The organism is Bacillus cereus group sp. MYBK79-1 (assembly GCF_051915365.1).
GTDB lineage: Bacteria > Bacillota > Bacilli > Bacillales > Bacillaceae_G > Bacillus_A.
In genome coordinates, this window is record NZ_JBQAEO010000022.1 from 1 (window position 1) to 57,671 (window position 57,671).

Consider the following 57,671-nt stretch of genomic DNA (forward strand, 5'->3'; position numbering starts at 1 on the left):
TGGTGTGGGAACAGTGAAGCTAGCTTCACTGTTCCCACACCAAATAATTATAAACTGGATAAACCAATGTACTGAACCCCAACAATTTACACAGACTTCTTGACGGAACCAATATATCAATGATTTTTTCAATATATCGACGTTTCGACAAGAGATATCGACTTACCGACAAATTCCTACAAAAAAACAGGAGCTCTCTAGCTCCTGTCCTCTAATACTTTCAATACAGTTTGTTTCAATATTTCTACCCCATCCATAATACAACTATGATCGAACTTCATATACGGATGGTGTAATCCAGGTTGTAGGTTAGCCCCTAGTCCAAGCATGACAGCTTTTAAATGTGGTCTCTTCACTGTGTAGTAATGGAAATCATCGCTTCCTGTCGTATACAGCGGTCCAGTGCACCCCTCTTCCCCGTATACTTCAAGAATGCCTTTTCGCATAAAGCGCTCAGCTTCTTCTGAAACTTCAGCTCCTGGTGCGAGATCAATCCATTTATATGAAGTTTTTGATCCCATCGATGCGGCAGATTCTATTACATGTTCTATTTTTTTCTTCAATTCTTCTAATAATGTATTACTCTCTGCCCTAACATCTAAACTAAAATGGCCGTTCCCCGGAATAATATTTAAATTATCCCCACCAGCTTGGCACCTCGTCATCTTTACTGAATAGGAACTTTGCGGTGGTAGCCATATGTTTTTCAAACCGATATTGATCATAGAAATGACATCAATTGCATTTATCCCTTGATGCGGGCGTGCCCCATGTGCATCATCTCCATGAATCGTTCCTTCTAAAAATCCTGCTGCTCCGTGACGAATAGATGGGGCAGCTTGTTTCAAAGGTAGTTCTTCAATCGGTCTTAGATGAACGCCAAATAAGAAGTCAGCATCATCCACGGCACCCTTCTCTACCATCTTTAAAGAGCCATTTCCCTTTTCCTCTGCCGGCTGAAAAATAAACCTAACCGTTCCACTATCCCATCTCGTATTTTTCAATTGTAAAATAAGCCCCATTACAATTGTCATATGAGCATCGTGACCACATGAATGATTCGCTTTAAATTCTCCGTCCACTTCTTGCCATAGTGCATCCATATCGGCACGAATCGCAACAACTGGATTTCCGCTTCCAAATTCAGCAATCACGCCTGGGCAATCATCAAATATTTTATATGAAATTCCTTCTTCTTTTAAAAAGTTAGTAATATACGCTGTCGTTTCATACTCTTTCCAGCTCACTTCAGGGTTTTCATGTAAATGCTGAAAAATTTCAGTTAACCGCTCTTGTAGTTCTAATGTTTTCAAAGCTACATTCTCCTTCCCAAATTCCAAAACCATTCAGGTTAATTATACTTATGAAAAACAGATGTTTTTATGAACATATTGAATTTTAAGAAAAAAGTCAATTGTTTATTTTTTTAATACGATCGACAGCTTATTTCCACTCACTTTATAACGATAGAACATTTCTTATTTTCTGTTTTTTATTGACGCTCATATCAATTTTTAGTTATTATAATTTAATAACGTCTATTTTGCGACAATTCTAAAAAATACAAACATACATAATGAGGAGGCAGTTTATGAAAAAAGAAATACCTTTTGGAATAGCAATAATCCCTATTATTATTACAGTTGCAGTTATGATGGTTACAATTGTTGTATTAAAACAAAGCCCTCACGTCCCACTTATTATCGGTACAACCGTTGCTTCTATCGTCGCTTGGCGTTACGGTTACAAATGGCACGATATTGAAGAAGCAATGTATAAAGGAATTCGTCTCGCATTACCCGCTATCGTTATCATTATTCTAGTAGGTTTAACGATCGGTGCTTGGATTGGCGGCGGAATCGTCGCAACAATGATTTATTATGGTTTAAATCTTTTAACTCCATCACTATTTTTAGTTTCAATTACAATTATTTGTTCTATTGTTGCATTAGCTATCGGTAGCTCTTGGTCTACAATGGGAACAATTGGTGTTGCAGGAATGGGAATTGGCCTAAGTATGGGAATCCCAGCTCCAATGGTTGCCGGTGCTATCATTTCTGGTTCTTATTTCGGCGATAAAATGTCACCGCTTTCAGACACGACAAACTTAGCCGCAGGATTAACAAATACAGATTTATTCACACATATTCGTCATATGTTATTTACTACAATTCCAGGTTTAATTATTACTCTTATCGTTTATGCGTTCTTAGGAAGAAGCTTCGGCGCTAACAATATTGATGCAAAAAGTATCGATCAAACGTTACAAGTATTGCAACAAAACTTTGTTATCTCACCTTTCCTATTAATTATACCTGTAGTCGTTATGGTATTGGTCGCTAAAAAGGTTCCTGCGATCCCAGCTATTCTCGTAGGTATTATTTTAGGATTTTTATCACAAGTCTTTATTCAAGGTGGTTCTGTCTCCGCCTCTGTCGGTGCACTCCAAAATGGATTTGTCATAGATACTGGCAACAAGCTAGTAGATGAACTTTTTAACCGCGGTGGCTTAGATTCGATGATGAATACAGTTTCTATGACAATTGTCGCTATGACTTTCGGAGGAGTACTAGAACATACTGGTATTCTTCGCTCAATTGTAAATCAAATTTTAAAATTAGCGACATCAGCAAAAGGACTTATCGCTTCTACTATCGCATCTTGCTTTGCAACAAACCTTACTTGCTCTGAACAATATATTTCGATTGTTGTTCCTTCAAGAATGTACGCAAATGCATACACAGAAAAAGGACTACATTCTAAAAATTTATCCAGAGCATTAGAAGATGGCGGAACATTAACTTCTGTTTTCGTACCTTGGAATACATGTGGTGTATTTATACTTGCAACACTTGGAGTTGGCGCATTCGAATATGCTCCTTATGCTATTTTGAATTTCATCGTACCTATTATTTCAATCATTTATGGCATAACTGGTCTCACAATTACGAAACTATCTGACATTGAAAAAGCAGAACTACTAAAAAAACAAAAGGCTCAACTAGAAGCTTAAAGATAACGGTAAATTCAGTTCATATATTGCGCGAGGGCGTCCTTGTTGATAGGGCATTTCCTCGCCGCAAATATGAGCATACCCATAATCAACTAGTTTCTTTAATAACCTTTCTGTTGATCGGCGAGTCACTTGTAAGTATTCAGAAAGATCTGCTGCTGTAAACTTCAATGACGGATGTGATTGACTAAATTGAATAATTTTTGACAAGTTGGCTGGACTAAGCTTCGTTTCCTTCGCTATTTTCATGAGTTCTGGGTTGTCATTCTTCAAACTTTGTACTCTCTGTTCTTTCGGGAACGGGCCAAATAGTTCTTTATCACTTGTTAGTATATAAAAGCAGTGGTCTATTGGATTATTCTTCGCGAAACTTTGAGCGATTTTAGCATTTTGCTCCGCTTCCTTCACAGTTTTTCCGTAACCAAATCCAATAGCTATCGTTCCTTCTATACTTGCAAATAAATTATTTATCATATTTGTTTTTATAATCGATTCAATATCACCACGAGTCGTATACAAAATGAACGTCATTTCATCAACTTTTTTAAATGAACCACGTAGTTCTTTTGAAATGACATCTAATTGCTCAAGCAAACCTTGTCGTAATTCTAAAGAAGTAATCATACAAGCACCGACAGTAGCTGAGTGGCTTTTTGCTAACTCAGCTTTTATTTTTGCATCTTTTAACCCATGTATAATGGATTGCTTCGGATCTATCATACGCTCTGAAGGAATACCTATTTTTTGAAGTTCATCATAGACAGCATGAATACTAGTTAAAGCTAAATGAGCTTCTCCTGCTTGATATTTAGCTATATGAAAATCCGTAACTCTATTTATTTCTTCTTTACTCCACAGCATATTTTCATAATCTAACACTTGTGGATTTTCTTTTATACCAATATCATGGAACACATTTGTAATGAATGAGCGGTCTACTAAATCAATTGAAATTTTATGTGGGTGAATTCCTCGGTGATACATGACAGAAAGAATGGAAGATGCGACAGTTGTCTCGTCTTGCTGTAAGTACGTACTTGGAATTCGTAATTGTTCTCTTATTTCTTTTGCCATATAATAAGGTAAAGCACCTGAGAAAAAGATGGAATCACAAGGCTTTAAACGCTTTAATAGTTCAGAAGATTCTGCCGGATGAAGGTAAATATATGGATCAATCTCTATTTCTTCTAGTTTATGAGCAATAGGTAAAAGATTCTCCATGAACTCCTTTGAACCGACAACTGCAATTTTTATCATCATTTCTCTAACTCCTTATCATTAATTAACGACTATTTAACGTCAACTATATCAAATGTACAAAACTATTGTAAACAGGAAGGGGTCTCTATCCAATGAAAATTACAGCTATTCACCTTTACGCAATTCGTTTACCACTTCGCGATCCGTTTGTTATTAGTTATGGTTCTTATTCTGATATGCCTTCTATTATCGTCAAAATGGAAACAGATGAAGGCATGATCGGTTACGGTGAAGGCGTTGCTGATGATCACGTTACAGGCGAATCATGGGAAAGTACTTTCCATACTTTAAAACATACACTTGCTCCTGCTCTTATTGGGAAAAATCCAATGAATATCGAGAAAATACACGATATGATGGACAATACAATTTACGGTGTGCCTACTGCGAAGGCCGCGATTGATATTGCTTGTTTTGATATAATGGGCAAAAAACTAAATCAACCTGTATATCAATTAATTGGCGGACGCTATCATAAAGACTTCCCTGTCACTCACGTCTTAAGTATCGCAGCCCCAGAAGACATGGCTGAAGAAGCTGCTTCCATGATTCAAAAAGGTTACCAATCTTTCAAAATGAAAGTCGGTACAAATGTAATAGAAGATGTAAAACGAATTGAAGCGGTACGTGAACGTGTAGGAAATGATATCGCTATTCGCGTTGATGTAAACCAAGGTTGGAAAAATAGCGCAAACACATTAACCGCACTTCGTTCATTAGGTCATGTAAACATCGACTGGATTGAACAGCCTGTTGTCGCAGACGATATTGACGCAATGGCTCACATTCGTTCTAAAACAGACCTTCCGCTTATGATTGATGAAGGATTAAAAGGTTCTCGTGAAATGCGCCAAATCATTAAATTAGACGCGGCTGATAAAGTGAACATAAAACTAATGAAATGCGGCGGCATATATCCCGCTGTAAAACTCGCTCATCAAGCAGAAATGGCAGGCATTGAATGCCAAGTTGGATCCATGGTCGAATCATCTGTTGCCTCTTCCGCAGGATTCCATGTTGCTTTTTCGAAAAAAATCATTACGAGCGTTGAACTTACAGGTCCATTAAAGTTCACGAAAGACATCGGAAACTTACATTACGACGTACCATTTATTCGCTTAAACGAAAAGCCAGGACTCGGCATTGAAATAAATGAAGATACATTACAAGAACTAACCGTCTTTCAAGACGTTGTACGCTAAAGGAGGACTAACGCATGACAGTTCTATACAAAGGACCATTAAAACAAAATAACGAGACATTTCACGTTACATTACTATCACTAGAGAACATCGAGCAAATCTTATCACTACAAAACGTTGTAGTTGAAGCGCTAGAAGATAAAAGTCGCTTACAACCACTCTCTTTAGAAGAATTTCAATACATTCTAGAAGGAAACGGCATGATGATTGGTGCTTTTATCGAAAACGAACTCATCGCATTTCGTGCCCTACTCGTCCCTCCTATCGACGAAGAACATTTAGGGCTTGATATTGGCATACTAGAAAGCGAACTACATCGCGTCATCTATCAAGAAATCTCAAATGTTCACCCGAACAGCCGAGGAAATGGGATGCAAAAAATATTAGCTACAGTTATTATGGATGAATTACAAAAAGAAGATAGCAAATACGACTATGTTTGCTGCACCGTTGCCCCTTTTAACATTCCAAGTTTGAAGGATAAATTTGCGCAAGGAATGGAGATTGCTGCATTGAAAGAGAAATATGGTGGGAGTATGCGATATATTTTTGTGAAGGAATTACGGGAGGACAAGGAAAGAGATTGGACGGATGTTAAGATCGTTCCGATGAATGATGCTGTTGGACAGCAAGCTTTACTTTCGGACGGTTATCGTGGGTATGAAATGGAGAAAGTAGACGAAGATTTTGTTGTGAAATTTGGACGATAATTGCTACGCCAAAAAAGGAGATGTCTGCTGTGACATCTCCTTTTACTTTTCTTCATTGGATATATCGATTGCAATCCCAATTATATCAGCGATTTTCGAGATATATCGGCGCAATTCCAATTATATCAGCGATTTTCGAGATATATCGGCGCAACTCCAATTATATCAGCTATTTTTGAGATATATCGGCGCAACTCCAATTATATCAGCGATTTTCGAGATATATCGGCGCACCACTAAACCGTCATCTTCCAACTAGATAACGCTAACCAATTCTCCATTTCCTTATAATCAGGCATTATCTTCCCGACAAGACGCCAAAAAGAGCGATCATGATTTAAATGAACCATATGACACATTTCATGGACAACTACATAATCAATTACTCGCTGTGGTGCCATCGCTAGTTTCCAATTGAATGTTAGCTGTAAATTTGAATCGCAAGTTCCCCACGTACGACTACTATCTGTAATACGAATAGAACGAGGTTTTGTTTTGAAGTTACTTTGATGCACTTTAATACTCTTCTCTACTAATGACTTACACTGCTTATAGTAAAATCGTTTTAACGCTTGTTGTATTTTCTCATCCTTAAGCTCTTTCACATAAATATGTAGCTTATTCCCTTCAAACACTGCATTGTCTTGCGTAATACTTGCATCTTGGGAGATCTGTATCGGATACGTATTTCCTAAATACAGAAAGCCCTCTCCTTGATCATAATCCTTTTCCTGTGGTCCAAGCACTCGCTCTTGCATTTCCTTACGTGTTTTCTGAATCCAATCCCATTTCTCCTCTAGCAACTGGACTAAGTATTCAACAGGTGTTCCCTTTGGAGCCTGCACTTCCACATTTCCGTACGAATCTACAAAAAGACGCACCGACTTTTTCTTTTTATAAGTTATATGAAAATTAATCGTTTCACCTAAATATGTATGTACCATTTCATCACCTAGTGTATTATTTTACAAATAAAAAAGAATAGGACACGAACGCCCTACTCTACCTATTATATCATTTACCACTTTAACGGACCCATTACCCTCTATACTTTACACCTAATCCCTTAATGAAATTCCTTGCGTATCTATCGCCGCACTCTTTATAATTTTTATGGCCTTTTTTTCTTAACAGAGCGCCTAGTTCTCCCTTAGTCACCGTAACGCCTACGCTATCTAATATATCAAGTACATCCTCACTCGTTAATGATAGTGCGATTTTCATTTTCTTTAGAAGAAGGTTGTTAGCACTCTCTTTGCTTTGTACAGGTGCCGGTTGTCCTGGTTTCGGATCTTGCTTCCCTCTTTTTAAAGTAATAAATCCATTGAAAAATGCTTCTAACATCATCATATCGCATGTTAATACGTACTCATCTTCAGCTACCTCATCATTTTCAGCTTCATGCTGAGGCGCTCTCTTTATTTTTGTAAGCATATCAACTACGTCTTCTTTCGTTACTTCCATTCCGCCAAGTTTAAAGATTTCTACCATATCTATATCTCTTATATCTAAAGCGTATCTTACTCTTTTTAATATATCGTTGTTGCTCATTGCCATTGTTTTGCCTCCTGAAATGTTGATTATCGTAATGCTTTTAGCATGTGTAAATGAATGTCGTTAAGTTACTACTTTAACATTTTAAGGGCATGTTTTGTAGTCTTAGGTGGATTAATGATTGTGGAGGAATTTTAAAACAGCAACATATGTTGTTTGGGCACTTTAAACCAAGTGAATTATAATAATACTAGAGTTACTATGAAAGGAAACCAATATTGAATTATCTGATTGGTTATAAAGATGATGAACGAAACCTCTGGAATAATTTACTATTAATTATCGCATTTGAAAAATGGACGAACCTGATATAGGTTTGTCCATTTCTTTTTATGCAACTTAAACATAAATATTTATGGAACGGTTCACTGTAACTAGTATGAGGTTATTATTCATTATTTTCATAACTAAATTTAACAAAAAAAGTCGTGCCTTCCGATCCTGTTTGAATTTCTATTTTTGCATTATGACGGGCAGCAATGGCATAACATATACCTAATCCCAATCCTGTTCCATTATCTTTAGTCGTGAAAAATGGCGTACCCAGTTTCTCTAATACTTCTGGCCTGATACCTTTTCCTTGATCTTGTACTGCAAGCACCACACAATTTTGACCTTCCTTGTAGGTGCTAATGGTTAGAAATTTTTCTGTGCTCATCGCTTCTAAGCCATTACGATATAGGTTTATTAATAATTGCCGTATCTCATTACGATTTAAAAGTAATTCCGGAATGTCATTTGTATCGATTTGAATATATTTATTTTGATTATACGTATCAATCTTTATTAAAGGGGTAATATCGTGGATAATTGAATTTAAATCTAACATCTGCAAATCCGATTTCTTTGTATTACCCATTGAGAGAAATTCAGTAATAATAGAATTGGCACGATCCAGTTCTTCAATCATTAAATTAAAGTACTTATTATGTTTCTCATAGGTGGGCTCTTCTTTTAATAACTGCAAAAATCCTCGTACTGTTGTCATTGGATTTCTAATCTCATGGCTAATACCTGCTGCCATTTGCCCTATTAAATCTATGTTGGCTAACCTTTTCAATTCCTGCTCATATTGCTTTTTTTCCGTTATGTTTTTAAAAATACAACAAATACCATCATCATACGGGTATGCAATAACTTCGTGCCAATATTCATCAGCGGTAGAAAAAAATTCGAAATAAACTGTAGTTCGCTCTGACATTGCACGATGAAGTTCCTTATACATAACTTCGTCGGCGCTATTCAGGAAAACCTCCCATATATTCTTGCCTAATACATCTTTTGCTGTTTTTCTTTGCGGAATATATTGATGCTTATTTACGTACGTAAATTCCCATCTATTATTTAAAGTAAAGAATCCATCCGTAATACTTTCAATCACACTCGTAACTTTTTCATTAGCAGCAGCTAGTTCTCTCGTTCGCTCTTCCACCATACTTTCAAGTTGATCCATATATAACAAGTTTGAAAACGTAGGAGCTGTGGCATCAACGATAGATTTTGCCAGTTGTATTTGGGAATTATCGTAATTATGAGCTTCTCCCTCTTTGCCAACAACAATTACCCCTAATACTTCTCCCATTGAAACCAATGGAATCATCAGTAGACCCTTACTATCTATATTTTTTGTTTGAATAACCTCTTGGATCTTGGCTTCATAGCTTTTCTCCATCCAATCCGTTTCGATCCAATCACAATCCTTGCTTAACTTCGTTGTTTTAATCATTGGTTTGTCTAGCGGGTCTAAAAGGTGGGCAGCCATGTTTTTACTATCTAAAATCTGTCCTAAGTAAAAAAAACATTTATCAAAACTCTCCTGTACCGAGGAACACATTGATAAATCACGGGTAGCATTTAGTAACAGCTGCTTCTCGGCAATAAGGTTTTCCTTTTGTGTTAAATTATTTGCGTTTTGAATTGCGACCGCAGCCATATTTACATAAGCTTCAACACTTTGAATTTCTGAATCTGTTAAGTTCATTGGAACTCCATAATCAAATAAAAAAACCAGACCAAATAACTCTTGACCAAATGAAATGGGCAGGGCTAATAAGGACTTAATTTTGAACGCAGCAACTGGCCTCGGATCTGGCCGGTGATCCTTTGAGGTATCAGGAATATAAATAGTTTTTTTTGTTTCAATAACTTCTTTTGCCAGTAAGTCTATTTCAGGATCAATTACCTGCGTATCGAGCGTTACGCCATTTATAGTCTCTGGTTTTCCTGCAAACCCTCTAAATGTTCCATCTTCCTGAGGCAAATAAATTCCAACAGCGTTGCACTTAACAATCTCCTCTGATATCGCCATAGTTACACGCTGCAATACTTCACGTAGTTCTAATTTTGTATTTATTATTTTCGTTATATTCGCGAGCCTAGAATATCTCGCCTGATCACTTAACATTCACATGGCCTCCAATTATAGGCATAATAAAATAAACATGATACTATCAGTGAAAATCAGACCAACCTGCCATTTTCAATTTTCTCCTGTATTCTTTTCTTACCCTTGTTTTACATAGAATACCGCTCTTACTTATCGTACGGCTCACCTTAATTAAAATGAAACAGTGTAACTCTTAAAAGTTACACTGTTTCACTATCCCCATCCTTATTCACACTCGCCTCAAACTTATCAAGCAATGTACGCACTTCATCTGTTGATTTCGTGCTCATCAATTGATTTCTTAGTTCAGCAGCTCCGGGGAAGCCTTTTACATAAATTTTGAAGAAGCGATGTAGTCCTGTGATAGAGCGTGGTAATACTTCTGCATATTGATCTTGAAGATCAAGTTGTAGTCTTAAAAGATCTAAATGTTCTTTACTGCTATGCTCTCTCGGTTCTTTTTCGAAAGCAAATGGATTTTTAAAGATGCCTCGTCCGATCATTACGCCATCAATGCCGTATTTTTCAGCAAGCTCCAGCCCTGTTTTACGGTCAGGGATATCTCCATTTATTGTTATAAGCGTATTTGGTGCAATACGATCACGTAATTTTTTAATTTCCGGAATTAGCTCCCAGTGCGCATCCACTTGGCTCATTTCTTCTCTTGTACGTAAGTGAATAGAAAGGTTTGCAATGTCTTGTTTGAAAATGTGTGTTAACCAATCTTCCCACTCACTTAATTCTTTAAAGCCAAGTCTTGTTTTTACGCTGACAGGTAGTCCGCCTGCCTTTGCCGCTTGGATAAGTTCTGCCGCAACATCTGGGCGTAGAATAAGACCACTACCTTTTCCTCTTGATGCTACGTTCGGTACTGGGCAACCCATATTAATATCGATGCCTTTAAATCCTAACTCTGCCATACCAATACTCATTTGACGGAAATATTCAGGATTATCTCCCCAAATATGCGCCACCATCGGCTGTTCATCTTCAGTAAAAATTAAACGGCCACGTACACTTTTCATACCTTCTGGATGACAATAGCTATCCGAGTTTGTGAACTCTGTGAAGAATACGTCTGGGCGACCAGCCTCACTTACTACGTGACGGAAAACAACGTCTGTCACATCTTCCATTGGTGCAAGTACGAAAAATGGTCGTGGTAAATCACGCCAAAAATTATCTATCATTTCAAATTCAAATCCTCTCACTATGAATACAATTTCAAACTCTCAATAAACCAAAAAGCAGATGGTATAGATTTTCCTATATCAACTGCTTTCCTATTATACCAACTTAAGCCAAGCTACACACTCCACATGAGTCGTATGCGGGAACATATCAACAGGCTGTACTTCTTGCGTTTTATATCCGCCTTCTTCTAGTACTTTTAAGTCTCGTGCTAATGTTGCTGGGTTACATGATACGTATACGACGCGTTTTGGTTTCATGTCGATGATTGTGTTTAGTAGTGCCTCATCACAACCTTTACGTGGTGGATCTACGACCATTGTGTCAGCGATTACGCCTTCTTTGTACCATTTTGGAATGACTACTTCTGCTTCTCCTACGCCAAATTCAGCGTTTGTCATGTTGTTTAGTGCTGCGTTTCGGTTTGCGTCTTCGATTGCTTCTGGGACGATTTCAACGCCGTACACTTTTTTCGCTTTTTGTGCTAGGAATAAGGAGATTGATCCAATTCCGCAATAGGCATCAATTACTGTTTCGTTGCCATCTAATTTTGCATATTCTAACGTTTTATCGTATAGCACTTTCGTTTGTTCTGGGTTTACTTGATAGAATGAACGTGCTGAAATTGCAAATTTAATGTCACCGATAAAGTCATAAATATATTCTGATCCGTACAGTACTGTCGTTGTGTCTCCGAAGATTACGTTTGTACGTTTCGTATTTACGTTTTGAACAATCGATTTTACTTCTGGGAATTTTGCAGCAATTTCTTCAATGATTGCTTTTTTGTTTGGTAATTCTGCTGTACGAGTAATGAAGACAAGCATAATTTCCCCTGTTACTTGTCCATAGCGTGCCATTACGTGGCGAAGTGTTCCTTTGTTACGCTCTTCGTTGTACGCTGGAATACCGTATTTTTCACAAATACGTTTTACTTCCTGGATTAATGTATCGTTTTCTTCTGCCTGAATTAAACATGATTCCATATTAATGATGTCATGTGTTCCTTGGCGATAGAAACCAGCCACAAGTCCGCCTTCACGTTCTCCAATTGGTACTTGTGCTTTGTTACGGTATACCCACGGATTTTTCATGCCAAGTACAGGGTGAACAGGAACATCGCTTAATCCGCCGATGCGCTGCATAACATCACGTACTTGTTTTTCTTTCGCTTGTAATTGTCCTTCATATGTTAAGTGCTGAAGCTGACAACCGCCGCACTGATTGTACACTGGGCATTCTGCATCTTTACGATATGGGCTCTCTGTATGAAGCTTCATTACACGACCGAATGCGAAGTTTTTCTTCACTTTAATAATTTTAATTTGTGCTTCTTCACCTGGTAATCCGTTTTTAACGAAAATAGGATAGCCTTTTACTTTCGCAACACCGGCACCATCATGTGTTAAATCTTCAAATACTACATCTATAAACTCGTTTTTCTCAACTGGTGGCGTCATTTTTGTACTCATTTTCCGACCTCTCTTTTTCATAACACTGCGTTACATTTTATCATACTTATATGGTCTATTTCTATCGGAAGAAAAAAAGCTATTGACGATAGTTCTCTGTTAATGTTACGCTACTACTAATTTAATACGGACGATGTTACCTCATATATACTCGATAATATGGATCGAGAGTTTCTACCCGGCAACCTTAAATTGCTGGACTATGGGGAAAACTAATGAATATTAGCCTATGTGCAAAAAAGGACTCATATTGATTAGCTTTCTCTCATAGATGAAAGTGAATCCATATGGGTCTTTTTTATTTTCATTTTTCTAAAAGGTCAGACATCTTACGTATGACATAAAACCTCTTTGTTTTATTTTTAGTAATATAACGAGCGTTTTATGTACAAACTTTATACGAACTTCTGAAAGGGGCAACTACATGCAATATGTAATGAGCATTATCGGTATTCTTGTCGTTTTGGGTTTATGCTTTGCTTTGTCAAACAATAGAAGTAAAATCAACTTCCGTGCAATTGCTATTATGATTGGTTTTCAAATTTTAATCGGTTGGTTTATGTTTGGCACAAAGATTGGTCAACAAATCATTATTTTCATTGGTAAAGTTTTCAACAAACTAATTAAACTTGGTACGACAGGTGTCGATTTTCTCTTTAATGGAATTCAAAGAGATTTTGTCTTTTTCTTAAACGTACTATTAATTATCGTATTTTTCTCAGCACTACTTTCTATCTTTAGTTATTTAGGTGTTTTACCATTCATCGTTCGCGTTGTCGGCGGTGCCATTTCAAAAATTACTGGTTTACCACGCGTCGAGTCATTCCACGCAGTAAACTCTGTATTCTTCGGTTCAAGTGAAGCGTTAATCGTTATTAAAAACGATTTACAACATTTTAACAAAAATCGTATGTTTATCATTTGTTGTTCTGCAATGAGTTCCGTTTCTGCTTCTGTTACAGCATCATACGTAATGATGTTAGATGCGAAATATGTACTAGCAGCTCTTCCGCTAAACTTATTCTCAAGCTTGATCGTTTGTTCGCTATTAACACCAGTTGATACGAAGAAAGAAGATGAAGTGATTCAAAAATTTGATAGAACTTTATTCGGAGACAGCTTTATCGGCGCAATGATTAACGGTGCGCTTGATGGTTTAAAAGTAGCTGGTATCGTTGCCGCATTAATGATCGCCTTCATCGGTGTGATGGAAGTTGTAAACTACGTAATTAGCGCAGCTTCAGGTGCAATGGGATATGCTGTTACTTTACAACAAATCTTCGGTTATATACTTGCTCCATTCGTATTCTTAATGGGTATTCCAACTCAAGATATTATCCCAGCTGGTGGAATTATGGGTACGAAGATTGTATTAAACGAGTTTGTAGCAATCCTTGATTTAAAAGATGTTGCAACAACATTATCTCCGCGTACAGTTGGCATCGTTACAGTATTCTTAATTAGCTTCGCAAGTATTAGCCAAATTGGTGCGATCGTTGGGACAATCCGCGCCCTTTCTGAAAAACAAGGAAGCATCGTATCGAAATTTGGTTGGAAAATGCTATTTGCATCAACACTTGCTTCTATTTTATCTGCAACAATCGCTGGATTGTTTATTTAATAAAAAACCACCTTACTTGTTTAAGTAAGGTAGTTTTTTTGATTCTTTATGAAACCGAACGAAATTCAACTACTTCCTCTTTACTAATAAGCTTTCCTTCGTGTATACCTTTTACTGAAATATCAATAATGGATTTATTCTCTCCTTCAAGTTTACCCAAAGAAAATAAGTAAATTAAATTTTGTTCTTTTAGCATCCATTGCTTGCCATGCCAGGGGCCCGTTATCTTTTGTTTCAAAGGTGTTTTCTCTTCTCCAACATACTGACATTCTCCAAACGAAGTTTTTACTATATTTTTCTCCGTATCAATTACTATATTTCGAAATAGCTCTAGATTTTTACTTGAAACGATTTCTATCTCATGGTTACTTTTTTGTTTAAATAGTAGTTTTCCGTCACTTGTATTAGATAAACTACTATTCTCAACGGCGTTCCTAAAAAAGTTATATTCTTCTTCCGTAACCCCAAAATTAGGATGATACGGTTTCACCTGCTTATCTATATGCCCCGATATATAGTTTACATACCATTCTTGATCATTTTCCACATGATTTCTCACTTTTTTAGTAATAGCCTCTACTTTTTTACGGGTATCACGATCCATCTCAATCGTCATAATATCCACCGTAACTTCCGCATTCATAAGGTGCGGTGGAATATACTCCTCTACACTATTCGCCTTACTCATTTCACTTTGACAACCAACTATGAATAGCGATACGAGAAGAATATATACTATTTTTTTATATTTCATTTCTGTTCTCCACTCCGTACATCATTCTTGCTTACATTTATATCGGTTCTTATTATAGTCCAAAATCCTGATATTTCAATAAAAACTACTTTATATATGCAGCATTTCATATTAATAGACCTTTCTCTTACTTTAAAATTAACTTAAATCATTTACCAAAATATACAAATCGCAAATAAACAATGTTATAATTTTTAAAAAATACATTGGAGGATATTATGAAAGCCCACGCCCTTTTCGACTTCTTACATTTACTAGTTTTAAGCATGAAAAGCTATTATGTATGGGGAATACCTATCTATGTATTTATTATTCCTCTCATTTTTGTAGTAGGTTATATTATTAGCAATTCCAATAAGAAACGAAAGAATACATCGATTCAAAGTCATTAATCTAGCGCCCTAATAGCTCCTCCTAAAAATCATATTCCCCTCATTTTCTTCAAATGATATGATAAACAAGGGTAAATCCCACCGCTCTTACAGCTGTGGGGATTTTAAATATAAGTATGCAACATAATACACAATAGAAGGTGATTTTATGAAAAAATACGCAGCCATCGCTTTATGCACGTCTGCTATTCTAGCAGGTTGTACTACTAGCAATGTAAGTCAAGAGCCTAAAAAAGAGAAAAAGGTTCAAGAAACTAAAAAACAAGAAGTGACCGTACAAGAACAAGGGAAAATTGCTTATAACCCAATTACATATGAATCTACTAACACTACTATTCACATGGCAGCTATAAAAGATCCTTTAACTGAGGTACAATATAAAATTTGGCGCACTGCTGACGGAAAGGAAACTGCTAAATCTTTGTCTTCTAAAGAAAAAGAAAAGCAATTTTCACTTCCTTTTGACATAAAAGAATTTGAAGGAAAACGCGGTGAGTTCCAAATTGAAGCAATAGGAATAAAAGAAGATGGGAAAACCATTCCGCTCACAAAATCTACTATTACTTTCGAGCAAAAGGTTCCCGTTCTTATGTATCATGCAATCGATGATTATCACGGACAAGGCATTAAAGATTTATTCGTCTCACCTGCTAACTTTGAAGCCCAAATGAAATATTTAAAGGACAACGGCTATACATTACTAACTTTTGAACGCTGGGGCGATATTAATAAAGTAAATAAACCTATCTTCGTTACATTTGATGACGGTATGAAAAATAATATGAATGCATTTCATGTTTTACAAAAACTAAAAGACGATACGTTTAAACCTACAGCAACAGAATATATGATTGTTGATAACGTTGATGTAGAAGGATCACTTTCTACATCTGACATAAAAGAAATGGTTGATTCCGGCATTTTCTCTATGCAATCTCATACTGCAACACATGCTGACTTACCGAAGATTACAAACTATGAAGAAGAATTAAAGGAATCGAAAGAAAAGCTAGAAAAAATAACAGGTAAGCCTGTTATCGCAGTTGCTTATCCATTCGGCCATGTAGATGATAAAGTCGTTGCAGAAACGAAGAAATATTATCAATTTGCGACGACAACAAAACCCGGAAAGTTCATCACAAAAGGTGAACCCGATGAGTTGTTAAAAATGAAGCGTGTTCGCATACACAATTCGACGACTGTAGAACAATTTGCTTCTTCGATTAAATAACGATGAGAGCTCAATATATTTTGAGCTCTCTTTTTACGCTATATTTATATATATTTTTTGAATTTTCTTGTATTATATATAGTAAGAAATCTTTCAAATTAAAGGAGATTATACATATGTCATTTGAACAAACGTTAGAGAAATATGCTGCTCTTGCAGTCAATGTTGGTGTTAATATTCAACCAGGACAAACTTTATCAATTAGTGCACCTCTTGAAGCTGTACAATTTGTACGCCTCGTTACAGAAAAAGCATATAAATCTGGTGCAAAACACGTATATCTGGATTGGAATGATGAGACGTTAACACGCTTAAAGTTCGATCTAGCTCCTGAAGAAGCATTCGCTGAGTTCCCTTCTTGGAAGGCAAACGCTCGTGAAGAATTAGCAAAAGAAGGCGCTGCATTTATGTCTATTTATGCAGAAAACCCTGATTTATTAAAAGGTGTAGAAGCAACGCGTATCGCAACAGCTCATAAAGTAGCTGGTGAAGCAATGAAAGTATACCGTGATTACGTACAAGCTGATAAAGTAAGCTGGTGTGTCATTTCTGTTCCTACGAAAGAATGGGCTGCGAAAGTATTCCCTGACGTTGCACCAGAAGAACAAGAAGCAAAACTATGGGATGCTATTTTCAAAGCTACTCGTGCTGACTTAGAAAACCCTGTGGAAGCATGGAAAGAACACGATGAAACGTTACATACAAAAGTTGATTACTTAAACGAAAAACATTATAAAGCTCTTCACTATACAGGCCCTGGAACAGATTTAACGATCGAACTTCCAGAAAAGCATGTATGGGCTGGTGCTGGTAGCTTAAATGAAAAGAACGTACCATTTATGGCGAACATTCCAACTGAAGAAGTATTTACAATGCCGCTTAAAACAGGTGTAAACGGTCAAGTATCTAGCACAAAACCGTTAGCATTTGCAGGTAACATTATCGATAACTTCACGTTAACATTTGAAAACGGACGTATCGTAGACTATAAAGCTGAAACTGGTGGAGAGGCTTTAAAACATTTAGTAGAAACAGATGAAGGTTCTCACTTCTTAGGAGAAGTGGCGTTAGTACCTCATGACTCACCAATTTCAAACACAAATATTTTATTCTACAATACGCTATTTGATGAAAACGCATCTTGCCACCTTGCAATCGGAAGTGCTTATGCTTTCAACTTAGTTGGTGGAAAAACAATGTCTAAAGAAGAACTTGCTGAAAACGGAGCAAACAATAGTATTACACATAACGACTTCATGATCGGATCAGCCGAGCTTGATATCGATGGTATTACAGATGATGGAAGACATGAACCAATCTTCCGTAAAGGTAACTGGGCATTTTAATACAAATAAAAGGCTATCTTCCACACCGGAAGATAGCCTTTTATGATGCCGATGAAACCTTAAGTCCAATTACTCCTAAAACGATAAAGAGAATACAAAACGCTTGAAATAAGCTAATGTGCTCTTTAAAAAAATATACGCTAATGATTGTAATAAGTAATGTTCCTACTCCAGACCAAATAGCATAAGCGATACTTAAATGAATCTTTTTGACAACGATAGCAAATACGCTGAAACAAATTCCATAAAATACGAAAATAAGTACACTTGGAACGAGCTTTGTTAAACCATTCGATAATTTCATCGCAATTGTTCCAGCTACTTCAAAAATAATTGTTACGAGTAATAATAGCCAATATATCATACTAGAATCTCCTTCTCTGTTACCTTATAGAGATTCTAGTATACTACTTATAGTCCTAATGAAATATATTTAATTTCTAAATATTCCTCGATACCGAAATGGCCTCCTTCACGGCCGATACCACTCTCTTTAAAGCCACCGAACGGTGCTTGTGCAACCGATGGAAGCCCATCATTTAAACCGATAATTCCGTACTCTAACGCTTCGCTAATTTGGAATGCTTGACTAATATCTTTTGTGAAGATATAAGCAGCCAATCCATATGGTGTATGATTTGCACGTTCGATTACTTCTTCAACTGTTGTGAATTTCGCAACTGGCGCAACTGGTCCGAATGTTTCTTCATTCATACAAAGCATCGTATCGTTCGCCAATCCAATTACAGTTGGTTGCATAAAGTGTCCATCTAGCTCTGCAACCTTTTGGCCACCATATAAAACTGTTCCACCTTGTTTAATAGCATCTTCGATATGTTCCTGTACTTTCGAAACTGCATTCTCGTCAATAAGTGGTCCTACAGTCGTTCCGTCACCGAAACCGTCTCCTACTTTCAACTGCCCTACTGCCTTTTGGAACTTCTCTACAAACGCTTCATACACTTCTTCCTGAACAAATACTCGGTTTGTACATATACACGTTTGTCCTGCGTTACGGAATTTCGAACCGATTACCGCCTCTACCGCTTTATCTAAGTCCGCATCATTCATAACAATAAACGGCGCGTGACCACCTAACTCAAGTGAAACCTTTTTCATCGTTTGTGCAGCACTGGCCATTAATTCCTTACCAATTTCCGTTGATCCTGTGAAGGAAACCTTTCGAACACGTCCATCTTCCATCCACGTATCAGCAATCGCTTTTGCACTACCTGTTACAATATTTATTACACCTTTTGGAATGTCCGCTTCATGAGCTAATTCAGCTAATTTTAGCGCAGTTAACGGCGTTTGACTTGCAGGTTTTACAACTGCCGTACATCCTGCTGCAAGCGCCGGTGCTACCTTTCTCGTAATCATAGCAGCCGGGAAGTTCCAAGGTGTAATAGCTGCCATAACTCCAACTGGTTGCTTCATAACTAAAATACGTTTATTCGGATGAGAAGCAGGAATCATTTCACCATATACGCGTTTTCCTTCTTCTGCATACCATTCAACAAAGCTATTTGCATAATTCACTTCACCAAGTGCTTCTGCAAATGGCTTTCCTTGTTCTCTCGTCATAATCGCTGCAATCTCTTCTTTATTTTCATCAATAAGCGTGAACCATTTCTTTAACTTCACTGCACGGTCTGCTGCTGTTAACTTAGACCATGATTTAAAAGCTTCATGGGCAGCATCAACAGCTTGCTTTGCCTCTGTTATCCCGCCTTTAGGTACCGTCGCAAATATTTCCTTCGTTGCTGGATTATTTACTTCGATTTGTTCTTGCAATGTAATCCACTCACCATTTATATACATCGCCTTTTTCTCTACATTTACAAACGTCGCTTTCTTATCCAATGTTTTCTTCCTCCTCTATAAGTTTCTTTATTTTCCTCGTGGCAGCAGATTGACTTATTTTTAAAAACTCCGCTACTTTATAGCTCGACCCATATGTTTTATATGCTTTCAAAATAATATTCCGTTCTACTTCTTCTAACATTTTATAAAGACTTTGGCCGGACTGTTCAACCGTTGATTCTTGCATCGCTATCGGCAAATCTTCTATCGTAACGATATCGTCAGCAGTTATAACAATTCGCTCAATCACATTTTCAATTTCTCTATTATTTCCTTCCCAAGGGTAACTAACAAACATTTGTAATGTGCTAGGCGCTAATTTTACATTCCGGCCATATTTCTCGTTAAAGTGCTGTAAATAATGATAAATGAGCGGTAAAATGTCTTCAGTTCTTTCCCTGAGTGGTGGAATTACAATTGGAATGACATTCAGACGATAATATAAATCTTTCCTGAATGTCCCTTTTTTCACCATCATACTTAAATCTCGATTTGTTGCCGCTACAATTCTAACGTCCACCTTTTTTAATTCTCTTCCGCCTATAGGTCGAAACGTTTTTTCCTGCAACACTTGCAAAAGCTTCGCTTGGATTTCAAGCGGCATTTCGCCAATTTCATCTAAGAAAAGAGTTCCTTTATGCGCTGATTCTAATAGTCCCTTTTTCCCTTCACGATTCGCACCTGTAAAAGACCCACCTGAGTATCCAAAAAGCTCTGATTCAATTAAATTCGTTGGCAATGCCGCACAGTTAATTTCATAGAAACTTTCGTTTTTCCGGTTACTCACTTCATGTAAATGGCGTACTAATCGACTCTTCCCTACTCCTGTCTCACCTAATACGAGAACTGTACTATCTACCACGGACACTTTCTTGATTGTTTCGACTATTTTTTGCATAGCGATACTTTTAAAAATAAGTCCTTCATGTTCATATGTTTCTCTTAATTCTTTTTTATATGTTTTTAACTGATTATCCATTTCCTCTACCTTTTGACGTAATTGGTAGAGTTCTGTAAGATCACGAGAATAACTAATTACTCTTCTTAAATTTCCCTCATTATCAAAAACAGGCCTTGTACGAACGTGTAAATACTCTCCTGATTTTGTCGTTTGGACGAGTTCAATTGGTCTCTTTTTTTCAATTACTTCTAACGTTGCCGATGGATAAAAGATACCCTCCTTCTGCAACTCTTTTACATGCTTACCTACTAACTCTTTAGCAGCTAATTGATAGTGCCTTTCACATGTACTATTTACACGCACAACGATTCCCTTTTCATCAGTCACAAAAATTTCGTCAAACGCATATTCAAATACATCTTGTAAATCCATTAACACTCGTTCCTTTTCTGCAACCATCCTAACCACCCCTAACTTCCAATCCATCGATTCACTTCACTACCTTTATTATAAAGTGAATTTTCTGTATTTTATATAGAGTCAGCTAGAATGTTTGCGATTTATTATTTAGCTTTTAAACACGAGCAGTATTTGCTTTCTCATAACAGACTTGCAATGATTCTTCAATGATTGTTAATCCTTCTTCAAGTTGCTCATCTGTAATCACCAATGGCATTAACACACGAATAACATTTCCATATGTTCCTGCTGATAGTAGAAGTAATCCGCGTTTATTTGCTTCTGCACATAAATTAGACGCTAATGTTTTATCTGGCGCTTTCGTCTTACGGTCTTGAACGAGCTCGAATGCACACATTGCCCCTAAACCGCGCACATCACCGATGCAATTATATTTATTTTTCATCTCTTCAAATCGGTTCATTACGACTTTTCCTAATTCTATCGCTCTATCATTTAAATTCTCTTTTTCTATTACATCAAGTACCGCTAATGCTGCCGCACATCCTAGTGGGCTTCCTGCATACGTTCCCCCAAGCTCTCCTGGTGCAGACTCATTCATAATTTCCTTACGCCCAATAACACCACTAATCGGTACACCAGCGCCTAATGATTTAGATACTGTAATTAAATCTGGAACGACATCATAATGATCAATGGCAAAATACTTTCCTGTACGGCTAAATCCTGTTTGAATTTCATCCGCTACAAATAAGATGCCGTGTTCTGAACAAATATTGCGTACTGCTTGCACAAACTTCTTACTTGGAACGATAAATCCGCCTTCCCCTTGAACAGGTTCCATTACAACGGCTGCAATTGTTTCTGGCGCTACTTCTGATATGAAGAAATTCTTAAACTCTTCAATCATAAAGTCATCATACTGCTCTTCAGTTAATCCTTCTGGGCGACGGTATTCATACGGGAATGGCGCTTTATATACCTCTGGAGCAAATGGACCAAATCCAAATTTATATGGTTTTACTTTACTTGTCATCGTCATTGTCATTAACGTACGCCCGTGGAAACCTTTAGAAAATGCGATAATACCAGGTCTTTTTGTATATTTACGAGCGATTTTCACCGCGTTCTCAACTGCTTCTGCACCACTATTTAAAAATAGTACTTGCTTATCAAAACTTCCTGGCGCTAATGCCGCAAGTTTTTCCGCCAATTCAACATATGGCTCATACATCATGACATTAAATCCAGTATGAATGTATTGATCTACTTGTTTATGAAGCGCTTCTTTAACAGCTGGATGACAATGTCCTACGTTAATTGTTCCAATTGCTCCCGCGAAATCAATGTACTGATTACCATCAACATCTGTTACAAGAGCACCATTTGCAGATTGTACAAACGTTGGGATGCCGTTACTTACTCCTTTTGGTACTATATTTTGGCGACGTTCTAATAAAGACGCTGCTTTCGGTCCAGGAATTTGTTCATTTACTTTAGCAAATTTTTTTGTGTTCATTACGTACCCCATCCTTTTCTTTACATTGTTTTCTCTTTTCATTGCAAAATGTATGCCAACATTCTTTTCCAGCATTCATCCTACATACCTTCTATGTCGACATAAAAAATAAGTCTATAAAGACTCATCGAGAGTCCTTATAGACTTATTTTTCTTACACATTAGACTTTCCTTGTTCCCAAATTAACTCACCCGAATGAGAAATAAACTCCCCAACAGATTGTACTACTAAATCAGCAAGTGGTTCTAATGTTTGACGATCTCCCGTACCAGATAGTACTCCAATTGCATAGCAATCGCCGCCATTTCTCGCTAAATATAAATCAGTTGGTGTATCTCCAACGACCGCTACTTCACATGTTTCTAAATGAAATCTCTCACAAAAAGATTCTACAATTCTTCTATCTGGTTTTTGTGCCGGAAACGTATCTGAAGCTACAACATAATCAAAAAAGGACTCTAATTGATATTGTTTCAAAAACAATTCTGTCGGTGCAAAATCATCAGCTGTAACAACACCTAAAATAAACCCTCTATCCTTTAAACCTTGTAAAATTCTCGGTAAATCCGCCGTCATTTTCATATAGGAACGATGCTCATACATAAGAGAAAATAACTTTTCACTTACCCACTCATGCATCTCCTCTTCCTTAGATGATGTAATATACTTACAAAGCCCTTTTGCAACATCGAGGCTTGTTCCAGCAGCTATTGCACTACGAGGGTGAACAAACGCCCCATCCACACCGATTTCTTTTAATAAAGCCTGCTGCATTGACTGTGGGAGTTGATATAGTTTTATACATTCAGCGACAAATTCTTCAGCTACTTTTATCCAAATTGAATGAAAATCCATTAATGTCCCATCTTTATCAAATAATATTGCTTTTACCTTCTCCATAGCACACTACCTCTCGTTTCTTATCTCCTCCAGTGTATCAATAAAGTATGGATATAAAATAAACGAATTGTAAAAATACCATAAAAATCAAACTAACTTCCAATTTACAATTCCTCTATATAATAAAAAAGGATGCCTTTACAGGGCATCCTCTTGATGTTCAGGAACAAATAGTTCAAGACAATGATATATATTTTCGAATTCCATCGGTGCATCTCCACCGTATTCACCATCTAAATTAATCATTAGTTTATCTGGTGAATGTACTTTAATTCGATTTGCTTGTGTGTATAGCACTTTTGGATTGTTAATATGTTCACCACGCTGCGCTTGTGTTGCTGCTTTAATTAAGTCAGCGATAGAACCTTTTTTCAGCACTAATAAATCAAATAAGCCATCGTTAATTGATGCATATGGTGCTACCTTTTCAAAGCCGCCTACTGAACGAGTATTCGTAATTAAAAACATCGTAATTTCTTCTTGTAGTAACTTTCCATCATACTCGATTTCAACATATGTTGGATGTAATGATGGTAACATTTCGATTCCTTTTAAATAGTAAGCAAGTTGGCCTAATACCGTTTTTAACTTGCTTGGCACTTCATATGTTAATTCTGTAATACGGCCGCCACCAGCGATATTAATGAAATATGTATCATTCGCTCTACCAAGATCTAACGGAACTGTTTTCCCTTCACAAATAATATCCGCAGCCTCTTCAATAGCACGAGGTACACCGATCGCACGCGCAAAATCATTTGTCGTTCCAACTGGAATAATTCCAAACTTTGGACGATGTTCATGTCCTACTAAACCGTTCACCACTTCATTTAATGTACCATCACCACCAGCTGCGATAACAACATCAAACTTACGATCCGCAGCTTGCCTAGCTGCCACAGTCGCATCCCCAGGACCAGTTGTCGCATGACAAGACGCTTCATATCCAGCTTGTTCTAATTTTTGTAATACTTCCGGTAAGCTCTTCTTAAATAGCTCGCGCCCAGAAGTAGGATTATAAATAATTCTTGCTCGTTTCATCATTTATTAGCACAGGAAATTTCTTTATATATCAAAAAGAACATACCGAACTTCTATTCAGTATTCCTATGCCTACCTCCTCTCATCTTCCTATCCTTCTTTTATCCCGCTCAAACAGGCAGTAAGAACCCGATTCGTGTAGTCCATCAAAAGTAAATATTCATTTCAATGGTTTTGTTTTATTTGACAAAAAATTTATGTCTATCTATTTCCTCACAACAATTTACATATAACGAATAATAATTATCTATTATTTCATGAGATGAAAAAAACCTCTATGTCTAGATTTATCATTATTCCCACCTTTTTGCAACTATCATACCATAGTTGCTATACAAACATTTTTCCACTTTTGACAGTTAATCAAACGTTTGTTTAAACGATTTTGTCTCATTTAAACAAACGTTTGATTAACCTAGAAAAACACCCATGTACGGGTGTTTTTCTGCTTAATCTTTAAAAGTTACTACTATTTTATCGCTTATTAATCTCTTCAAGTAAGATTTTGTTAACAAGCGGCGGATTTGCTTGTCCTTTTGTAGCTTTCATAATTTGACCAACTAAGAAGCCAATTGCACGGTCTTTACCGTTTTTAAAGTCTTCGATAGATTGCTCATTATTATCAAGAATTTCTGTTACAACCTTACGAAGTGTACCTTCGTCAGAAATTTGAACAAGACCTTTTGCTTTAACGATTTCCTCTGGGTCTCCACCTTTTTCAATTAATTCGTTAAATACTTTCTTCGCAATTTTAGAAGAAATTGTACCTTTTTCAATTAATTGAACCATTTTAGATAAACCAGCAGGCGTTAATGCAACGTCTTTTAATTCTTTTTGTTGTTTGTTTAAGTATGCAAGCACTTCACCCATTAACCAGTTTGATGTTAATTTCGCATCAGCACCGTCTGCAACAGTTGCTTCAAAGAAATCAGACATTTCTTTCGTTAATGTTAATACGTGTGCATCATAAGCTGGTAAGCCGATTTCTGCAACGTAGCGAGCTTTACGTGCATCTGGAAGTTCGGGAATCGAAGCACGAATTTCTTCTTTCCACTCATCATCGATGTAAAGTTCAACTAAGTCTGGCTCTGGGAAGTAACGGTAATCGTCAGATCCCTCTTTCACACGCATTAAGATTGTTTTCTTCGTTGCTTCATCATAACGACGTGTTTCTTGTTGGATGATACCACCAGATAACAATTCTTTCTCTTGGCGCACTTGCTCGTGCTCAAGACCTTTTTGTACGTAAGTGAATGAGTTTAAATTTTTCAGCTCCGCTTTTGTACCGAACTTCTCTTGTCCAACAGGACGCAGGGAAATGTTCGCATCACAACGCAAGGAACCTTCTTCCATCTTACAATCAGATACGCCAGTGTATTGAATGATTGATTTTAACTTCTCTAAGTATGCATATGCTTCTTCTGGCGTACGCATATCTGGCTCAGATACGATCTCGATTAAAGGCATACCTTGACGGTTGTAGTCTACTAATGAACCATCAGCTGTATGCGTTGATTTACCAGCATCTTCTTCTAAATGAAGACGTGTAATACCGATACGTTTCTTTTTACCGTCTACTTCAATTTCAATCCAACCATTTTCACCAATTGGCTTATCGAATTGAGAAATTTGGTAAGCTTTCGGATTATCTGGGTAGAAATAGTTTTTACGGTCGAACTTCGTTTCCGTTGCGATTTCACAGTTTAATGCCATTGCAGCTTTCATTGCAAAGTTAACTGCTTCTTTATTTAAAGTAGGAAGTACCCCTGGGTATCCTAGGTCAATTACACTTGTTTGTGTATTTGGCTCCGCTCCGAATTCTGTTGGACTCGCAGAGAAAATTTTCGAATTTGTTTTTAACTCAACGTGAACCTCTAAACCAATAATTGTTTCTAAATTCATCTATGCTCGCCTCCTTACAGACTTGCTTTTTTTGTATGATAGTCTGTTGCTTGCTCAAACGCATGTGCAACGCGGTAAATTGTCGCTTCATCGAAGTGTTTACCAATGATTTGTAAACCAAGTGGCATGTTGTTAGCACCGAATCCACATGGAACAGAAATCGCTGGAACACCCGCTAAGTTTACTGGGATTGTTAAAATGTCGTTTGCATACATTGTCATTGGATCATCAACTTTTTCGCCCACTTTAAATGCCGGAGTTGGCGTTGTTGGTCCAATAATAACATCGTAGTTAGCAAATACATTTTCAAAGTCGTTTTTAATTAATGTACGTACTTGTTGTGCTTTCTTGTAGTATGCATCATAGTAACCAGAGCTAAGTGCAAATGTACCAAGCATAATACGGCGTTTTACTTCATCACCGAAACCTTCGCTACGTGTGTTTTTGTAAAGGTCTAATAAATTATTTACATTATCAGAACGAACACCGTAACGTACGCCATCAAAGCGTGACAGGTTAGCAGATGCTTCAGAAGAAGATAATAAGTAATACGTTGCTAGAGCGTATTTAGAGTGTGGAAGAGATACTTCCTCCCAAGTTGCGCCCATACCTTCTAATACTTTTAAAGCAGCTAGTACTGACTCACGAGCTTCTTCGCCAACACCTTCTCCTAAGTATTCTTTCGGTACAGCAATACGTAAACCTTTAACGTCGCCTGTTAAACCAGCTAAGTAGTTTCCTACTTCAACGTTTGCAGAAGTTGCATCCATACGGTCAATACCTGAAATAGCTTGTAATAAGTATGCATTATCTTCTACTGTACGTGTAATCGGTCCGATTTGGTCAAGTGAAGATGCGAATGCAACTAATCCGTAACGAGATACACGTCCGTATGTTGGTTTTAAACCTACAACACCGCAATATGCAGCTGGCTGACGGATAGAACCACCCGTATCAGAACCTAGAGAGAATAATACTTCTCCTGCTGCTACAGCTGCTGCAGAACCACCACTAGATCCGCCTGGAACGTAATCTAAGTTCCATGGATTTTTCGTAGCGTAGAAACCTGAGTTTTCATTTGAAGAACCCATTGCGAACTCGTCCATATTTAACTTACCGATTGTAACTGTGTCAGCAGCTTTTAGCTTTTGCACAACTGTTGCATCATAAATTGGATCAAAGTTTGCTAACATTTTGCTCGCACAAGTTGTACGAAGACCATTAGTTACAATGTTATCTTTTACACCAATTGGCATACCGAATAATAAACCATTATCTTCAGCACCAATTTTTGCGTCTAATTCTTTCGCTTTCGCGCGTGCGTTTTCTTCATCTAATGTAAGAAAAGCTTTTACGTTATCTTCAACATCCGCAATACGTTTGTAAGATTCTTCTACTAAATCCGTAACGGAAATTTCTTTGTTGTTTAATTTCTTATGTAACTCTGATACTGAATGATCAAATAATGACATCGAAATTCCCCTCCTCTATTCTAATACTGCTGGAACACGGATTTGATTATCTTTGTGATCCGGTGCATTTTTTAATACTTCTTCAACTGGTAAACCTTTTTCTGGTACATCTTCACGCATAACATTTTTCATAGTTAATACATGAGTTGTTGGTTTTACATCAGTTGTATCTAATTCATTTAACTGTTCTGCAAATGTAACAATTGCATCTAGTTGTTTTTGAAATTTTTCTGCTTCTTGATCAGTAATTGCAAGACGTGCTAAATGTGCTACGTGCTTTACATTCTCAACGGAAATTCTTGACACGGCTAGGCCACCTCCATAATATATCGTTCAATCTACAATACTATTGATGATACCAAATTTTCAGTACTTCAAGCAAGTCAACACACGGCACTTACGGCATTTTTACATAAAAAAAGAAAGGCAAATGCCTTTCTTTACAATTTAATCTTTATCTAGTGGTTCATTTTTTGGAAATCTCTCGTTATCCTCTTCATTATCACGAATTGTTTTTTGTAATACAAAACAAGACATCGTTAAAAATAATGTTCCTAATAAATAGTATCCTTTTACACTAAGCGTTGCATCTAACGTATAAATTCCAATTAGCATACCTGAAAGTGCGCAAACAAATGAAGTCCATGCTAAAAACGTGAACGCTTGCGTATTACGTCTTCTCATCGTTCTCCCCCTCATTAGCTGTACATCCATTATAGATAAGTATATTTACCATGATGGATTTTTATGTAAATTCTAGTTTTATATTTATAAATCTATCACAAAAGAATAGTATTTTAAAGTTTGTTTTCTGTCTAGTCTGAAAAAACAATTAAAATAATTGACATTTATTTCAATTCCACTTAAAAGAAAAGTTTTAAAAGTTGTTCGCCCTGTAGCTCAACCACTTCTTGGTGTCCCCCTTCCAACCGATGATATTATGGACGAATTAACAAGTACACTTGAACAGCTCGGAGAAATGAGAGATATTTTATCAAACCGAGACGTAACAAGTATCCGCATCGTTGTAAATCCCGAAAAAATGGTCATTAAAGAGGCTCAGCGTAGCTTTACTTATTTAAACTTATACGATTATAACGTAGATGCCATTATGATTAACCGCGTCATCCCTAACACTGTCACCGATCCTTATTTTCAAGCATGGAAAGATACGCAAAAGAAATATAAAACATTAATTCAAGATAGTTTTCAGCCCCTTCCTATTTATGAAGCTCCAATGTTTGAACAAGAGGTTGTCGGTTTATCTATGTTAGAACGTGTAGGAGACGCTTTATTTAAATCTGACTCTGCTCCTACAGAAGTGAAATTTAACGGCCGTACTCAATATGTAAAAAAAGATGGCGATGAGTATATTTTCGTTCTGTCCATTCCCTTCTCAAGCAAAAGCGAACTTTCATTAAATCAAAAAGGTGATGAACTTATTATTCGAGCTGGGTCTGTTAAGCGGAACATCACATTACCAAAAACGTTAACACACCTTTCTATTCAAGGAGCAAAATTTGAAGATGATGTACTAAACATTCGTTTTGGAGGTGTCGTGCATGCATGAGGAATTAATAAGGAAGGTAATTCGTACAAAAATAAAAGTCGGCATGAATATATTAGAAGAGTTACCTGCACCCATCCAGCAATCAGCTAAGCAAATACTAAATATTTTACAAGAGGAGCTAGCTACTTATCCAAAAGAACAAGGGCATCACGAGGATACTTTAAAAAATATCATAATTGAATAACTATCTCTGTATAGAGGGCCTTTGTAGGCTTTCTATCTCCATATTGGAGTGATCTAAGTTGTTGAAAAAACATTCCACTATTATGCTTTGGGTTATTCCCTTGTTATTTTTCATTCATAACCTAGAAGAATCTTTCCAAATGCCACAATATCTCGCTAATCAATTTTCAATTCATTTTATAACAAGCCAACAATTTTTCATTGCCATTTCCGCATTAACAATCTTTGTCTTACTTATCGTCTTTCTATATCAACTAAACTTCTTGTCTTCTATATACTGGGTTATTTTTATACAAGGGGCTATATTCTTCAACTCTGTTCAACATATTATTTTGTTTTTCATTTACCGTTCCTATAACCCTGGCGTAATATCGGCAGCTTTCATTTTCATCTTTTCGATTTTCTTTTTTTCATCCCAAAAACACTTAATTTATCAAAAGAAATTCGTAATTACACTCATTTTCAGCTTATTTTCTTATCCTATTATAATTTGGATTACCTTACTATTCGCTAACTACTTTCATTCATAAAAAAAGACCAGGAAAACTCCTGGTCCATCACTCTACTTAACAAACATTGGATTCTACGTTATACAGAATTGGAAGGTACAGAATTAGGGTTTTGTTTGTTAAGTAGATTATATGTTGAACGAACTAACAGCGGAGGGGTTCCTTCTGCTAGCTCGTTAAACTCAATCATTATTTTACGATTTTTTCAAGCTCCTCCAGTGAAAGATCTACTGAAATGGAACCATCATTTGTTTCTTTCTTAATTGCATCTGTTACTTCTTTTGAATGATATAGTTCAATTACTTTTTTCAGTGTTGGATCATCTTTATCTTTCGTACGAGCTGCGAAAATATTAATATATGGCTTCGCATTTTCATTCTTTGGATCTTCTAAGAAAATTGGATCCTTCGCTGGGTCTAATCCAGCTTGACCAGCAACACCGTTATTAATAACTGAGGCTGCAACATCTTTTAATACACGAGGTGTTTGCTGTGCGATAACCGGTGTAATTTTTAACTTCTTCGGATTTTCAGCAATACCGCTTGGATCTCCGAATAAGCCAAAGTCTTTCTTAAGCTTTACTAATCCAGCTGCATCAAGAAGTTTTAATGCACGCGCTTGGTTCGTTGGATCATTTGGAATTGCAATTTCTGAACCATCTGGGATTTCACTTGCTTTCTTATGTTTTTCAGAGTATAAGCCCATTGGTGCAATTTGCGTTGTACCAACAGCTGTAATATCTAACTTATGCTCTTTTTTAAATTGCTCTAAGAATGCAATGTGCTGGAATGAGTTTAATTCAATATCCCCATCAGCTAACGCTTTATTTGGCGTCGTGTAATCAGAGAACTCAATCAATTTAACTTTAATCCCTTCTTTTTCAGCTTTTCCCTTTACAATTTCCCAAGCGTTTCCATCCGTTCCAGTTACACCAATACGAACTGTTTTCTCTTTTGCCCCTGCATCTGAGCAGCCGCTTAACGCTGAAACTCCTACAATCGCTGATAATGCAAATGCTAAAATTTTCTTCATTTTCTTTTCCCCTCTTCCTTTTTATGATCTGCGTAAAAAGACTTTCGCAAAGTAGTTTCCTAAATTTTGAGCTACCTGTACGAGAATAATAAGTAAAACGACCGTTACGAACATAACTGATGTATCAAAACGTTGATAACCATATGTCATCGCTAAGTCACCAAGACCGCCACCACCGACAAGCCCAGCAACTGCAGAAAATTCAATTAGACCAACTGTCATAAATGTAACTCCTAAAATCAATGGCGCTAACGCTTCTGGCACAAGGATTTCAAAAACAATTCTAAATGGTGAAGCACCCATCGCTTGAGCTGCTTCAATGACTCCCTTTGGAACTGAAACAAGATTTGTTTCAACCATTCTAGCAATACCGATTGAGGCAACTAACGTCATTGGGAAAATTGCTGCTGCTGTTCCAATCGTCGTTCCAATAACGCTTCTTGTTAGTGGGCTTAACGCTACTAAGAAGATGATGAATGGAATCGGACGAATTGTATTAATAATGATATTAAGAATAGAAAATACCCATTTATTTTCTAAAAAGTTCCCTTTCCTCGTTACATACAATAGTAAACCTAGAGGTATACCAAGAATTGTAGCAAATATAAGGGTTACAATTACCATTAAGAGGGTATCCCCCGTCGCATCTACTATGCGGGGCCAAAATATACTCCAATCAACTCGCATGAGCTTCTACCTCCTTCAGCTGCACTTGTAGTCGTAGGTGTTGTAATGCTTTTTGAATTTCTTTCTGCTCACCTTGCAGTTCTACAAGTAGATTTCCAAATAGCACATTTTGAAGTTCAATAATATTTCCATACAGTACGTTTACATCGACGTTATAGTTTTTCGCGATATATGATAGCACTGGCTGTCCTGTCTCTTCACCAGTAAATGTTAAGCGATAAATCTGTCCACCATTTTGAATTTTCCCTAGAACACTTTCTGGTAAATGATCATTAATAATAGAACGTACAAAGTTTTGAGTTGTCTTTGTTTTTGGTTGTGTGAAAACGTCAAACAGTTTTCCTTCTTCAATAACCTTTCCTTTCTCCATTACAGCTACACGGTGACAAATTTCTTTCACAACATGCATTTCATGTGTAATAAGAAGAATTGTTACATTGTATTCTCGATTTACTTTCTTTAATAAGTTTAATATCTCTGTCGTTGTTTCTGGATCTAAAGCTGATGTTGCCTCATCACATATAAGAATATCTGGCGATGTTGCAAGTGCTCTTGCAATACCAACACGCTGCTTTTGTCCGCCTGATAGCTGCTCTGGATAATAGTTTGCTTTATCTTCTAACCCTACAAACTTCAGCAGTTCATTTACTCTTTCTTTTATCTCATTCTTTGGTACTTTCGCTAACTTTAATGGATAAGCAATATTCCCAAACACTGTTCTTGAATTAAATAAATTAAAACTTTGAAAAATCATTCCGATTCTTTGTCTTAGCTTCCGTAATTCTTTCGTCGATAGTAATGTAATATCTTTATCATCTATTGAAATCGTTCCCGCCGTCGGTCTCTCTAACATATTTACTAGGCGTAACAATGTACTCTTTCCAGCACCACTAAAACCGATAATGCCAAAAATTTCGCCCTTCTCAACGGATAATGTTACATCTTCCACCGCATGAACAGATTGCCCACCTGATTCATATACTTTACTTACGTTGTTAAAAGAAATCATTTTCTTCCCTCCTATATGCTGTAAAAACTTGAAGTAGAGCTTTCGAGGTAAAATAAAAAGTGCTCTCCTTCTTATCAACCATAAAGATAAGAAGGAGAGCACTTATATGTACTCGTTCACATCTTCTCATCTTCCAAGCCTTTATAGGCTTGCTGGAGTTAGCACGGTATTAAAAAACCCGTTGCTGAGGTATCGTAGGGCCAGTCCCTCCACCTCTCTGGATAAGAATGTATCGATTTAATTGTCGTTTAATTAATTCTCATTATAGAACTCAGAATAATAGGAGTCAATACATTTTTTAGAAAAATATTAATTATTTTTCTATTAAAATTTTCAAATAAAAAATCACATACAATAATAATTTTTAAAGTTATGTTAAATTCTCCTCCTTCATATTTTTTAAAAGGAGAATCCTCTCTATAAAGTGAAACTATAATCAGTGGGGGTTTTGTTCATCCCCCACTGATTATTAGCCTTCACCAATCGGACATTTACGGACAGTTGATCTCCCACCTAACTTCTTTGCTCCAGCCGAATTTTGAGGTGGGAGTTTTACTGCCCGTTAATGTCGGATAAATTGAATACCATTATTTGAATATGAAATCGGAGGAAGATAAATATATGAAAACAGCTCTTTTACTCGTTGATATTCAAAATGATTATTTTCCGCATGGAAAGATGGAATTGCGTAATCCGGTAGAGGCAAGTGACTATGCTAGCCAGCTACTACAACTCTTTAGAACGAAAAACGAACCTATTTTTCATATCCAACATGTAGCAATAAAAGATGACGCTACTTTTTTCCTACCCAATACTGAAGGTGTACATATTCATGAAAGCGTACGTCCACTTAGAGAAGAAACCGTTATACTCAAACATTATCCAAATAGTTTTCGGGAAACTGACCTTCTAGAACAATTACAACGTTTAGCTATTGAGCACGTCGTCATATGCGGGATGATGACTCATATGTGTATCGATGCTACCGTAAGGGCTGCTTTCGATTTCGGCTTTCAATGTACTGTTATACATGATGCTTGTGCTACAAAAGATCTTTCTTTTAAGAATGCTACTATACCAGCCGTTTATATTCATAACACAATTTTGGCTAGTTTAAATGGCGTATATGCAAATGTAATGAGTACAGCGGAGTTTGTAGCTACAAAAAAACACTCCCTTCAGTGAGCAAAACCGAAAGGAGTGTTTCTTGTCAAACCATAGATTTTCTTTCAAATTGTATTATACAGGAAATCCTTAAAATGAATACTAAAAAATGTGACTAATAAGTCAACTTTTCTCGTTGCTTTGTTTCTATTTACATGTTTATCCCGATTTTAATAGGGTTTAGCTAGTTCTAATTACCAAATAGTAATATATGGTAATTAGAACTAGTTTCTCCTATCAAAAACGTAACATATTATTTATCTGTTTGTTTTTGCTTCTTTTTCAAATACTCCGCACGCAAATTTTCAATTTGCTGCTTTTTATCAAATTTGACAGGCGTCTGTTTTTCATGAAACTTTGCCACAGCTACCTGACTTTTGTAATCCAATTGATATTTTCCCACTTTGTTCACCTACTTTTCTTGTCTTTAAAGAGAATCTATTCAACAAATATAATATACCTTATTTACTGAAGTAAACCTTATTAGTTTTTCTACGTATATCTATCTTAATCCACATATAGAAAGTTTTTCAAAAAAAAGAGATCTTCGCAGACTGCGAAGATCTCTTCTACTATTTCTTATAAAGTTTCAGAAGTAGTTTTTGCTTGCATGTGAAGCGCTAAGTAGTCAGGGCCACCAGCTTTAGAGTCTGTACCAGACATGTTAAAGCCACCGAATGGTTGGTAACCTACGATTGCACCAGTACATCCACGGTTGAAGTATAAGTTACCCACATGGAATTCTTCACGTGCTTTTTCAATATGGTCACGGTTGTTAGTAACAACAGCACCTGTTAAACCGTATTCTGTATTGTTTGCAATTGCAAGTGCATGATCAAAGTCTTTTGCTTTACAGAATGCTACTACTGGTCCGAAGATTTCTTCTTTCATTAAGCGAGCATCTTCTGCAACGTCAGCAACGATTGTTGGTTGGATGAACCAGCCTTTAGAATCGTCTCCTTCGCCACCTGCTAAGATTCTACCTTCTTCTTTACCAATTGCAACATAGCTCATTACTTTATCGAATGCAGCTTGGTCATTAACAGGACCCATATTTGTACCTAATACAGCTGGGTTAGCAACTGTTAATTCTTTCGTTAATTCAACAGCACGATTTAACACGTGATCGTATACATCTTCATGGATTACTGCACGAGAACATGCAGAACATTTTTGTCCTGAGAATCCGAATGCTGATGCAACGATAGATTTAGCTGCTAATTCAAGATCTGCTTCTTTATCAACAACGATTGTATCTTTACCACCCATTTCAGCAATAACGCGTTTTAACCAAATTTGGCCTGGGTTTACTTTGGCTGCACGCTCATAAATACGGATACCTACATCACGAGATCCAGTGAAGCTCACGAAACGTGTACGAGGATGATCTACTAAATAGTCACCAACTTCAGAACCATTACCTGGAACGAAGTTTACTACGCCAGCTGGTAAGCCAGCTTCTTCTAATACTTCCATGAATTTCGCTGCTACTACAGGAGTTGTACTAGCTGGTTTTAGTAATACTGTGTTACCAGAAACTAAAGCAGCTGTTGTCATACCTGCCATAATTGCGAATGGGAAGTTCCAAGGAGAAATGATAACACCTACTCCTAATGGAATGTAAGAGAAACGATTATATTCAATTGGACGGCTTTCTACTGGAATTCCGTCTTTTAATTTTAACATTTGACGACCATAATATTCCATAAAGTCGATTGCTTCTGCTGTATCAGCATCTGCCTCATTCCATGGTTTACCTGCTTCTTTTACAAGAATAGCAGAGAATTCATGTTTTCTGCGACGAACGATTGCTGCAGCGCGGAATAAAATGTCTGCACGCATTTCTGGCTTTGATTTTCTCCAAGTTTGGAATGTTTCATCCGCTACTTGCATTGCTTTTTCAGCTAACTCACGGCTTGCTTTTGAAACGCGACCAACAAGTTCCTCTTTATTTGCAGGGTTTACAGAAACAATTTTGTCTTCTGTAGTGATTTTTTCTCCCCCAATAATTAATGGATAGTCTTGTCCAAGATAAGATTCTACTTTCTTTAAACCTTCTTCAAACGCTAATTTGTTAGCCTCCACTGAAAAATCTGTAAATGGCTCATGTTTGTATGCTACTACCATCTTTTTAGCCTCCCCTTAGAAAAACGTTTACATTTTACAACATTATTCTACACGATAATTTAGATTTATTCAAATATTCCTAGACTTATATTTTAAAAATTAATTAATTTTTAAAATATAATAAAAAAATAGAGTTATACATACGTATAACTCTACAAAATATGAGTATATTCCAAAATGTTTTTTCCGATTAATAAAATAGTTACTAACAAAAATAAAGTTCTTACATATCCAACGCCTTTTTGAACTGCAAACTTCGATCCAAAATAAGCGCCAAAAATCATCGACAATCCCATAATAATACCGTATTCAAAATGAATTACGTCTAAAAATAAAAAAGTAATTAAAGATACGATATTACTAACAAAGTTCAAAAGTTTTCCAGATGCTGCCGCTTGAATAAAATCCAAACCAATTAATAAAAATGCAAAAATTAAAAAGGATCCTGTCCCTGGTCCAAAAAATCCATCGTAAAACCCTATCATTAAAATAACAAAGAAAAATATTAATGTTTTTCTTTTCGTCATCTTCTTATAGGTAGATACACTTCCCCAATCCTTTTTCGCAATAATATAAATGGCAATAAGCACCAACATCACAAGTACTAACGGACGTAAAATATCCGGCGGAATAAACTTTACTACTAAAGCACCTGCCACTGCTCCTATAACAGTTAACGGGATTAACTTTCCTACAATTTTAAAATCGACCTTTCCTGATCGAATAAAATAAATTGCACTCGTAAAAGTCCCCATCGTTGCGGCTAATTTATTCGTTGCAATTGCCGAAGCTGGTGGTAAACCAACAAACATAAGTGCCGGAAGCGAAATTAATCCTCCACCGCCAACAACTGAATCAATAAAAGCTGCTAAAAAGCCGAATGCAATTAATAAAATAATGACTTGAAAACTTAATTCGTCCATGCGCTTTACCCCTTACCCCCATTATTTATAACATTTTAAATTATAACAAAATTCCTCAAGAAAAAAAGCCGTTCCACAAAGGAACGGCCCTTCTATTTAATCTAAAATTTTCACAAACGGTTCATCTTGCTTCGCTTCACGTATAATAATCGCTTCTGGACGTTCTACAGATTTAATCGTTACTTGTACTTTCATATAATTCGGGAAGTATTCCATAACAAGCCCGGCTACATATTGTGTAAAACCAATTATTTCCGCTTTCCCATTAAACTGGACAGGAATATCAAGCTTTACTTCTCTTAATTCATCGTCTCTATACATACCAGTACCGATAACAGCTGTATAGTCGCCTTGGAAATAATCGCTTAGTTTTGCTTTAAAGTTCGATACTCTCGCAAGGTCTTCACGTTTATTATCTGTTTTCGCTTGTTCAGATGGGAACAAATAATATTTCTCATTAATTTGTTTCCAATCCTCAACCGTTTCACTGCCTTTTTCAACATTCGCATAAGAAACAAAGTTACCTGGCACGAGTGAAGCCTTTGGAGCCTGACGATAAATTGCAAATGTTATCGGAACATTTTTTGTGTCAGGTTTTTTTTCATGCATAAATTTCAAGACTTCTTGCGCCATTTTTTTCCCTTCAGCTAACATTTTTTCTTGCTCGATTTTAGCCTCACGCGGATAACCATTCTCTTGCTCGTAATAATGAACCGAATTCATTGCTAAACCAACTACAATGCCTTGGAGTTCATCTGTTTCGCCTTTTTTCACATAATAATCATGCTCTAAAATATTTGAAATATATATTGGATTTTTTTTGTTTTTTGCCTCTAATGATTCAGATCCTCCACCTAACGCTGGGTTTAACCCAATGTTTGGAAATTTAACGGCATCTTTTTTTAATTTGTCCTCTAGTTCCTTTTGTTCAGCATCTGTACGCTTTCTTTTAACAAGCATCTGCAAATTTTGAGCATCTAGAGCACTTCCACCTTTAAAGAAATGATCTTTCGTACTAAAGGATTCTTTTGCAATACGCATTAATCCTGTTTCAAATTCATCTATATCAAGGCGATTACTTACGCCTTGTACAACTAAACCGCGTGCTGCGCCTGCTTCAAATGGAATAGTCGCCTTATAATATTCATCCGAAATAGCATACTTCGGAACTATTGCTTGCTCTTTTGCTTTCCCCGATTTCTCAACCACTTTTTCATCTTTATCGGCACCTGCACTACACCCACTTACGAGTAGGCCAAGGCTTAATACCGCTAATGCTATTTTTTTCATGGTAAGTTTGCACCTCTTACTTATTTAGCTCTTGTAAGAACCTCTCTTCATTCCAAACCTCAACATTATGCTTCTCCGCTTGTGCTAATTTCGAACCTGCCGCTTCACCTGCAACAACTAAATCCGTACTTTTACTAACACTGCCTGTTACTTTTCCACCTAATGCCTCAATCTTCTTCTTCGCTTCACTACGTCCCATCACTTCTAATTTCCCTGTTAAAACGACAGTTTTTCCTGCGAAGTACGACTCAACATTTTGTAAATCAGCAATTTTTATACCTTTGTATGCCATATTCACGCCATACTCTTTAAATTGTTGTAATAACTCTAATACGTCCTCATTATCAAAATACGTCACGACAGATTGAGCCATTTTTTCCCCAATCTCGTTAATTGCTTTTAGTTCTTCTTCCGTTGCTTTCACAAGCGCATCCATCGTTTCAAAATGCTCTGCAAATGTGCGCGCTGCTTTCGCTCCGACATGGCGAATACCAAGACCGAATAATAATCGCTCTAATGAGTTGTCTTTAGAATTCTCAATTGCTTGTACTAAATTCGTTGCTGATTTTTCACCGAATCGTTCTAGCTGCAATAATTGCTCTTTCGTCAACGAATATAAATCAGCAAATGTACGAATATAATCAGCATCAAAGAGTTGTGTAATGACACGCTCTCCAAGTCCATCAATATTCATTGCATTTCTTGAAACGAAATGGATTAACCCTTCTCGGATTTGAGCTGGACAAGTTGGATTTATACAACGAAGTGCGACCTCTTCTTCTAAACGAACTAGTTCACTCTCACAGGCTGGGCAATGCGTTGGCATATGATATTCTTCTTCCTCACCAGTACGCTTATCGAAAATAACGTTCACAACTTCAGGGATAATATCTCCGGCCTTCTTTACAACTACGTAGTCACCAATTCGAATGTCTTTTTCACGAATTAAATCTTCGTTATGTAAAGAAGCACGACGAACGATAGTACCAGCCACTCGCACTGGCTCTAACTCTGCAGTCGGTGTTACAACCCCTGTGCGGCCAACACTTAATTCAATACCTGTTAATCTTGTTACAACTTCTTCAGCCGGGAATTTATAAGCAATTGCCCATCTTGGACTCTTTGCTGTAGTTCCTAGACTTTCTTGAAGAGCAACATCATCTACTTTTATAACGATTCCATCAATCTCATAATCAAGATGCGGACGTTTTTCTTGCCATTCTTCTACATAAGCGATAACTTCTTCGATTGTTTCACATGTACGACGATTTGGATTTGTTTTGAACCCAAGTTCACCTAAGAAATCAAGCGATTCACTATGTGATGGAATTGTTTTTTCTTCTACATTCGCAAGACCGTACACAAACATAGATAAGTTACGCTTCGCTGCAATTTTCGGATCAAGTTGGCGTATTGAACCTGCTGCCGCATTACGCGGATTCGCAAATACATCTTCACCATTTTGCTCTTTTTCTTCATTTAACTTAACGAATGAACGCTTCGGCATATAAGCTTCGCCTCGAGCTTCTAACGTTACTTCTTCATTTAAACGAAGCGGGATCGCTTTAATCGTTTTTAAATTTTGGGTAATATCTTCACCTGTTACACCATCACCACGTGTTGCCCCTTGAATGAAGCGTCCTTTTTCATAATGAAGTGAAACGGCAAGTCCGTCAATTTTTAATTCGCATATATATCTTACATTCGCATCATCAATTCCTTGACGTACTCTTCGGTCAAAATCACGTAAATCACCTTCGTTAAACGCATTTCCTAAACTTAACATTGGTGACTTATGTGTTACTTTTTCAAATATATCAAGAACAGTTCCCCCAACGCGAATGGAGGGAGAGTCTTCACTCATAAACTCTGGATTCTCTGCTTCTAATTTTATAAGCTCCTGCATATTACGGTCATACTCCGCATCAGAAACAGAAGGATTGTCTAATACGTGATACTGATAGTTAAATGTATTTAACAAATCACGCAGTTCTTCTATACGTTGTTTTGCTATCTCTTTTGACATATCCTCATTCCTTTCCTATTGTTTCGTCACAGGTGCAAATTTTGCTAACAAACGTTTAACACCAATTGGGCTTGGGAACGCAATATCTAATTCTTTTGCATCACCTTCACCTTTTACACTGACAACTGTACCGACTCCCCATTTTTGGTGGGAAGCTTTATCGCCTACTGCCCAGCCAATTTGCTCGCCGCCTGTTGTCTTAGCTGCAGGACGCGCGAAAGCTGAACGAGAGCGTGTTGTGGTTGTAGTTGTCATTTTACTTGTACTTGTCGTTCTGCCTTTTGCACCAAACGAAGTTTCACGCTTTGGCGCTGTTTCATTTAACGATTCTACTAACTCTGCCGGGATTTCTGTAATAAATCGAGAAGCAGCGTTCATACTTGTTCTACCAAATAAAGTACGCATTTGTGCATTGGATAAATATAACTCTTCTTCTGCACGAGTAATACCTACATAAGCCAGGCGACGCTCTTCTTGCATTTCATCTTCTTCCATTAGAGAACGAGTATGCGGGAATATTCCTTCCTCTAATCCAACAATAAAGACAACTGGGAACTCTAACCCTTTCGCTGAGTGCATCGTCATTAAAATAACTTCCTCACCTGCAGTTGGATCTTCATCGACACGATCAATATCAGCAACAAGCGCTAAGTCTGTTAAGAATGCAACAAGGCTCTTATCTTCGCTTTGAGATTCAAATGTTTGCGTAACAGATAAAAACTCATCTAAGTTCTCTAAACGACCTTCTGCTTCTAAAGTACGCTCGTTTTTCAACATATCGCGATAGCCTGTTTTTTCAATAACTTCTTCTACCAATTCCGTAACAGATAAATACTCTTGCATATTTACCCAGTTGTGTAATAAACCTGCGAATTCTTTTACTGCCTTTGTAATTTTTGCACTTACTCCAACATGCTCAATCTCATCGAATACAGCAGTTAATGAAATTCCATTTTGTACACCGTAATTAATAATTTTATCGATAGAAGTCGCACCAATTCCGCGCTTTGGCATGTTAATAATACGTGCGAAACTAATCTCATCATCTGGATTCCCAATTAAACGTAAATACGCCAAAATGTCTTTAATCTCTTTACGATCGTAGAACTTCGTACCGCCGACAATTTTGTAAGGAATATTAGATTTCAGGAAAATCTCCTCGACCATACGAGACTGCGCATTTGTACGATATAACACTGCAAAATCAGTATATTTTCGTTTTCCCATTTGAATATCGTCACGAATTTTTTTCGCAACAAAATATGCTTCGTCTTTTTCCGTCGCAGCACGGTAATATGAGATTTTGCTTCCAACTTGATTGTCTGTCCATAATTTTTTCGGTTTACGGTTTGAATTTTTTTCAATAACAGCATTCGCTGCATTTAAAATATTTTGTGACGAACGATAGTTTTGTTCTAACAGAATAACTTGCGCATTCTCATAGTCTTTTTCAAATGACAAAATGTTAGAAATGTCAGCCCCGCGCCAGCGGTAAATAGATTGATCTGAGTCACCTACAACACATAAATTTTTAAAACGTGCTGCTAAATGTTTTACAAGAAGGTACTGCGCTTTGTTCGTATCTTGATACTCATCCACGTGAATATATTGGAACTTACGCTGATAAAACTCTAGTACTTCTGGAACACGTTCAAATAGCTGAATCGTTGTCATAATTAAATCATCAAAGTCTAATGAGTTATTTTTCAGAAGACGTTTTTGATATTCTGTATATACATCGCTCGTTAATTTTTCATATGGATCAGCGATTGTAATTTTTTTCGCATATTTATCTGCAGATAACAATTCATTTTTCGCATTACTAATACCAGCTAAAATAGAGCGCGGTTCAAATTTCTTCGGATCAATATTGCGCTCTTTCATAATTTTTTTGACTACAGTTAACTGATCGCCTGAATCTAAGATTGTAAAGTTACGATTAATACCAATACGATCGATATCACGTCGTAAAATACGTACACACATAGAGTGGAACGTAGAAATCCAAATATCCTCTGCTTCTGGTCCGACAAGTGTATCAATACGCTCGCGCATTTCACGAGCCGCTTTATTTGTAAAGGTAATAGCTAGTACATTCCATGGTGCTACACCTTTTTCACCAAGTAAATACGCAATACGATGTGTTAACACACGTGTTTTACCACTACCTGCACCTGCCATTAATAGAAGTGGTCCGTTCGTTGTTTGTACTGCTTTTTGTTGCTGCGGATTTAAACCATTTAATAACCTATCTGTCTTACTCATATACGCCTGCACCTACTCTCCTTTTACTGCTTTAACTGTTTTTAACGCTGCTTTTATGTCATCATAAATAATATTTCCAACAACTACTGTATCAGCGTATTGTGCCATTTCCTTCGCTTGTTCAGCATTAGAAATACCGCCGCCATAATATAACTTCGCTTGTTTTAATTCTGCTTTTACATTTTTAACAAGTTCACTGTCTCCATACGTACCGCTATATTCTAAGTAAAATATCGGTAAACGTAATAGCTTGTCTGCTAAACGCGCGTATGCAATCACATCATCTTCTGTTACATCACATTTCGCATCTGTAAGCTGTGCTACTTTCGCTTCAGGATTTAAAACACAATACCCTTCCATGAAAATTTCGTCCCAATCCATAATATCCCCAAATTCTTTCAAAGCCTCATGATGAACGCCTGTTACCCATTCTACTTTTCGGCTATTTAAAACGCTTGGGATATAATAAAAATCAAACCCTGGTGTAATTGCTTCTACATCAGAAACCTCTAACACACAAGGAACTGCATATCTACGAATGCTAACTAGCATGTGTAGTACATTATCAATTGTTACTCCATCACTTCCGCCTACAATAACAGCATCTGTTCCAGACTCACAAATCATTTCTAAATGTTCATCACTTAACTCCTTATTTGGATCAAGCTTAAATACATGTTTCCACCCGGAAATATCGTACATGAAAACACCCTTTCTTTTCTCTATTTATGTATATTTCTGTTCAAAATAACAGTTTATCCGACTTTAATGGGCAGTAAGACCCCCACCTCAAAATTCAGCGAAAGCAAAGAAGTTAGGTGGGGGATCAACTGCCCATAGAAGTCCGATTGGTTCAACTAATAATCAGTGTGGGATGAAGAAAACCCCCACTGATTAAAGTTTCACTTTATTTTCATTAGGATTTTTTTAACTTCACCTTAAATATTTGTTTAAAACGGAGAATTAGGTTTGGAATTCCCTCTTACACATTTTTTCAAACGAGAGGATTTAATTTTGAACTTCCTTTTATGCATTCTTTCATTATAACAAAAAAAGCTACTTGCACACACGCACATTCCAACATCTTTTTCAACGTCAAATGTTGGATTACATATCCTAAAAATCACACGGGATACTAATAAGAGAAATAGTATTATCTATTTCAACTTTCATAAAAAGGAGTGTTTTTCTAATGAAGCAAAACATCGGTACAATAAATGCCCTAATTCGAATTACACTCGGACTTATCCTCTTCGGCTGTAGTAGCGCTAAACTTGTACGCAAGCCGTGGTGCACTTGGTCTAACGTCTTGCTATGGATTGGTGCAATGAAAATTGCAGAGGGAATTGTTCGTTTCTGCCCTGTTGTTGAAATGTGGAAATTCGGAAAATACATGAATATGGGGGCATTTAAAATGCCTAGCATGAATTTTGCTGAAAAGGGACATGCTAAAGAAGAAGTGAATCAAACTTCCAATCACGACAAACCACGGTCAAATGGAAGTTTTGACGCTTCTGACAAAGAGATTGAGTCAGCGATTGAAGATATAATCCTGGCAAAACCGCTTTGAATCATTTGTCACGATGCAAGATGCTCTCAGAAAGACTTAGCTGCTGCAGTGGGCGGTTAAGTCTTCTTTATTTTACCACAAAACAGAACGTACATTCTCATTTTGAATCTTAAAATATACATAAGACATACCTAATCGATAAATTTCAGAAAATTAGGTGTAAACCCCTTGCATAAAATGATATAAAAGTGATATCATTTTTATATCAGGAGGCGATCATATGAAAGAAAAACAAGTATTTTATGTTAATGGTTTTCTTGGGATTATTGGAATTTTGATTTTAGCCGCTATCGGTGTATTTTTCCTTATACAAGAAATTTTCATAGGAGCAGCATTAACTATTATTTTAGCCGCAGTTCTTGCTACAGGTATTGGTATTGTTCAACCAAACCAAGCGAAGGTCATTACGTTTTTCGGTAATTACTTAGGAACAATTCGTCAAAACGGTTTATTTTTAACGATTCCGTTCGCATTCCGTCAAACTGTATCATTACGTGTTGAAAACTTTAATAGTAAGAAATTAAAAGTAAATGATGTTGAGGGAAATCCGATTGAAATTGCAGCCGTTATCGTATATAAAGTTGTTGATTCTGCAAAAGCAATGTTCGGTGTTGAACATTACGATCGATTTGTAGAAATTCAAAGTGAAACAGCAATCCGCCACGTTGCAACAAAATATCCTTATGATAATTTCCAAGATGAAACTTGCATCACGTTACGCGGAAATACGGAAGAAATCTCTGAAGAATTAAAGCGTGAATTAGAAGCACGCCTTGAAATCGCTGGCGTAGAAGTATTAGAAACTCGTTTAACACATTTAGCTTACGCAACAGAAATTGCCCATGCAATGCTCCAACGTCAACAAGCAAAAGCAGTATTAGCTGCTAGAAAAGAGATTGTTGAAGGTGCTGTGAAGATGGCGAAAGATTCAATCCATATGTTAGATGAGGAAGGCGTACTTGAATTAGATGACGAGCGTAAAGCAAATATGGTGAACAACTTATTAGTTGCCATCGTTTCAGATAAAGGTGCGCAACCAGTTATTAATACAGGAAGCCTATACTAAAGGGTTGTAAATCATTATGGCTAAAAAGAAAAGCTTTCCATTACGTATTGATCCTGAATTACACGCTGTCATCGAAAAATGGGCGAATGATGAGTTTCGTAGCGTCAATGCACACATCGAGTATTTACTTCGAGAAATGGCAAAGCAAAAAGGAAAATTGAAAAAAGATAAAGATGCATAAAAATCCCGCTGAGAAATCAGCGGGATTTTCATATTAGCTTCTCGTCATCTCATGCCCAATTGCACGATATCCTATATCACTTCGGTAAAATAGACCATCACTCTCAATTTTACCAATTTCTTTATATACCTTATCTTTCGCTGCTTGTAAACTGTCCGCCTTACAAGCAACAAATAGTACACGGCCACCATTTGTTACAAAGTCACCATGCTTCATCGCTGTACCTGAATGGAAAACAATTACATCATTCAGTGCATCTAATCCTTTAATAATGTCACCTTTTTTATATGCTTCCGGATATCCTTTCGAAGCAAGCACAACACCAATTACCGCTTCCTCTGACCACTGTAACGTTAATTCACTTTCATCTAATACAGCGTTACATACATCAACTAAATCATTTTCTAAGCGAGGTAATACTACTTCCGTTTCAGGATCACCAAAGCGTGCATTAAATTCAATTACCTTTGGGCCATCATTTGTTAAAATAAGTCCCGCATATAAAATCCCTGTAAACGAACGATTTTCTGCAATCATCGCTTTAGCAGTTGGATGTAACACCGTTTTTATCGCCTCTTGAACTGCTGATTCCGGAATTTGTGGTACTGGAGAATACGCACCCATTCCGCCTGTATTTGGACCTTTATCACCATCAAAAGCTCGTTTATGATCTTGAGCAATTACCATCGGATGCACAGTTGTTCCATTTACAAATGCCATTAATGAAAATTCTTGTCCATCTAAAAACTCTTCAATAACGACTTTCTTGCTCGCTTCGCCGAACTTCACATCTTGTAGCATCTCTTTCACAGCTTGTAATGCCTCTTCAAGCGTCATCGCTACCGTTACACCTTTACCAGCAGCTAGGCCGTCAGCTTTAATAACGATTGGCGCGCCAACTTTTTGAATGTACTGTACTGCTTCTTCATAATCTGTAAAAGTTTCATATGCCGCAGTTGGAATATTATACTTTTTCATCAATTCTTTCGTAAAAGCTTTGCTACCTTCAATAACAGCAGCCGCTTTATTTGGACCAAATACACGAAGTCCCTCTTCTTTAAAACGATCAACAATTCCATTCATAAGCGGAATTTCTGGTCCAACGAAAGTTAACTCAACATGATTCTCTTTAGCAAATAAAACTAATGCATCAAAATCATTCTCATCAATATCAACTGGTGTTGCAACATCTCGCATACCTTCATTACCCGGTGCTACATACACCTTTTCCACCTTTTCAGATTGCGCAAACTTCCAAGCTAAAGCATGCTCACGCCCACCGCGGCCAATTACTAAAACATTCATATTTCATCCCCCAATACTTAAATAAGTACAAACTAGAAGCTATGCTGCTCCTAGTTTGTTTTTTCCACAATTACTCTATTAATGTTTAAAATGGCGTACGCCAGTGAACACCATAGCAATCCCATACTTATCTGCCACTTTGATAGAGTCTTCGTCACGGATTGATCCGCCTGGTTGAATGATTGCTGTAATTCCTGCTTTTGCTGCCTCTTCTACTGTATCTGGCATTGGGAAGAAAGCATCAGATGCAAGTGCGCTACCTTGTGCTTTTTCGCCAGCTTGTGTAATGGCAATTTTTGCAGAACCTACACGGTTCATCTGTCCCGCGCCTACACCAACTGTCATGTTATCATTCGCTAAAACAATTGCGTTTGATTTCACATGTTTTACAACTTTCCAAGCTAGTTTTAAATCTTTCCACTCTTGCTCTGATGGTTCACGTTTTGTCGGAATTGAAATTGTACTTTCATCTAATGATAACGTATCTTCCTCTTGAACAAGAAGACCACCTTGTACAGAAGTTAGTTTTTTACTTGCACTTGTCGCTTTTTCAATAGTTACAGTTAGTAAGCGTAAGTTTTTCTTACTTTGCAACACTTCTAAAGCTTCTTTTGAGAAAGAAGGTGCAATAATAATTTCTAAGAAAATTTCGTGTAACTTTTCTGCTGTAGCTTTATCAATTTCACGATTTGCTGCAATAATACCACCAAAGATTGATACTGGATCTGCTTCATAAGCGCGTGTGTATGCCTCATGAATATCAGTTCCTACTCCAACACCACATGGATTCATATGTTTTACTGCTACTACTGCTGGTTCTGTAAATTCTTTTACAATACTAAGTGCTGCATCTGCATCGTTAATATTGTTGTAAGATAATTCTTTACCGTGTAATTGTTCTGCGTATGCAACAGAAGAAGTTACAGCGAATGGTGCTTTATAGAATGTTGCTTTTTGATGTGGATTTTCTCCATAGCGTAAATCTTGTTTTTTCTCAAATGTCACTGTTAATGTTTCTGGGCTTTCTTCACCCATTTGCTCTGTTAAGTAGTTAGAGATTAACGCATCATATGCCGCTGTATGACGGAATACTTTCGCTGCTAATTTACGTTTCGTTTCTTCTTTTACTTCACCGTTCTCTTTCAGTTCTGCTAATACAACATCGTAATCTACTGGATCTACAATTACCGATACAAATTTATGATTTTTCGCAGCAGAGCGAATCATTGTTGGACCACCGATATCAATATTTTCAATTGCATCAGCAAATGTTACATCAGGCTTAGCGATTGTTTCTTTGAATGGGTATAAGTTAACAACAACAAAATCAATTGGCTGTATACCTAATTCATTCATTTGCGCTACATGCGTTTCATTATCGCGAACTGCTAATAGACCACCATGAATGTTTGGATGTAATGTTTTTACGCGGCCATCCATAATTTCTGGGAACCCAGTTACTTCAGAAATACCAATCACTTGTAAGCCATTTTCTTCTAGTAATTTTTTCGTACCACCTGTTGAGATAACTTCGATTCCTTGTTCTAGTAAACCTTTAACAAATTCCACTACTCCTGTTTTATCTGAAACACTTACTAATGCACGCTTTTTCATTTATCCTTCACCCCTGGTTGTATGTTAGTTAACAGTTGGTTCTTTCACAGATTGAACAATTTGATTCACTGTATTTACGTATAATTTATGTTCAACTTGTTGAATTTTCTTTTGTAAGCTTTCTCTCGTATCCCCTTCAGAAACAACTACTGCTTCTTGCGCAATAATTGGTCCTGTATCCATACCTGCATCTACATAATGAATCGTTACTCCAGTTACTTTCACACCTGCTTCTAACGCTTGACCAACAGCATCTTTCCCTGGAAAACTTGGTAATAGTGATGGATGAATATTAATAATCTTCCCGCCGTAAGCTTCTAGTAATGTCGGCCCAATTAAACGCATATATCCAGCTAAAATAACATAATCAATTTCATACTCTTCTAACTTCTTTAATATTTCTTTTTCAAATGCTTCTTTTGACTCATATGCTTTCGCTGAAAAAGCGAAACATGGAATATGATGATAATGTGCCCGTCCAACAGCACGTGCTTCTGGTTTATCACATACTAATAAACTAATATCGGCGTCTAATCTTTTTTCTTCTACCGCATTGATAAGAGATTGAAAGTTAGAGCCGCTTCCAGAAGCAAAAACTGCTAATCTACTCATAGTGTTGTGCCCCCATTGAAGGTAACGCCAGCCCCTTGTACAGTACGTCCAATAATACGAGCTGTTTCTCCTTGCTCCTCAAGAAGACGAACGATATCTTTTGCCTCTTCTTCCTTCACTGCTACTACCATACCAATACCCATGTTAAAAATATTGAACATTTCTTTCTCTTCTAGTTTTCCAACTTCTTGAAGTAAACTAAAGATCGGTTGAATTTTCCAAGATCCTAATTCAATTTCTGCACCGATTCCTTCTGGTAACATACGTGGAATATTTTCAATGAACCCGCCACCTGTAATATGCGCCATACCGTATACTTCATATTTCTTCAATAGTTCTAAAATAGGTTTGACATAAATTTTCGTTGGTTTTAATAATTCTTCACCAAGAGGTAGTTCTAAGCGTCCGTAAATACGATCTAAAGATAGTTCTCCATCTTCTAGTAATACTTTTCGTACTAAAGAATAACCGTTACTATGAATACCGCTAGATGCTAAGCCAATTAATACGTGACCAGCTTCAATTTTTTCACCTGTTACAATTTTCTTTTTATCAACAATTCCAACTGTAAAACCAGCTAAATCATACTCCTCTGTAGAATACATTCCTGGCATTTCAGCTGTTTCCCCACCAATTAATGCACAACCAGCTTGGCGACAGCCCTCTGATATACCTTTGACGATGTTTTCAATTTTACTAGGTTCAGCTTTACCACAAGCAATATAATCAAGGAAGAAAAGCGGCTCTGCTCCTTGGACAACAATATCATTTACACACATTGCTACTGCATCAATACCAATTGTGTCATGTTTATCTGCCATAAAAGCGAGCATCAATTTCGTTCCCACGCCATCTGTTCCAGATACTAATACAGGTTCTTCTAATGCAAATTTTGATAGATCAAACATACCTCCAAAACCGCCTAAACCGCCTAGTACTTCTTTTCTCATTGTTGTTTGTACGTGTTTTTTCATGCGAGATACCGCTTCATATCCAGCTTCAATATCTACTCCTGCTTGCTTATATGCATTCGCCATCGTTATCTACACCTCGTCTTTTAATTTCTCCCTATTCAGGGCGGGCTGTTTTAAGAAAGAAGCTAGCTTCTACATCAAAAGAAGTAGAAGCTTTTTTCTTCTTATTTCATACTTTCTAAAAGCTCTTGCTCATAATCATAAAGAGCTGTTGGATAATCCCCATTGAAGTACGCCATACATAGACCGCCGTATTTCCCTTCATATGGACGTCCAATTGCATCTACTAATCCATCTTCACTTAAAAACGTTAAAGAATCTGCTCCGATGATTTGACGGATTTCTTCTATTGAATTATTTGCTGCAATTAATTCTTTTCTCGTTTGAATATCAATGCCATAGAAACATGGATACTTAAGAGGTGGTGAAGCGATTCTTACATGGACTTCTGTCGCTCCAGCCTCGCGAAGCATACGAACAATTCGTTTACTCGTCGTTCCTCTTACGATAGAATCATCAATCATCACAACTCGTTTTCCTTCAACTACGCCCCTTACTGCTGAAAGCTTCATCTTAACCCCTTGCTCACGCAGTTCTTGAGAAGGTTGAATGAACGTACGTCCAACATAACGATTTTTAATTAATCCTAACTCATATGGAATTCCTGTCGCCTCCGCATAACCAATTGCCGCTGAAATACTAGAGTCTGGTACACCAGTAACAACATCAGCTTCAATAGGAGCTTCTGCCGCCAAACGTTTCCCCATATTTTTACGTGCTGCATGGACGTTAATACCTGCAATATTAGAATCCGGACGTGCAAAGTAAATGTACTCCATACTACAAATTGCATGATCTACTTCATTTGTAAAATGATCTACGTGAATTCCTTCATCATTGATGATCAGTAATTCACCTGGTTCTACATCACGAATGTATGTTGCACCTACTACATCGAAAGCACATGTTTCTGATGCTACAACGTAAGCATCTCCCATCTTTCCAATTGAAAGAGGACGGAATCCATTCGGATCTAGCGCAACGATCATTTCATTTCCAGTTAGTAAAAGATATGCAAAGGCACCTTTCACTTTATTTAGGGCCTCTTTTACACTTTCAATTAAAGTATCTTTCGTACTACGTTTAATGAGATGTAGAAGTACCTCTGTATCTGAACTCGTTTGAAAAATACTTCCTTCTGCCTCTAATTCACGACGAAGCATCTTTGCGTTAATTAAATTTCCGTTATGAGCTAATGCCATACTATGATCAGAAAAACGGAATAATAATGGTTGAACGTTAGCAACTTCACTTCCGCCAGCTGTCGCATATCGTACGTGTCCAATTGCTGATTTTCCGTTTAGGCCTTCTAGCTCACCCCTTGAAAATACTTCGGATATTAAACCTAACCCCTTGTGACCGACGATTTTCTCACCATTATTTACGACAATGCCTGCGCCTTCTTGGCCACGGTGCTGTAAACTGTGCAATCCGTAGTATGAAACTTGTGCTGCATTTTCATGCCCCCAAATTCCGAAAACGCCACATTCTTCATTTAACCCCTTTATTTCAGCAAGCATGGGATTGCCCCTTTCCAAGCCTTTCTCATTTCATCTACATTTGCTGTAAGTAATACTTCATTTTCTTCATTATGAATTGTTACTTCATTTGTATTTGTCACTTCTCCAACTTGAATTGCTTCTACCGCTTTCTCGAACGCTTCTTTATTTTCACGTTTTACTGTTATAACGAAGCGGGATTGTGATTCAGCGAATAATGCTGCTGTAGCTTCTCCGTCTAATTTCACAGTAGCACCTAAACCTTTTGCACCAATGGCACTTTCAGTAATTGCAACCGCTAAACCACCTTCAGCAACATCATGAGCAGATTGAACAAGACCAGATTGAATTGCTGCTAATACTTGTTTTTGACGTTTTAATTCTACGTCTAGATCGATACTTGGTGATTGGCCGAAAATTTTGCCGTGAATGATTTTCTGTAACTCACTTCCACCAAACTCAGCTTTTGTCTCTCCGATAACATAAACTAAATCGCCAGCTTGCTTAAACTCTTGTGTTGTTACATGTTTTAAATCGTGTACAAGTCCAACCATCCCAACTGTCGGTGTTGGGTATACAGCTTCACCACTACGTTCGTTATACATTGATACGTTTCCGCCAATAACTGGCGTTTGTAATGTGCGACAAGCTTCACTCATACCATCTACTGATTTTTCAATTTGCCAGAAGATTTCTGGTTTTTCTGGATTACCGAAGTTTAAGCAATCTGTAATTGCAAGTGGCTCTCCTCCAGAACATACGATATTACGTGCTGCCTCTGCTACTGCAATTTTACCGCCCACTTCTGGATCTAAATAAATGTAGCGAGAGTTACAATCTGTCGTCATTGCTAATCCTTTTTCTGTACCACGTACACGTACAACTGCTGCATCTGAACCTGGTGTAACAACTGTGCTTGTGCGAACTTGATAATCATATTGATCATAAACCCACTCTTTACTTGCAATCGTCGGTTGTTGTAATAGAGCGAATAACGTTTCTTTATAATTTTCTACTTTTGGTGTTTCCATTTTCATCTGCTGGAATTCAGCAAAGTATGCTGCTTCTTTTGATGGTTTATGATAAATTGGCGCTTCTTCTGCAAGAGCATCTGCTGGTACTTCAGCTACCTTTTCACCTTTATGGAATAAGCGAAGCATTTTGTCTTCCGTTACTTTCCCCATCGTAACGGCTGCAAGACCATACTTCTCAAATAAATCTACTATTTCTTGCTCTCTACCTTTTTTCACAACGATTAACATACGTTCTTGTGATTCAGATAGCATCATTTCATATGGTGTCATTCCGGTTTCACGCTGTGGTACATCATCTAAGTACATTTCAATACCCATACCTGCTTTACTTGCCATTTCTGCAGAAGATGATGTTAAACCAGCTGCACCCATATCTTGAATTCCAACAAGTGCATCCGACTGAATCAGTTCTAAGCAAGCTTCAATAAGAAGTTTTTCCATAAATGGATCACCTACTTGAACTGCTGGACGCTTCGCTTCTGAGCTTTCAGATAGCTCTTCAGATGCGAATGTCGCACCATGAATACCATCACGACCAGTTGATGCTCCTACGTACATTACTGTATTTCCAGCACCGTGCGCTTGCCCTTTTTTAATATCTTCATGATTAATTAAGCCTACGCACATTGCATTTACAAGTGGATTTCCTTCATAACATGGATCAAACTGTACTTCGCCGCCAACAGTTGGAATGCCGATACAGTTACCGTATCCTGCAATCCCTGCTACTACTTCTTCGAATAAATATTTCACACGTGGTGATTGTAATTCCCCAAATCGAAGTGAGTTTAATAGGGCTACTGGGCGTGCTCCCATAGAGAATACGTCACGGATAATACCACCAACACCTGTTGCTGCTCCTTGATATGGTTCAATAGCAGAAGGGTGGTTATGACTTTCCATTTTAAATACAACCGCTTGATTATCACCGATGTCTACGATTCCAGCACCTTCTCCAGGTCCTTGCAGAACGCGCTCACCTGTTGTTGGGAATTTTCGAAGCACTGGTTTTGAATTTTTATAACTGCAATGTTCAGACCACATAACAGAGAATAACCCTGTTTCTGTATAATTTGGCAGACGTCCTAAAATCTTTTCAACCATGGCAAACTCTTCGTCTGTTAGCCCCATTTCCGCATATATACGCTCTTCTTTAATTTGTGTTGGATTTGGCTCAAGCATTAACGACATATGTTTCCCTCCACTGTTTTAAGATAGATTGAAAGACTTTTAACCCTTCAGCACCGCCAAGTAATTCATCTACTGCACGCTCTGGGTGTGGCATCATACCAAGTACATTTCCTTTTTCATTTACAATACCAGCAATATCTGAAACGCTTCCATTCGGGTTTTCTACGTAACGGAATGCAATTTGATTATTCTCTTCTAATTGTTTAAGAGTCTCTTCATCACAATAGTAATTCCCCTCACCATGTGCAATTGGGATATTAATTACTTCATCTTTTTCATATTGTGATGTAAACATCGTTTCATTATTTTCAACACGTAACTGAACTGTTCGGCACATAAATTTTAAGTTTTCGTTTCTCATTAACGCTCCTGGTAGTAATCCTGATTCAACAAGAATCTGGAATCCATTACATACACCTAAAATCGGCTTTCCTTGCACAGCAGCTTTTTGCACTGCTTTCATTGCATTCGCGAAGCGAGAAATAGCACCGCAGCGTAAGTAGTCACCGTAAGAGAATCCACCTGGTAGTAAAATTGCATCATATTCATCTAAATTCTCTGTATCGTGCCAAACGTAATCTACTTCTTCGCCGAGCTCATCTTTAATTGCATGGAACATATCAACATCACAGTTCGAACCTGGAAATACTATTACGGCAAATTTCACTGTGCGACAACCTCCTCAACTTCATAACGGAAGTCTTCCATTACAACGTTTGCTAATAGTTTTTCACACATTTCCTTTACCTTTGCGTCAAGGTCAGATACCGATTTATCAATTGTTAGTTCCATGTACTTTCCGATTCGAACATCTTGTACTTCTGTAAATGAAAGACTATGAAGTGCTCCTTTTACCGCTGTTCCTTGTGGATCTAATACGCTTTCTCTTAATGTTACATATACCTTAACTTTATACATGTGAAATTCCCCCTAAACGTTTTAAAATCTCTTCATAAGCAGCTGTTAAATTTCCAAGATCGCGACGGAATACGTCTTTATCAAACTTTTCATTGCTCGTTTCATCCCATAAACGGCAAGTATCTGGTGAAATTTCATCCGCTAAAATAATTTCTCCTTCTTCTGTTACACCAAACTCTAACTTGAAATCTACTAGTCTTACACGACAGCTTGCGAAATGATCAATCAATACTTGATTGATTTGTAGAGCCATATCTCGTAATACGCTTACTTGCTCTGGCGATGCAACTTTTAATACACGAATGTGATCTTCCGTTACAAGCGGATCTCCTAAATCATCATCTTTGAAGTAAAATTCTACGATTGGTTCTGCAAGTACAGTTCCCTCTTCCATTCCTAATCGTTTTGAAAGACTTCCTGCAATTACATTTCTTGTGACAACTTCTAGAGGAATAATACTCACTTTTTTAACAAGTTGCTCTGTTTCAGATAACTTCTCTACAAAATGTGTTTTTATTCCTACTTCTTGTAACTTTCTGAACAATAAAGTTGTAATCTCATTGTTCAAACGACCTTTTCCTGTAATCGTCTCTTTTTTCTCCCCATTGAAAGCAGTCGCACTATCTTTGTACTCTACCCAAACCATATCTGCTGATTCTGTACGATAAATTCTTTTTGCCTTACCTTCATACAGCAATTCTAGCTTTTGCATTTCGCAAGCCCCCTGTAGTTTGAAAAATGTGAATAATATTTTTATAAAGAATGGCACAGAATGACTCTATTCTGTGCCATATGAAATTTTACGCTTCGTTTAATCCAAGGCGTTCAAAGATTGTATCAACATGTTGCATATGATGCTCATAGTTGAAGCATTCATTAATTTCTTCTTGTGATAACTTGCTCGTAATACGCTCATCAGCTTCTACAAGCTCTTTAAATTGCACTTGTGTTTCCCAAGCTTCCATCGCTTTAGGTTGTACGATATCATAAGCTTCTTCACGTACCATACCTTTGTCGATTAATGTAAGCATTACACGCTGAGAATAAATTAAGCCGTATGTTCTTGTCATATTGCGTTTCATATTCTCTGGGTATACAGTTAAGTTTTTAACGATATTACCAAAGCGATTTAACATGTAATTTAATGCGATTGTAGCATCTGGTAAAATTACGCGTTCTGCCGAAGAGTGAGAAATATCACGCTCATGCCATAATGGAACATTCTCATACGCTGTCATCATATAACCGCGGATAACACGAGCTAAACCAGTCATATTTTCTGATCCAATTGGATTACGTTTATGTGGCATTGCAGAAGAACCTTTTTGGCCTTTTGCGAAAGCCTCTTCAACTTCACGTGTTTCACTCTTTTGTAAACCACGAATCTCAACTGCCATCTTTTCGATAGATGTTGCGATTAGTGCAAGTGTTGACATGTAATGAGCATGGCGATCACGTTGCAATGTTTGTGTTGAAATTGGTGCTGCTTCTAATCCTAAGTTTTCACAAACATACTTTTCTACGAATGGATTGATATTTGCGTATGTACCAACCGCACCAGATAATTTACCAACGCGAACTGTATCAGCAGCTTGCTTGAAACGCTCTACGTTACGTTTCATTTCTTCATACCAAAGACCAAGTTTTAAACCAAATGTTGTTGGTTCTGCATGAACACCGTGTGTTCTTCCCATCATAATCGTGTATTTATGCTCTTTCGCTTTGTTAGCTAAAATGCTTACAAAGTTTTCTAAGTCTTTTAATATGATTTCATTCGCTTGTTTTAAGATGTAAGATAACGCTGTATCTACTACGTCTGTAGATGTTAAACCGTAATGAACCCATTTGCGTTCCTCACCTAATGTTGGTGTTTCTGATACAGCACGAGTGAATGCAACTACGTCATGACGTGTCTCTTTTTCAATTTCATAAATACGATCGATATCGAATGATGCATGCTCACGAATTTTTTTAACATCTTCTTTTGGAATATCGCCAAGCTCAGCCCATGCTTCACAAGCTAAAATCTCAACTTCTAACCACGCTTTAAATTTGTTCTCTTCCGTCCAAATTGCACCCATTTCTGGGCGTGTATAACGACTAATCATTTTTTTCCCTCCAACAGTTGTTCTTGATGGTCCCAAATATGCAAACTCTTCGCTTTTTCTAGAGCGACTTCAATATTATCATTTAAAATATTAACATGCCCCATTTTTCGCTGCGCTTTTGCTTCTTCTTTTCCATACAAGTGTAAATAGCACCCGGTTAATCTATTCACTTGTCTTAGGACCCCTTCTATATGTTCGCCTAAAATGTTTACCATGACAACTGGTTTTAACAAATTTGTTTCTCCAAGAGGTAAATTACAGATTGCTCGAATATGTTGACCGAATTGACTCGTTTCACATGCATCCTGTGTATAGTGGCCTGAATTGTGAGGTCTTGGTGCTAATTCATTAATGTAAATCTCACCATCAGCTGTAGCAAACATCTCTACCGCTAGTGTTCCCACAAGTTCTAGTTCATCCGCGAGCACTTTTGCATAAGCAATCGCTTTTTGAGAAAGTTCTTCTGTAATGCGAGCTGGAACGATAGATTCATGCAAAATGTTATTCACATGAATATTTTCCGCTACCGGAAATACTTTCGTTTCACCACTTACACTACGAATTACAATAACTGATACTTCTTTTTCAAAAGGCACCCATTTC

At 37.1% G+C, this 57,671-nt stretch carries 51 protein-coding genes, 1 pseudogene and 2 riboswitches (1 of these 54 running past the window's edge); of the genes and pseudogenes, 13 read left to right on the forward strand and 39 right to left on the reverse strand.

The genetic code is table 11. The annotated features are described in order from the left end of the window. Positions 1-197 precede the first annotated feature (197 nt). A complete protein-coding gene (locus tag ACTFOB_RS23650; protein ID WP_440030111.1) occupies positions 198-1,313 on the reverse strand; it encodes a M20 peptidase aminoacylase family protein in 1,116 nt (371 codons plus the stop codon). A gap of 278 nt (positions 1,314-1,591) precedes the next feature. Between ACTFOB_RS23650 and nhaC the strand changes: the two genes are divergently transcribed. After that, positions 1,592-3,013, forward strand: a complete 1,422-nt coding sequence (gene nhaC / locus ACTFOB_RS23655; protein ID WP_440030113.1) for a Na+/H+ antiporter NhaC — start codon at positions 1,592-1,594, stop codon at positions 3,011-3,013. Here nhaC and ACTFOB_RS23660 read toward each other — a convergent pair. Continuing rightward, a complete protein-coding gene (locus ACTFOB_RS23660; RefSeq protein WP_440030115.1) occupies positions 3,002-4,273 on the reverse strand; it encodes a transcriptional regulator in 1,272 nt (423 codons plus the stop codon). The two genes, nhaC and ACTFOB_RS23660, sit on opposite strands and share 12 nt — an antisense overlap. A gap of 92 nt (positions 4,274-4,365) precedes the next feature. On the opposite strand from ACTFOB_RS23660, the gene ACTFOB_RS23665 reads away from it, so the two are divergent. Next, the gene (locus tag ACTFOB_RS23665; protein ID WP_440030117.1) at positions 4,366-5,475 is read left to right on the forward strand and encodes a mandelate racemase/muconate lactonizing enzyme family protein; all 1,110 of its coding nucleotides are present in this window, start codon (positions 4,366-4,368) and stop codon (positions 5,473-5,475) included. A 14-nt stretch (positions 5,476-5,489) separates the two neighbouring features. Then, on the forward strand, positions 5,490-6,185 hold the full coding sequence (locus ACTFOB_RS23670) for a GNAT family N-acetyltransferase (RefSeq protein WP_440030119.1): 696 nt from the start codon (positions 5,490-5,492) through the stop codon (positions 6,183-6,185). Between the two features lie 236 nt (positions 6,186-6,421). On the opposite strand, the gene ACTFOB_RS23675 is transcribed toward ACTFOB_RS23670, so the two are convergent. The 5 genes from ACTFOB_RS23675 to rlmD all read right to left on the reverse strand — a co-directional run bounded on the left by ACTFOB_RS23675 (position 6,422) and on the right by rlmD (position 12,788). Further along, positions 6,422-7,129, reverse strand: coding sequence for a M48 family metallopeptidase (locus tag ACTFOB_RS23675; RefSeq protein ID WP_440029682.1), 708 nt, complete (start codon positions 7,127-7,129; stop codon positions 6,422-6,424). A 94-nt stretch (positions 7,130-7,223) separates the two neighbouring features. Then, positions 7,224-7,742: a DUF1456 family protein gene (locus ACTFOB_RS23680; protein WP_144615458.1), complete on the reverse strand. Its 519-nt coding sequence runs from the start codon at positions 7,740-7,742 to the stop codon at positions 7,224-7,226. A gap of 385 nt (positions 7,743-8,127) precedes the next feature. Further along, positions 8,128-10,143: an ATP-binding protein gene (locus tag ACTFOB_RS23685; RefSeq protein WP_440029685.1), complete on the reverse strand. Its 2,016-nt coding sequence runs from the start codon at positions 10,141-10,143 to the stop codon at positions 8,128-8,130. Positions 10,144-10,325: 182 nt separating this feature from the next. Continuing rightward, positions 10,326-11,315, reverse strand: coding sequence for a tRNA dihydrouridine synthase (locus ACTFOB_RS23690; protein WP_440029688.1), 990 nt, complete (start codon positions 11,313-11,315; stop codon positions 10,326-10,328). Positions 11,316-11,411: 96 nt separating this feature from the next. Continuing rightward, positions 11,412-12,788 carry a 23S rRNA (uracil(1939)-C(5))-methyltransferase RlmD gene (gene rlmD / locus ACTFOB_RS23695; RefSeq protein ID WP_440029690.1) on the reverse strand — a complete coding sequence of 459 codons (1,377 nt, stop codon included), beginning with the start codon at positions 12,786-12,788 and terminating at the stop codon, positions 11,412-11,414. Positions 12,789-12,909: 121 nt separating this feature from the next. After that, a riboswitch (purine riboswitch) is annotated at positions 12,910-13,011 on the forward strand. A 201-nt stretch (positions 13,012-13,212) separates the two neighbouring features. Between rlmD and ACTFOB_RS23700 the strand changes: the two genes are divergently transcribed. Continuing rightward, complete coding sequence (locus tag ACTFOB_RS23700; protein ID WP_151633937.1) at positions 13,213-14,409, forward strand: NupC/NupG family nucleoside CNT transporter; 1,197 nt, start codon at positions 13,213-13,215, stop codon at positions 14,407-14,409. Positions 14,410-14,455: 46 nt separating this feature from the next. Here the strand turns inward: ACTFOB_RS23700 and ACTFOB_RS23705 are convergent, their stop codons facing one another. Then, positions 14,456-15,163 (reverse strand): hypothetical protein, encoded by a 708-nt coding sequence (locus ACTFOB_RS23705; RefSeq protein ID WP_440029692.1) that lies wholly within the window; start codon positions 15,161-15,163, stop codon positions 14,456-14,458. Positions 15,164-15,703: 540 nt separating this feature from the next. Between ACTFOB_RS23705 and ACTFOB_RS23710 the strand changes: the two genes are divergently transcribed. Both ACTFOB_RS23710 and ACTFOB_RS23715 read left to right on the forward strand, forming a co-directional pair. After that, the gene (locus tag ACTFOB_RS23710; protein ID WP_440029694.1) at positions 15,704-16,786 is read left to right on the forward strand and encodes a polysaccharide deacetylase family protein; all 1,083 of its coding nucleotides are present in this window, start codon (positions 15,704-15,706) and stop codon (positions 16,784-16,786) included. Positions 16,787-16,902: 116 nt separating this feature from the next. Further along, positions 16,903-18,132: an aminopeptidase gene (locus tag ACTFOB_RS23715; RefSeq protein ID WP_440029696.1), complete on the forward strand. Its 1,230-nt coding sequence runs from the start codon at positions 16,903-16,905 to the stop codon at positions 18,130-18,132. Positions 18,133-18,172: 40 nt separating this feature from the next. Here the strand turns inward: ACTFOB_RS23715 and ACTFOB_RS23720 are convergent, their stop codons facing one another. The 10 genes from ACTFOB_RS23720 to ACTFOB_RS23765 all read right to left on the reverse strand — a co-directional run bounded on the left by ACTFOB_RS23720 (position 18,173) and on the right by ACTFOB_RS23765 (position 28,835). Next, the gene (locus ACTFOB_RS23720; protein ID WP_048529395.1) at positions 18,173-18,496 is read right to left on the reverse strand and encodes a DMT family transporter; all 324 of its coding nucleotides are present in this window, start codon (positions 18,494-18,496) and stop codon (positions 18,173-18,175) included. A 47-nt stretch (positions 18,497-18,543) separates the two neighbouring features. Further along, the gene (gabD, locus tag ACTFOB_RS23725) at positions 18,544-19,995 is read right to left on the reverse strand and encodes an NADP-dependent succinate-semialdehyde dehydrogenase (protein ID WP_440029698.1); all 1,452 of its coding nucleotides are present in this window, start codon (positions 19,993-19,995) and stop codon (positions 18,544-18,546) included. Next, complete coding sequence (locus ACTFOB_RS23730; RefSeq protein WP_440029700.1) at positions 19,988-21,355, reverse strand: sigma-54 interaction domain-containing protein; 1,368 nt, start codon at positions 21,353-21,355, stop codon at positions 19,988-19,990. Before ACTFOB_RS23730 ends, gabD begins: the two co-directional genes overlap by 8 nt. 115 nt (positions 21,356-21,470) lie before the next feature. Then, positions 21,471-22,835 (reverse strand): 4-aminobutyrate--2-oxoglutarate transaminase, encoded by a 1,365-nt coding sequence (gene gabT, locus ACTFOB_RS23735; RefSeq protein WP_440029702.1) that lies wholly within the window; start codon positions 22,833-22,835, stop codon positions 21,471-21,473. A gap of 154 nt (positions 22,836-22,989) precedes the next feature. Beyond that, positions 22,990-23,736: an HAD family hydrolase gene (locus ACTFOB_RS23740; RefSeq protein ID WP_440029704.1), complete on the reverse strand. Its 747-nt coding sequence runs from the start codon at positions 23,734-23,736 to the stop codon at positions 22,990-22,992. Positions 23,737-23,874: 138 nt separating this feature from the next. Then, positions 23,875-24,780: a diacylglycerol kinase gene (locus ACTFOB_RS23745; RefSeq protein ID WP_000977668.1), complete on the reverse strand. Its 906-nt coding sequence runs from the start codon at positions 24,778-24,780 to the stop codon at positions 23,875-23,877. A 471-nt stretch (positions 24,781-25,251) separates the two neighbouring features. Then, positions 25,252-26,679: an Asp-tRNA(Asn)/Glu-tRNA(Gln) amidotransferase subunit GatB gene (gene gatB, locus ACTFOB_RS23750; RefSeq protein WP_046958896.1), complete on the reverse strand. Its 1,428-nt coding sequence runs from the start codon at positions 26,677-26,679 to the stop codon at positions 25,252-25,254. Positions 26,680-26,693: 14 nt separating this feature from the next. Continuing rightward, a complete protein-coding gene (gene gatA, locus ACTFOB_RS23755; protein WP_000051449.1) occupies positions 26,694-28,151 on the reverse strand; it encodes an Asp-tRNA(Asn)/Glu-tRNA(Gln) amidotransferase subunit GatA in 1,458 nt (485 codons plus the stop codon). Between the two features lie 15 nt (positions 28,152-28,166). Further along, positions 28,167-28,457, reverse strand: a complete 291-nt coding sequence (gene gatC, locus ACTFOB_RS23760; protein ID WP_000086999.1) for an Asp-tRNA(Asn)/Glu-tRNA(Gln) amidotransferase subunit GatC — start codon at positions 28,455-28,457, stop codon at positions 28,167-28,169. Positions 28,458-28,598: 141 nt separating this feature from the next. After that, the gene (locus ACTFOB_RS23765; protein ID WP_076541991.1) at positions 28,599-28,835 is read right to left on the reverse strand and encodes a YiaA/YiaB family inner membrane protein; all 237 of its coding nucleotides are present in this window, start codon (positions 28,833-28,835) and stop codon (positions 28,599-28,601) included. A gap of 175 nt (positions 28,836-29,010) precedes the next feature. On the opposite strand from ACTFOB_RS23765, the pseudogene ACTFOB_RS23770 reads away from it, so the two are divergent. The 3 genes and pseudogenes from ACTFOB_RS23770 to ACTFOB_RS23780 all read left to right on the forward strand — a co-directional run. Continuing rightward, positions 29,011-29,721: pseudogene (locus tag ACTFOB_RS23770) on the forward strand (ArsA family ATPase); the annotation flags it as partial. Next, positions 29,714-29,905 (forward strand): DUF3926 domain-containing protein, encoded by a 192-nt coding sequence (locus tag ACTFOB_RS23775; protein WP_440029708.1) that lies wholly within the window; start codon positions 29,714-29,716, stop codon positions 29,903-29,905. The pseudogene ACTFOB_RS23770 and the gene ACTFOB_RS23775, both read left to right, overlap by 8 nt. 58 nt (positions 29,906-29,963) lie before the next feature. After that, positions 29,964-30,434, forward strand: coding sequence for an HXXEE domain-containing protein (locus ACTFOB_RS23780; RefSeq protein ID WP_192797627.1), 471 nt, complete (start codon positions 29,964-29,966; stop codon positions 30,432-30,434). A 168-nt stretch (positions 30,435-30,602) separates the two neighbouring features. Here ACTFOB_RS23780 and ACTFOB_RS23785 read toward each other — a convergent pair whose 3' ends face one another. The 3 genes from ACTFOB_RS23785 to ACTFOB_RS23795 are packed head-to-tail and all read right to left on the reverse strand — an operon-like array spanning position 30,603 to position 33,141. Further along, the gene (locus ACTFOB_RS23785; protein WP_440029710.1) at positions 30,603-31,445 is read right to left on the reverse strand and encodes a MetQ/NlpA family ABC transporter substrate-binding protein; all 843 of its coding nucleotides are present in this window, start codon (positions 31,443-31,445) and stop codon (positions 30,603-30,605) included. 21 nt (positions 31,446-31,466) lie between these two features. Further along, the gene (locus ACTFOB_RS23790; RefSeq protein WP_440029712.1) at positions 31,467-32,132 is read right to left on the reverse strand and encodes a methionine ABC transporter permease; all 666 of its coding nucleotides are present in this window, start codon (positions 32,130-32,132) and stop codon (positions 31,467-31,469) included. Further along, positions 32,122-33,141 carry a methionine ABC transporter ATP-binding protein gene (locus ACTFOB_RS23795; protein ID WP_048542050.1) on the reverse strand — a complete coding sequence of 340 codons (1,020 nt, stop codon included), beginning with the start codon at positions 33,139-33,141 and terminating at the stop codon, positions 32,122-32,124. The genes ACTFOB_RS23790 and ACTFOB_RS23795 overlap by 11 nt, the downstream gene beginning before the upstream one ends. A 123-nt stretch (positions 33,142-33,264) precedes the next feature. Then, positions 33,265-33,369, reverse strand: a riboswitch (SAM riboswitch). A gap of 393 nt (positions 33,370-33,762) precedes the next feature. Here ACTFOB_RS23795 and ACTFOB_RS23800 point away from each other — a divergent pair. Continuing rightward, positions 33,763-34,326, forward strand: a complete 564-nt coding sequence (locus tag ACTFOB_RS23800) for a cysteine hydrolase family protein (protein WP_429606192.1) — start codon at positions 33,763-33,765, stop codon at positions 34,324-34,326. Between the two features lie 232 nt (positions 34,327-34,558). Here ACTFOB_RS23800 and ACTFOB_RS23805 read toward each other — a convergent pair whose 3' ends face one another. The 7 genes from ACTFOB_RS23805 to ACTFOB_RS23835 form a co-directional block, all read right to left on the reverse strand. Next, positions 34,559-34,708, reverse strand: a complete 150-nt coding sequence (locus ACTFOB_RS23805; protein ID WP_192797626.1) for a hypothetical protein — start codon at positions 34,706-34,708, stop codon at positions 34,559-34,561. Between the two features lie 176 nt (positions 34,709-34,884). After that, entirely contained in the window at positions 34,885-36,432 is a 1,548-nt protein-coding gene (gene pruA, locus ACTFOB_RS23810) for an L-glutamate gamma-semialdehyde dehydrogenase (protein ID WP_000259556.1), read from the reverse strand. Between the two features lie 152 nt (positions 36,433-36,584). Then, entirely contained in the window at positions 36,585-37,355 is a 771-nt protein-coding gene (locus ACTFOB_RS23815; protein WP_440029716.1) for a TSUP family transporter, read from the reverse strand. Between the two features lie 96 nt (positions 37,356-37,451). Beyond that, the gene (locus ACTFOB_RS23820) at positions 37,452-38,645 is read right to left on the reverse strand and encodes a CamS family sex pheromone protein (protein WP_440029718.1); all 1,194 of its coding nucleotides are present in this window, start codon (positions 38,643-38,645) and stop codon (positions 37,452-37,454) included. A 16-nt stretch (positions 38,646-38,661) separates the two neighbouring features. Continuing rightward, on the reverse strand, positions 38,662-40,671 hold the full coding sequence (gene ligA, locus ACTFOB_RS23825; protein WP_098538355.1) for an NAD-dependent DNA ligase LigA: 2,010 nt from the start codon (positions 40,669-40,671) through the stop codon (positions 38,662-38,664). A 15-nt stretch (positions 40,672-40,686) separates the two neighbouring features. Then, positions 40,687-42,936 (reverse strand): DNA helicase PcrA, encoded by a 2,250-nt coding sequence (pcrA, locus tag ACTFOB_RS23830; protein ID WP_151633910.1) that lies wholly within the window; start codon positions 42,934-42,936, stop codon positions 40,687-40,689. A gap of 12 nt (positions 42,937-42,948) precedes the next feature. Then, positions 42,949-43,638: a heptaprenylglyceryl phosphate synthase gene (locus tag ACTFOB_RS23835; protein WP_000272087.1), complete on the reverse strand. Its 690-nt coding sequence runs from the start codon at positions 43,636-43,638 to the stop codon at positions 42,949-42,951. A 490-nt stretch (positions 43,639-44,128) separates the two neighbouring features. Here ACTFOB_RS23835 and ACTFOB_RS23840 point away from each other — a divergent pair, with 490 nt between their 5' ends. From ACTFOB_RS23840 to ACTFOB_RS23850, 3 genes are all read left to right on the forward strand, one after another. Beyond that, a complete protein-coding gene (locus ACTFOB_RS23840) occupies positions 44,129-44,506 on the forward strand; it encodes a YgaP family membrane protein (protein WP_151633908.1) in 378 nt (125 codons plus the stop codon). 220 nt (positions 44,507-44,726) lie between these two features. Further along, positions 44,727-45,572, forward strand: coding sequence for an SPFH domain-containing protein (locus ACTFOB_RS23845; protein WP_000660678.1), 846 nt, complete (start codon positions 44,727-44,729; stop codon positions 45,570-45,572). A gap of 16 nt (positions 45,573-45,588) precedes the next feature. Next, the gene (locus tag ACTFOB_RS23850) at positions 45,589-45,753 is read left to right on the forward strand and encodes a toxin-antitoxin system HicB family antitoxin (RefSeq protein ID WP_001085171.1); all 165 of its coding nucleotides are present in this window, start codon (positions 45,589-45,591) and stop codon (positions 45,751-45,753) included. Positions 45,754-45,786: 33 nt separating this feature from the next. On the opposite strand, the gene purD is transcribed toward ACTFOB_RS23850, so the two are convergent. The 11 genes from purD to purK all read right to left on the reverse strand — a co-directional run. Continuing rightward, positions 45,787-47,058, reverse strand: coding sequence for a phosphoribosylamine--glycine ligase (purD, locus tag ACTFOB_RS23855; RefSeq protein ID WP_440029722.1), 1,272 nt, complete (start codon positions 47,056-47,058; stop codon positions 45,787-45,789). A 78-nt stretch (positions 47,059-47,136) separates the two neighbouring features. Continuing rightward, a complete protein-coding gene (gene purH / locus ACTFOB_RS23860; RefSeq protein ID WP_440029724.1) occupies positions 47,137-48,672 on the reverse strand; it encodes a bifunctional phosphoribosylaminoimidazolecarboxamide formyltransferase/IMP cyclohydrolase in 1,536 nt (511 codons plus the stop codon). A 24-nt stretch (positions 48,673-48,696) separates the two neighbouring features. Next, a complete protein-coding gene (purN, locus tag ACTFOB_RS23865) occupies positions 48,697-49,284 on the reverse strand; it encodes a phosphoribosylglycinamide formyltransferase (RefSeq protein ID WP_016089553.1) in 588 nt (195 codons plus the stop codon). Continuing rightward, the gene (gene purM, locus ACTFOB_RS23870) at positions 49,281-50,321 is read right to left on the reverse strand and encodes a phosphoribosylformylglycinamidine cyclo-ligase (RefSeq protein WP_440029726.1); all 1,041 of its coding nucleotides are present in this window, start codon (positions 50,319-50,321) and stop codon (positions 49,281-49,283) included. Before purM ends, purN begins: the two co-directional genes overlap by 4 nt. A 101-nt stretch (positions 50,322-50,422) precedes the next feature. Next, positions 50,423-51,838, reverse strand: a complete 1,416-nt coding sequence (purF, locus tag ACTFOB_RS23875; RefSeq protein WP_440029728.1) for an amidophosphoribosyltransferase — start codon at positions 51,836-51,838, stop codon at positions 50,423-50,425. After that, complete coding sequence (gene purL / locus ACTFOB_RS23880) at positions 51,823-54,042, reverse strand: phosphoribosylformylglycinamidine synthase II (protein WP_440029730.1); 2,220 nt, start codon at positions 54,040-54,042, stop codon at positions 51,823-51,825. Before purL ends, purF begins: the two co-directional genes overlap by 16 nt. Then, the gene (purQ, locus tag ACTFOB_RS23885; protein WP_151633894.1) at positions 54,026-54,709 is read right to left on the reverse strand and encodes a phosphoribosylformylglycinamidine synthase subunit PurQ; all 684 of its coding nucleotides are present in this window, start codon (positions 54,707-54,709) and stop codon (positions 54,026-54,028) included. The genes purL and purQ overlap by 17 nt, the downstream gene beginning before the upstream one ends. Then, the gene (gene purS, locus ACTFOB_RS23890) at positions 54,706-54,960 is read right to left on the reverse strand and encodes a phosphoribosylformylglycinamidine synthase subunit PurS (protein WP_000278820.1); all 255 of its coding nucleotides are present in this window, start codon (positions 54,958-54,960) and stop codon (positions 54,706-54,708) included. The genes purQ and purS overlap by 4 nt, the downstream gene beginning before the upstream one ends. After that, on the reverse strand, positions 54,953-55,672 hold the full coding sequence (gene purC / locus ACTFOB_RS23895; RefSeq protein ID WP_151633892.1) for a phosphoribosylaminoimidazolesuccinocarboxamide synthase: 720 nt from the start codon (positions 55,670-55,672) through the stop codon (positions 54,953-54,955). Before purC ends, purS begins: the two co-directional genes overlap by 8 nt. 88 nt (positions 55,673-55,760) lie before the next feature. Then, positions 55,761-57,068 carry an adenylosuccinate lyase gene (purB, locus tag ACTFOB_RS23900; protein WP_000625688.1) on the reverse strand — a complete coding sequence of 436 codons (1,308 nt, stop codon included), beginning with the start codon at positions 57,066-57,068 and terminating at the stop codon, positions 55,761-55,763. Next, on the reverse strand, positions 57,065-57,671 hold the 3' portion of the coding sequence (gene purK, locus ACTFOB_RS23905) for a 5-(carboxyamino)imidazole ribonucleotide synthase (protein WP_440029732.1). It continues 545 nt past the right edge of the window; the window shows 607 of its 1,152 coding nt (coding positions 546-1,152); the start codon falls outside the window, past its right edge; the stop codon is at positions 57,065-57,067. Before purK ends, purB begins: the two co-directional genes overlap by 4 nt.

Bases quoted from the DNA above. Each gene is read 5' to 3' on its own strand.
- purL (WP_440029730.1), bottom strand. From the start codon at position 54,042: ATGTCGTTAATGCTTGAGCCAAATCCAACACAAATTAAAGAAGAGCGT.
- gatA (WP_000051449.1), bottom strand. From the start codon at position 28,151: ATGTCATTATTTGATCATTCAGTATCAGAGTTACATAAGAAATTAAAC.
- ACTFOB_RS23775 (WP_440029708.1), top strand. From the start codon at position 29,714: ATGCATGAGGAATTAATAAGGAAGGTAATTCGTACAAAAATAAAAGTC.
- ACTFOB_RS23845 (WP_000660678.1), top strand. From the start codon at position 44,727: ATGAAAGAAAAACAAGTATTTTATGTTAATGGTTTTCTTGGGATTATT.
- ACTFOB_RS23800 (WP_429606192.1), top strand. From the start codon at position 33,763: ATGAAAACAGCTCTTTTACTCGTTGATATTCAAAATGATTATTTTCCG.
- purH (WP_440029724.1), bottom strand. From the start codon at position 48,672: ATGAAAAAGCGTGCATTAGTAAGTGTTTCAGATAAAACAGGAGTAGTG.
- ACTFOB_RS23850 (WP_001085171.1), top strand. From the start codon at position 45,589: ATGGCTAAAAAGAAAAGCTTTCCATTACGTATTGATCCTGAATTACAC.
- ligA (WP_098538355.1), bottom strand. From the start codon at position 40,671: ATGTCAAAAGAGATAGCAAAACAACGTATAGAAGAACTGCGTGATTTG.
- purB (WP_000625688.1), bottom strand. From the start codon at position 57,068: ATGATTAGTCGTTATACACGCCCAGAAATGGGTGCAATTTGGACGGAA.
- purD (WP_440029722.1), bottom strand. From the start codon at position 47,058: ATGAATGTTTTAGTAATTGGCCGCGGTGGGCGTGAGCATGCTTTAGCT.
- ACTFOB_RS23720 (WP_048529395.1), bottom strand. From the start codon at position 18,496: ATGATATATTGGCTATTATTACTCGTAACAATTATTTTTGAAGTAGCT.
- ACTFOB_RS23730 (WP_440029700.1), bottom strand. From the start codon at position 21,355: ATGGTTGCAGAAAAGGAACGAGTGTTAATGGATTTACAAGATGTATTT.
- purS (WP_000278820.1), bottom strand. From the start codon at position 54,960: ATGTATAAAGTTAAGGTATATGTAACATTAAGAGAAAGCGTATTAGAT.
- ACTFOB_RS23790 (WP_440029712.1), bottom strand. From the start codon at position 32,132: ATGCGAGTTGATTGGAGTATATTTTGGCCCCGCATAGTAGATGCGACG.
- purF (WP_440029728.1), bottom strand. From the start codon at position 51,838: ATGCTTGCTGAAATAAAGGGGTTAAATGAAGAATGTGGCGTTTTCGGA.
- ACTFOB_RS23815 (WP_440029716.1), bottom strand. From the start codon at position 37,355: ATGGACGAATTAAGTTTTCAAGTCATTATTTTATTAATTGCATTCGGC.
- ACTFOB_RS23785 (WP_440029710.1), bottom strand. From the start codon at position 31,445: ATGAAGAAAATTTTAGCATTTGCATTATCAGCGATTGTAGGAGTTTCA.
- ACTFOB_RS23660 (WP_440030115.1), bottom strand. From the start codon at position 4,273: ATGATGATAAAAATTGCAGTTGTCGGTTCAAAGGAGTTCATGGAGAAT.
- purM (WP_440029726.1), bottom strand. From the start codon at position 50,321: ATGGCGAATGCATATAAGCAAGCAGGAGTAGATATTGAAGCTGGATAT.
- ACTFOB_RS23705 (WP_440029692.1), bottom strand. From the start codon at position 15,163: ATGAAATATAAAAAAATAGTATATATTCTTCTCGTATCGCTATTCATA.
- gatB (WP_046958896.1), bottom strand. From the start codon at position 26,679: ATGAATTTAGAAACAATTATTGGTTTAGAGGTTCACGTTGAGTTAAAA.
- pcrA (WP_151633910.1), bottom strand. From the start codon at position 42,936: ATGAGTAAGACAGATAGGTTATTAAATGGTTTAAATCCGCAGCAACAA.
- purN (WP_016089553.1), bottom strand. From the start codon at position 49,284: ATGAGTAGATTAGCAGTTTTTGCTTCTGGAAGCGGCTCTAACTTTCAA.
- ACTFOB_RS23690 (WP_440029688.1), bottom strand. From the start codon at position 11,315: ATGATAGATAATTTTTGGCGTGATTTACCACGACCATTTTTCGTACTT.
- ACTFOB_RS23685 (WP_440029685.1), bottom strand. From the start codon at position 10,143: ATGTTAAGTGATCAGGCGAGATATTCTAGGCTCGCGAATATAACGAAA.
- ACTFOB_RS23715 (WP_440029696.1), top strand. From the start codon at position 16,903: ATGTCATTTGAACAAACGTTAGAGAAATATGCTGCTCTTGCAGTCAAT.
- ACTFOB_RS23795 (WP_048542050.1), bottom strand. From the start codon at position 33,141: ATGATTTCTTTTAACAACGTAAGTAAAGTATATGAATCAGGTGGGCAA.
- ACTFOB_RS23740 (WP_440029704.1), bottom strand. From the start codon at position 23,736: ATGGAGAAGGTAAAAGCAATATTATTTGATAAAGATGGGACATTAATG.
- ACTFOB_RS23710 (WP_440029694.1), top strand. From the start codon at position 15,704: ATGAAAAAATACGCAGCCATCGCTTTATGCACGTCTGCTATTCTAGCA.
- ACTFOB_RS23835 (WP_000272087.1), bottom strand. From the start codon at position 43,638: ATGTACGATATTTCCGGGTGGAAACATGTATTTAAGCTTGATCCAAAT.
- ACTFOB_RS23680 (WP_144615458.1), bottom strand. From the start codon at position 7,742: ATGGCAATGAGCAACAACGATATATTAAAAAGAGTAAGATACGCTTTA.
- ACTFOB_RS23840 (WP_151633908.1), top strand. From the start codon at position 44,129: ATGAAGCAAAACATCGGTACAATAAATGCCCTAATTCGAATTACACTC.
- ACTFOB_RS23765 (WP_076541991.1), bottom strand. From the start codon at position 28,835: ATGAGAAGACGTAATACGCAAGCGTTCACGTTTTTAGCATGGACTTCA.
- ACTFOB_RS23665 (WP_440030117.1), top strand. From the start codon at position 4,366: ATGAAAATTACAGCTATTCACCTTTACGCAATTCGTTTACCACTTCGC.
- gabT (WP_440029702.1), bottom strand. From the start codon at position 22,835: ATGAACACAAAAAAATTTGCTAAAGTAAATGAACAAATTCCTGGACCG.
- rlmD (WP_440029690.1), bottom strand. From the start codon at position 12,788: ATGAGTACAAAAATGACGCCACCAGTTGAGAAAAACGAGTTTATAGAT.
- pruA (WP_000259556.1), bottom strand. From the start codon at position 36,432: ATGGTAGTAGCATACAAACATGAGCCATTTACAGATTTTTCAGTGGAG.
- ACTFOB_RS23675 (WP_440029682.1), bottom strand. From the start codon at position 7,129: ATGGTACATACATATTTAGGTGAAACGATTAATTTTCATATAACTTAT.
- nhaC (WP_440030113.1), top strand. From the start codon at position 1,592: ATGAAAAAAGAAATACCTTTTGGAATAGCAATAATCCCTATTATTATT.
- ACTFOB_RS23700 (WP_151633937.1), top strand. From the start codon at position 13,213: ATGCAATATGTAATGAGCATTATCGGTATTCTTGTCGTTTTGGGTTTA.
- ACTFOB_RS23670 (WP_440030119.1), top strand. From the start codon at position 5,490: ATGACAGTTCTATACAAAGGACCATTAAAACAAAATAACGAGACATTT.
- purC (WP_151633892.1), bottom strand. From the start codon at position 55,672: ATGCAAAAGCTAGAATTGCTGTATGAAGGTAAGGCAAAAAGAATTTAT.
- ACTFOB_RS23820 (WP_440029718.1), bottom strand. From the start codon at position 38,645: ATGAAAAAAATAGCATTAGCGGTATTAAGCCTTGGCCTACTCGTAAGT.
- ACTFOB_RS23745 (WP_000977668.1), bottom strand. From the start codon at position 24,780: ATGATGAAACGAGCAAGAATTATTTATAATCCTACTTCTGGGCGCGAG.